Origin of the sequence: Prauserella shujinwangii, from assembly GCF_003001955.1 — a bacterium.
Taxonomy (GTDB): Bacteria; Actinomycetota; Actinomycetes; order Mycobacteriales; family Pseudonocardiaceae; genus Qaidamihabitans; species Qaidamihabitans shujinwangii.
Window position 1 is genome coordinate 1 of sequence record NZ_PVNH01000005.1, and the last position, 54,768, is coordinate 54,768.

General features: G+C 72.4%; 64 protein-coding genes (1 of these 64 only partly in view). 29 read left to right on the forward strand and 35 right to left on the reverse strand.

The features are described from left to right. Positions 1 to 210 precede the first annotated feature (210 nt). The gene (locus B0I33_RS12635; RefSeq protein ID WP_106178945.1) at positions 211 to 963 is read right to left on the reverse strand and encodes a response regulator transcription factor; all 753 of its coding nucleotides are present in this window, start codon (positions 961 to 963) and stop codon (positions 211 to 213) included. Between the two features lie 184 nt (positions 964 to 1,147). Here B0I33_RS12635 and B0I33_RS12640 point away from each other — a divergent pair, with 184 nt between their 5' ends. The 6 genes from B0I33_RS12640 to B0I33_RS12665 all read left to right on the forward strand — a co-directional run bounded on the left by B0I33_RS12640 (position 1,148) and on the right by B0I33_RS12665 (position 5,082). Beyond that, positions 1,148 to 2,014 carry an LmeA family phospholipid-binding protein gene (locus B0I33_RS12640; RefSeq protein ID WP_245900635.1) on the forward strand — a complete coding sequence of 289 codons (867 nt, stop codon included), beginning with the start codon at positions 1,148 to 1,150 and terminating at the stop codon, positions 2,012 to 2,014. Positions 2,015 to 2,024: 10 nt separating this feature from the next. Continuing rightward, positions 2,025 to 2,474: a TlpA family protein disulfide reductase gene (locus B0I33_RS12645; RefSeq protein WP_106178947.1), complete on the forward strand. Its 450-nt coding sequence runs from the start codon at positions 2,025 to 2,027 to the stop codon at positions 2,472 to 2,474. Between the two features lie 163 nt (positions 2,475 to 2,637). Next, positions 2,638 to 3,072, forward strand: coding sequence for a DUF4395 domain-containing protein (locus tag B0I33_RS12650; protein WP_106178948.1), 435 nt, complete (start codon positions 2,638 to 2,640; stop codon positions 3,070 to 3,072). 55 nt (positions 3,073 to 3,127) lie between these two features. Next, complete coding sequence (locus tag B0I33_RS12655; RefSeq protein WP_106178949.1) at positions 3,128 to 3,964, forward strand: sulfurtransferase; 837 nt, start codon at positions 3,128 to 3,130, stop codon at positions 3,962 to 3,964. Further along, complete coding sequence (locus B0I33_RS12660; protein ID WP_106178950.1) at positions 3,964 to 4,269, forward strand: DUF1416 domain-containing protein; 306 nt, start codon at positions 3,964 to 3,966, stop codon at positions 4,267 to 4,269. Before B0I33_RS12655 ends, B0I33_RS12660 begins: the two co-directional genes overlap by 1 nt. 198 nt (positions 4,270 to 4,467) lie before the next feature. After that, entirely contained in the window at positions 4,468 to 5,082 is a 615-nt protein-coding gene (locus B0I33_RS12665) for a heme-binding beta-barrel domain-containing protein (protein WP_106178951.1), read from the forward strand. Between the two features lie 15 nt (positions 5,083 to 5,097). On the opposite strand, the gene B0I33_RS12670 is transcribed toward B0I33_RS12665, so the two are convergent. Beyond that, on the reverse strand, positions 5,098 to 5,949 hold the full coding sequence (locus B0I33_RS12670) for an aminodeoxychorismate lyase (RefSeq protein ID WP_106179406.1): 852 nt from the start codon (positions 5,947 to 5,949) through the stop codon (positions 5,098 to 5,100). A gap of 43 nt (positions 5,950 to 5,992) precedes the next feature. On the opposite strand from B0I33_RS12670, the gene ygfZ reads away from it, so the two are divergent. The 3 genes from ygfZ (at position 5,993) to B0I33_RS12685 (ending at position 8,807) form a co-directional block, all read left to right on the forward strand. Beyond that, positions 5,993 to 7,126, forward strand: a complete 1,134-nt coding sequence (ygfZ, locus tag B0I33_RS12675; RefSeq protein WP_106178952.1) for a CAF17-like 4Fe-4S cluster assembly/insertion protein YgfZ — start codon at positions 5,993 to 5,995, stop codon at positions 7,124 to 7,126. Positions 7,127 to 7,221: 95 nt separating this feature from the next. Further along, positions 7,222 to 7,809, forward strand: a complete 588-nt coding sequence (locus tag B0I33_RS12680) for an RsiG family protein (protein WP_106178953.1) — start codon at positions 7,222 to 7,224, stop codon at positions 7,807 to 7,809. Further along, on the forward strand, positions 7,806 to 8,807 hold the full coding sequence (locus B0I33_RS12685) for an asparaginase (RefSeq protein WP_106178954.1): 1,002 nt from the start codon (positions 7,806 to 7,808) through the stop codon (positions 8,805 to 8,807). Before B0I33_RS12680 ends, B0I33_RS12685 begins: the two co-directional genes overlap by 4 nt. On the opposite strand, the gene B0I33_RS12690 is transcribed toward B0I33_RS12685, so the two are convergent. After that, positions 8,768 to 9,676, reverse strand: a complete 909-nt coding sequence (locus B0I33_RS12690; protein WP_106178955.1) for a DUF8083 family protein — start codon at positions 9,674 to 9,676, stop codon at positions 8,768 to 8,770. The genes B0I33_RS12685 and B0I33_RS12690 overlap by 40 nt on opposite strands. A 208-nt stretch (positions 9,677 to 9,884) precedes the next feature. Here B0I33_RS12690 and B0I33_RS12695 point away from each other — a divergent pair, with 208 nt between their 5' ends. The 5 genes from B0I33_RS12695 (at position 9,885) to B0I33_RS12715 (ending at position 13,448) form a co-directional block, all read left to right on the forward strand. Further along, positions 9,885 to 10,070: a DUF3073 domain-containing protein gene (locus B0I33_RS12695; protein WP_028661962.1), complete on the forward strand. Its 186-nt coding sequence runs from the start codon at positions 9,885 to 9,887 to the stop codon at positions 10,068 to 10,070. Positions 10,071 to 10,172: 102 nt separating this feature from the next. Then, positions 10,173 to 11,036, forward strand: a complete 864-nt coding sequence (locus B0I33_RS12700; RefSeq protein ID WP_181193272.1) for a 3-hydroxybutyryl-CoA dehydrogenase — start codon at positions 10,173 to 10,175, stop codon at positions 11,034 to 11,036. 21 nt (positions 11,037 to 11,057) lie between these two features. Continuing rightward, positions 11,058 to 11,951 (forward strand): Gfo/Idh/MocA family protein, encoded by an 894-nt coding sequence (locus B0I33_RS12705; RefSeq protein WP_106178956.1) that lies wholly within the window; start codon positions 11,058 to 11,060, stop codon positions 11,949 to 11,951. 10 nt (positions 11,952 to 11,961) lie between these two features. Then, positions 11,962 to 12,645, forward strand: coding sequence for a response regulator (locus tag B0I33_RS12710; protein WP_181193273.1), 684 nt, complete (start codon positions 11,962 to 11,964; stop codon positions 12,643 to 12,645). Positions 12,646 to 12,878: 233 nt separating this feature from the next. Then, the gene (locus B0I33_RS12715) at positions 12,879 to 13,448 is read left to right on the forward strand and encodes a VanZ family protein (RefSeq protein WP_245900636.1); all 570 of its coding nucleotides are present in this window, start codon (positions 12,879 to 12,881) and stop codon (positions 13,446 to 13,448) included. Positions 13,449 to 13,455: 7 nt separating this feature from the next. Here B0I33_RS12715 and B0I33_RS12720 read toward each other — a convergent pair whose 3' ends face one another. The 7 genes from B0I33_RS12720 to B0I33_RS12750 form a co-directional block, all read right to left on the reverse strand. Further along, positions 13,456 to 14,769, reverse strand: coding sequence for a M20 family metallopeptidase (locus B0I33_RS12720; RefSeq protein WP_106179409.1), 1,314 nt, complete (start codon positions 14,767 to 14,769; stop codon positions 13,456 to 13,458). Positions 14,770 to 14,808: 39 nt separating this feature from the next. Further along, complete coding sequence (gene arfB / locus B0I33_RS12725) at positions 14,809 to 15,252, reverse strand: alternative ribosome rescue aminoacyl-tRNA hydrolase ArfB (protein WP_106178958.1); 444 nt, start codon at positions 15,250 to 15,252, stop codon at positions 14,809 to 14,811. Then, positions 15,233 to 16,303, reverse strand: a complete 1,071-nt coding sequence (purM, locus tag B0I33_RS12730; RefSeq protein ID WP_106178959.1) for a phosphoribosylformylglycinamidine cyclo-ligase — start codon at positions 16,301 to 16,303, stop codon at positions 15,233 to 15,235. The genes arfB and purM overlap by 20 nt, the downstream gene beginning before the upstream one ends. 29 nt (positions 16,304 to 16,332) lie before the next feature. Next, positions 16,333 to 17,856: an amidophosphoribosyltransferase gene (gene purF, locus B0I33_RS12735; protein ID WP_245900637.1), complete on the reverse strand. Its 1,524-nt coding sequence runs from the start codon at positions 17,854 to 17,856 to the stop codon at positions 16,333 to 16,335. A 105-nt stretch (positions 17,857 to 17,961) separates the two neighbouring features. After that, positions 17,962 to 18,339: a hypothetical protein gene (locus B0I33_RS12740; protein WP_106178960.1), complete on the reverse strand. Its 378-nt coding sequence runs from the start codon at positions 18,337 to 18,339 to the stop codon at positions 17,962 to 17,964. After that, on the reverse strand, positions 18,323 to 18,562 hold the full coding sequence (locus B0I33_RS12745) for a DUF397 domain-containing protein (RefSeq protein ID WP_106178961.1): 240 nt from the start codon (positions 18,560 to 18,562) through the stop codon (positions 18,323 to 18,325). The genes B0I33_RS12740 and B0I33_RS12745 overlap by 17 nt, the downstream gene beginning before the upstream one ends. 237 nt (positions 18,563 to 18,799) lie before the next feature. Continuing rightward, complete coding sequence (locus B0I33_RS12750) at positions 18,800 to 19,678, reverse strand: helix-turn-helix domain-containing protein (protein ID WP_106178962.1); 879 nt, start codon at positions 19,676 to 19,678, stop codon at positions 18,800 to 18,802. A gap of 180 nt (positions 19,679 to 19,858) precedes the next feature. Here B0I33_RS12750 and B0I33_RS12755 point away from each other — a divergent pair, with 180 nt between their 5' ends. After that, positions 19,859 to 20,656, forward strand: a complete 798-nt coding sequence (locus B0I33_RS12755) for an SAM-dependent methyltransferase (RefSeq protein ID WP_181193274.1) — start codon at positions 19,859 to 19,861, stop codon at positions 20,654 to 20,656. 99 nt (positions 20,657 to 20,755) lie between these two features. Here B0I33_RS12755 and B0I33_RS12760 read toward each other — a convergent pair whose 3' ends face one another. Next, the gene (locus tag B0I33_RS12760; RefSeq protein WP_106178964.1) at positions 20,756 to 21,136 is read right to left on the reverse strand and encodes a sterol carrier family protein; all 381 of its coding nucleotides are present in this window, start codon (positions 21,134 to 21,136) and stop codon (positions 20,756 to 20,758) included. Positions 21,137 to 21,193: 57 nt separating this feature from the next. Here B0I33_RS12760 and B0I33_RS12765 point away from each other — a divergent pair, with 57 nt between their 5' ends. The 4 genes from B0I33_RS12765 to B0I33_RS29935 all read left to right on the forward strand — a co-directional run bounded on the left by B0I33_RS12765 (position 21,194) and on the right by B0I33_RS29935 (position 25,005). Beyond that, positions 21,194 to 21,805 carry a type VII secretion system-associated protein gene (locus B0I33_RS12765; RefSeq protein WP_106178965.1) on the forward strand — a complete coding sequence of 204 codons (612 nt, stop codon included), beginning with the start codon at positions 21,194 to 21,196 and terminating at the stop codon, positions 21,803 to 21,805. 128 nt (positions 21,806 to 21,933) lie between these two features. Further along, complete coding sequence (locus B0I33_RS12770; protein ID WP_245900696.1) at positions 21,934 to 22,707, forward strand: lysozyme; 774 nt, start codon at positions 21,934 to 21,936, stop codon at positions 22,705 to 22,707. 171 nt (positions 22,708 to 22,878) lie between these two features. Beyond that, complete coding sequence (locus B0I33_RS12775) at positions 22,879 to 23,745, forward strand: lysozyme (RefSeq protein ID WP_106178967.1); 867 nt, start codon at positions 22,879 to 22,881, stop codon at positions 23,743 to 23,745. A gap of 192 nt (positions 23,746 to 23,937) precedes the next feature. After that, the gene (locus B0I33_RS29935; protein ID WP_181193275.1) at positions 23,938 to 25,005 is read left to right on the forward strand and encodes a hypothetical protein; all 1,068 of its coding nucleotides are present in this window, start codon (positions 23,938 to 23,940) and stop codon (positions 25,003 to 25,005) included. Between the two features lie 24 nt (positions 25,006 to 25,029). Here B0I33_RS29935 and B0I33_RS12785 read toward each other — a convergent pair whose 3' ends face one another. Continuing rightward, positions 25,030 to 25,611: a helix-turn-helix domain-containing protein gene (locus B0I33_RS12785; RefSeq protein ID WP_106178968.1), complete on the reverse strand. Its 582-nt coding sequence runs from the start codon at positions 25,609 to 25,611 to the stop codon at positions 25,030 to 25,032. 13 nt (positions 25,612 to 25,624) lie between these two features. Here B0I33_RS12785 and B0I33_RS12790 point away from each other — a divergent pair, with 13 nt between their 5' ends. Next, a complete protein-coding gene (locus B0I33_RS12790) occupies positions 25,625 to 26,158 on the forward strand; it encodes a GNAT family N-acetyltransferase (protein ID WP_245900638.1) in 534 nt (177 codons plus the stop codon). A 4-nt stretch (positions 26,159 to 26,162) separates the two neighbouring features. After that, positions 26,163 to 27,215 (forward strand): pentapeptide repeat-containing protein, encoded by a 1,053-nt coding sequence (locus B0I33_RS12795; RefSeq protein ID WP_106178970.1) that lies wholly within the window; start codon positions 26,163 to 26,165, stop codon positions 27,213 to 27,215. Between the two features lie 96 nt (positions 27,216 to 27,311). Here the strand turns inward: B0I33_RS12795 and purL are convergent, their stop codons facing one another. Continuing rightward, positions 27,312 to 29,600 carry a phosphoribosylformylglycinamidine synthase subunit PurL gene (gene purL / locus B0I33_RS12800; RefSeq protein WP_106178971.1) on the reverse strand — a complete coding sequence of 763 codons (2,289 nt, stop codon included), beginning with the start codon at positions 29,598 to 29,600 and terminating at the stop codon, positions 27,312 to 27,314. Between the two features lie 89 nt (positions 29,601 to 29,689). Here purL and B0I33_RS12805 point away from each other — a divergent pair, with 89 nt between their 5' ends. From B0I33_RS12805 to B0I33_RS12820, 4 genes are read left to right on the forward strand one after another with little or no spacing between them, the layout of a single operon-like run. Then, a complete protein-coding gene (locus tag B0I33_RS12805) occupies positions 29,690 to 31,321 on the forward strand; it encodes an ABC transporter transmembrane domain-containing protein (protein ID WP_106178972.1) in 1,632 nt (543 codons plus the stop codon). Next, a complete protein-coding gene (locus tag B0I33_RS12810; protein WP_106179411.1) occupies positions 31,312 to 33,051 on the forward strand; it encodes an ABC transporter ATP-binding protein in 1,740 nt (579 codons plus the stop codon). The genes B0I33_RS12805 and B0I33_RS12810 overlap by 10 nt, the downstream gene beginning before the upstream one ends. Positions 33,052 to 33,098: 47 nt before the next feature. After that, entirely contained in the window at positions 33,099 to 33,329 is a 231-nt protein-coding gene (locus B0I33_RS12815) for a type II toxin-antitoxin system CcdA family antitoxin (protein WP_106178973.1), read from the forward strand. Continuing rightward, a complete protein-coding gene (locus B0I33_RS12820; protein ID WP_245900639.1) occupies positions 33,322 to 33,735 on the forward strand; it encodes a type II toxin-antitoxin system VapC family toxin in 414 nt (137 codons plus the stop codon). Before B0I33_RS12815 ends, B0I33_RS12820 begins: the two co-directional genes overlap by 8 nt. Before the next feature lie 40 nt (positions 33,736 to 33,775). Here the strand turns inward: B0I33_RS12820 and purQ are convergent, their stop codons facing one another. The 3 genes from purQ to B0I33_RS12835 form a co-directional block, all read right to left on the reverse strand. Further along, positions 33,776 to 34,462, reverse strand: a complete 687-nt coding sequence (purQ, locus tag B0I33_RS12825) for a phosphoribosylformylglycinamidine synthase subunit PurQ (RefSeq protein ID WP_106178975.1) — start codon at positions 34,460 to 34,462, stop codon at positions 33,776 to 33,778. Next, positions 34,459 to 34,698 (reverse strand): phosphoribosylformylglycinamidine synthase subunit PurS, encoded by a 240-nt coding sequence (purS, locus tag B0I33_RS12830; RefSeq protein ID WP_106178976.1) that lies wholly within the window; start codon positions 34,696 to 34,698, stop codon positions 34,459 to 34,461. The genes purQ and purS overlap by 4 nt, the downstream gene beginning before the upstream one ends. A 271-nt stretch (positions 34,699 to 34,969) precedes the next feature. Next, on the reverse strand, positions 34,970 to 36,478 hold the full coding sequence (locus B0I33_RS12835; protein WP_106178977.1) for an aldehyde dehydrogenase family protein: 1,509 nt from the start codon (positions 36,476 to 36,478) through the stop codon (positions 34,970 to 34,972). Between the two features lie 167 nt (positions 36,479 to 36,645). Between B0I33_RS12835 and B0I33_RS12840 the strand changes: the two genes are divergently transcribed. Next, on the forward strand, positions 36,646 to 37,281 hold the full coding sequence (locus B0I33_RS12840) for an MBL fold metallo-hydrolase (RefSeq protein WP_106178978.1): 636 nt from the start codon (positions 36,646 to 36,648) through the stop codon (positions 37,279 to 37,281). On the opposite strand, the gene B0I33_RS12845 is transcribed toward B0I33_RS12840, so the two are convergent. From B0I33_RS12845 to B0I33_RS12880, 9 genes are all read right to left on the reverse strand, one after another. Then, the gene (locus B0I33_RS12845; RefSeq protein ID WP_245900641.1) at positions 37,244 to 37,930 is read right to left on the reverse strand and encodes a DUF2334 domain-containing protein; all 687 of its coding nucleotides are present in this window, start codon (positions 37,928 to 37,930) and stop codon (positions 37,244 to 37,246) included. The two genes, B0I33_RS12840 and B0I33_RS12845, sit on opposite strands and share 38 nt — an antisense overlap. Before the next feature lie 84 nt (positions 37,931 to 38,014). Beyond that, positions 38,015 to 38,911 (reverse strand): phosphoribosylaminoimidazolesuccinocarboxamide synthase, encoded by an 897-nt coding sequence (locus B0I33_RS12850; protein WP_106178979.1) that lies wholly within the window; start codon positions 38,909 to 38,911, stop codon positions 38,015 to 38,017. A gap of 21 nt (positions 38,912 to 38,932) precedes the next feature. Beyond that, complete coding sequence (locus B0I33_RS12855; protein ID WP_106178980.1) at positions 38,933 to 39,859, reverse strand: sulfite exporter TauE/SafE family protein; 927 nt, start codon at positions 39,857 to 39,859, stop codon at positions 38,933 to 38,935. 65 nt (positions 39,860 to 39,924) lie between these two features. Next, on the reverse strand, positions 39,925 to 40,020 hold the full coding sequence (locus tag B0I33_RS30805) for a putative leader peptide (protein ID WP_342750059.1): 96 nt from the start codon (positions 40,018 to 40,020) through the stop codon (positions 39,925 to 39,927). 69 nt (positions 40,021 to 40,089) lie between these two features. Further along, positions 40,090 to 40,917: an MOSC domain-containing protein gene (locus B0I33_RS12860; RefSeq protein WP_106178981.1), complete on the reverse strand. Its 828-nt coding sequence runs from the start codon at positions 40,915 to 40,917 to the stop codon at positions 40,090 to 40,092. A gap of 3 nt (positions 40,918 to 40,920) precedes the next feature. Further along, positions 40,921 to 42,351 (reverse strand): adenylosuccinate lyase, encoded by a 1,431-nt coding sequence (purB, locus tag B0I33_RS12865; RefSeq protein ID WP_106178982.1) that lies wholly within the window; start codon positions 42,349 to 42,351, stop codon positions 40,921 to 40,923. A 29-nt stretch (positions 42,352 to 42,380) separates the two neighbouring features. Further along, a complete protein-coding gene (locus B0I33_RS12870) occupies positions 42,381 to 42,959 on the reverse strand; it encodes a TetR/AcrR family transcriptional regulator (protein WP_106178983.1) in 579 nt (192 codons plus the stop codon). Between the two features lie 23 nt (positions 42,960 to 42,982). Beyond that, positions 42,983 to 43,693 (reverse strand): hypothetical protein, encoded by a 711-nt coding sequence (locus tag B0I33_RS12875; protein WP_106178984.1) that lies wholly within the window; start codon positions 43,691 to 43,693, stop codon positions 42,983 to 42,985. Continuing rightward, a complete protein-coding gene (locus tag B0I33_RS12880; RefSeq protein WP_106178985.1) occupies positions 43,686 to 44,195 on the reverse strand; it encodes a SigE family RNA polymerase sigma factor in 510 nt (169 codons plus the stop codon). The genes B0I33_RS12875 and B0I33_RS12880 overlap by 8 nt, the downstream gene beginning before the upstream one ends. Positions 44,196 to 44,332: 137 nt before the next feature. Here B0I33_RS12880 and B0I33_RS12885 point away from each other — a divergent pair, with 137 nt between their 5' ends. Both B0I33_RS12885 and B0I33_RS12890 read left to right on the forward strand, forming a co-directional pair. Further along, on the forward strand, positions 44,333 to 45,358 hold the full coding sequence (locus B0I33_RS12885) for a threonine aldolase family protein (protein ID WP_106178986.1): 1,026 nt from the start codon (positions 44,333 to 44,335) through the stop codon (positions 45,356 to 45,358). Next, on the forward strand, positions 45,355 to 45,933 hold the full coding sequence (locus B0I33_RS12890; RefSeq protein WP_106178987.1) for an HAD-IA family hydrolase: 579 nt from the start codon (positions 45,355 to 45,357) through the stop codon (positions 45,931 to 45,933). The genes B0I33_RS12885 and B0I33_RS12890 overlap by 4 nt, the downstream gene beginning before the upstream one ends. A 20-nt stretch (positions 45,934 to 45,953) precedes the next feature. Here the strand turns inward: B0I33_RS12890 and B0I33_RS12895 are convergent, their stop codons facing one another. The 10 genes from B0I33_RS12895 to purD form a co-directional block, all read right to left on the reverse strand. Beyond that, positions 45,954 to 46,304 (reverse strand): DoxX family protein, encoded by a 351-nt coding sequence (locus B0I33_RS12895; protein WP_106178988.1) that lies wholly within the window; start codon positions 46,302 to 46,304, stop codon positions 45,954 to 45,956. A 9-nt stretch (positions 46,305 to 46,313) separates the two neighbouring features. Then, positions 46,314 to 46,499, reverse strand: coding sequence for a hypothetical protein (locus B0I33_RS12900; RefSeq protein ID WP_106178989.1), 186 nt, complete (start codon positions 46,497 to 46,499; stop codon positions 46,314 to 46,316). 124 nt (positions 46,500 to 46,623) lie between these two features. Then, a complete protein-coding gene (locus tag B0I33_RS12905) occupies positions 46,624 to 47,787 on the reverse strand; it encodes a pyridoxal phosphate-dependent aminotransferase (RefSeq protein WP_106178990.1) in 1,164 nt (387 codons plus the stop codon). 71 nt (positions 47,788 to 47,858) lie between these two features. Further along, positions 47,859 to 49,007 carry a transglycosylase SLT domain-containing protein gene (locus B0I33_RS12910; RefSeq protein WP_106178991.1) on the reverse strand — a complete coding sequence of 383 codons (1,149 nt, stop codon included), beginning with the start codon at positions 49,005 to 49,007 and terminating at the stop codon, positions 47,859 to 47,861. Continuing rightward, positions 49,007 to 49,318, reverse strand: coding sequence for a hypothetical protein (locus B0I33_RS12915; protein ID WP_106178992.1), 312 nt, complete (start codon positions 49,316 to 49,318; stop codon positions 49,007 to 49,009). Before B0I33_RS12915 ends, B0I33_RS12910 begins: the two co-directional genes overlap by 1 nt. A gap of 106 nt (positions 49,319 to 49,424) precedes the next feature. Beyond that, on the reverse strand, positions 49,425 to 50,201 hold the full coding sequence (locus tag B0I33_RS12920) for an ESX secretion-associated protein EspG (protein ID WP_281259395.1): 777 nt from the start codon (positions 50,199 to 50,201) through the stop codon (positions 49,425 to 49,427). Further along, positions 50,198 to 51,892 (reverse strand): PPE domain-containing protein, encoded by a 1,695-nt coding sequence (locus B0I33_RS12925; RefSeq protein ID WP_106178993.1) that lies wholly within the window; start codon positions 51,890 to 51,892, stop codon positions 50,198 to 50,200. The genes B0I33_RS12920 and B0I33_RS12925 overlap by 4 nt, the downstream gene beginning before the upstream one ends. Before the next feature lie 9 nt (positions 51,893 to 51,901). After that, positions 51,902 to 52,486 (reverse strand): DUF3558 domain-containing protein, encoded by a 585-nt coding sequence (locus B0I33_RS12930; RefSeq protein ID WP_245900643.1) that lies wholly within the window; start codon positions 52,484 to 52,486, stop codon positions 51,902 to 51,904. Continuing rightward, a complete protein-coding gene (locus B0I33_RS12935; RefSeq protein WP_106178994.1) occupies positions 52,470 to 52,847 on the reverse strand; it encodes a hypothetical protein in 378 nt (125 codons plus the stop codon). Before B0I33_RS12935 ends, B0I33_RS12930 begins: the two co-directional genes overlap by 17 nt. 126 nt (positions 52,848 to 52,973) lie before the next feature. Beyond that, entirely contained in the window at positions 52,974 to 54,239 is a 1,266-nt protein-coding gene (purD, locus tag B0I33_RS12940; protein WP_106178995.1) for a phosphoribosylamine--glycine ligase, read from the reverse strand. A gap of 152 nt (positions 54,240 to 54,391) precedes the next feature. Between purD and B0I33_RS12945 the strand changes: the two genes are divergently transcribed. Next, a protein-coding gene (locus B0I33_RS12945; RefSeq protein WP_245900644.1) for a glycerophosphodiester phosphodiesterase crosses the window boundary here: on the forward strand, positions 54,392 to 54,768 show its 5' end (the start). It continues 772 nt past the right edge of the window; only the first 377 of its 1,149 coding nucleotides appear in the window; its start codon is at positions 54,392 to 54,394; its stop codon lies off the right edge, out of view.

Sequence of the window (54,768 nt, forward strand, 5' to 3'; positions counted from 1 at the left end):
CGCCAACCCACGGGCGGCAACGACACTACGAGCCAGATCACCAACGGCCAGGATCCCAACCACCGCAACAGCGGCAACATCACCCTGACACTGAGTCCGACACTATCCCCTGGTGTGCCACGGCGGCCGACCGGCGAACTCGGGGGGCGCGAGCGCGGACTTCACCGCGCCGAGCGCGGCACTCGCGTGCGGGAACGGGGGACTCGCGGGTCAGCGGCGGGAGAACTCGGTGGCCTCGAAGGAGTCCGGAACCGGGGGCCTGCCGCCCTTCACCGGGCCGATCCCCTTCGCGGGGCGCTCGAACTTGTAGCCGACGTTGCGCACGGTGCCGATCATCTGCTCGTGCTCGGGACCGAGCTTGGCGCGCAGTCGCCGGACGTGCACGTCGACCGTGCGGGTGCCGCCGAAGAAGTCGTAGCCCCACACCTCCTGCAGCAGCTGGGCGCGGGTGAACACCCGGCCCGCGTGCTGCGCGAGGTACTTGAGCAGCTCGAACTCCTTGTAGGTCAGTTCGAGTGTGCGCTTGCGCAGGCGGGCGGTGTAGGTGGCCTCGTCGATCACCAGGTCGCCGACGCGCAGTTCCGCGTCCACCTGTGTGGTGGCGCCGTCCCGGGTGGTGGCCAGCCGCAGCCTCGCGTCCACCTCGGCGGGCCCGGCCGTCGGCAGGATGATGTCGTCGGCCCGCCACTCGGAGCTGACGGCGACGAGACCGCCCTCGCCGACCACCGCGATCACGGGGGTGGTGGCGTCCTCGTCGCTCGCCCCCTTGAGCAGGCGGGAGAGGCTCTTGGCCGAGGCCAGGTCGGTGCGCGCGTCGAGCAGGATCACGTCCCGGTGGCCCGCGTCGAGCAGCGCCGTCACCTCGGGCGCCCGCACGCGTACGGTGTGGGGAAGCAGTTCCAGAGCGGGCAACACCGCGGTCGCTTCGGACTCGGCTGTGAGTACCAGTAGGTCCAGGCTCATGGCCACCGCCCTATATCTTGGGATCGCCTCGCTGAGAAGCTCCGGCCGGTCCTGGATGAGAATAGCCGGTGAACGGACCGGATGTCTCCACCGTGAAACGGGCATCACACCAGGTCGTACGGGTCGGCGAGGCACCGCGAACTGCCGGACGATGAGATCGGACGCGATTGTGAGCAGCGCTGTCGTGAGTCAGCAGGCCCGCCAGGGCAACCGCAGGGGAAAGCGGACGAGACGGGTCGTCATCGTGCTGGTCGTGCTGGCCGGCCTGCTCGTCGGAGCGGATTTCGCCCTCGCCGCCTACGCCGAGCACGCGGTGTCCCAGAAGGCCAGGGAGCAGCTGGAGCTGTCGAACGACCCGGCCGTGACGATCAACGGGTTCCCGTTCGCCACCCAGGCGATCTCCGGCGAGTACCAGCACATCACCGTGTCCGCGCAGGGCATCCCCGTCGGTCCGCTGCGCGACGTCGCCATCCGTGCCGACCTGCGGGACGTCACCGCGCCGCTGTCGGACCTGACGGCGGGCAAGGTCAACGCGATCGAGATCGGGGACCTCGAGGGCCAGGTGACGCTCAAGGAGAGCGACATCTCCCGCGTCGAGCCGCTGACGAACATCGAGGACCTGCGGATCGAACCGTCCTCCGAGGACTACGTCCGCAACGGCGACGGCTCGGGGGACGAGAACGAGCCCGAGCCGGACGAGTCCACGGAGCGGACCGACGACTCGACGGCGGGCGTGCGTCTGTCCGGCTACTCCCGGATCGCGGGCGAGCGGATCGAGCTCTTCGCCTTCGCGATGATCGAGCTGGACGGCAGCACGATCCGGATCACACCGCACCGGCTGCAGTTCGGGAATGACAAGGAGACCACCGTCGTTCCCCGGGAAGTGCAGGAGGCCTTGCTGCCGAACTTCGAGGCGGACATCAACACCGGCGGGTTGCCGTTCACGGTCACCCCGACGGCGGTACAGGTGGAGTCCGGCTCGATCACCATCAAGGGCGAGGCCGAGAACGTGACCTTCGCCGGGGCCTCGGCGAACCGGACACAAGGATGAGGTAACCGCGGTGACGGGAGTGTGGGTGCTGGTCGGCACGCTGGTGGCCGGCCTGCTCGCCGGCGCGCTGCTGGCCAGGCGCAACGGCCGGATCCGCGCGGCCGGGCCCGCGCGCGCGGAGCACGCGCTGCCCGCCCCGGTCGCCGCCGTGCTCGACACGTCGGCGACCGGGCCCGCCGTCACCCTCGTCCAGCTGTCCACCACCTTCTGCGCCCCGTGCCGGCACGCGCGGGCGGTGCTCGGACAGCTGGCCGAACGCACCGACGGACTGCGGCACGTCGAGCTGGACGTGACCCATCAGCCACAGGTCGCGCAGCAGCTGGGGGTGCTCCGCACGCCGACCACGCTCGCGCTCGGCCCGGAGGGCGACGAGCTGTTGCGGGTGAGCGGCGTGCCGAAGGCGCCCGAGCTGCTGGCCGCCCTCGAGGCCCACCTCACCCGGGCGCGTCCCACAGACTGAACGCGGTTCCCACTACCAGGGAGTCTCGGTACCCTGGGCGCCGTGGACAGGCTGCCCCTCCATCTCCTCACGCAGCGTCGCGCGGTCGACCTCTGCCGCGTGCGCAGCAGCCTGTGTTCGCCGGGCCGTTCGTACTGGCCCGGCGTTCGATACAGGAGGTGACATGTCCGCTTCGTCCGCGGTCGACCCCCGTGGTCCGCGTTTCGCGGCGGTGGTGACGACGGTCGTTCTCGCCGTCGTGCTGCTCACGGGATGGTGGCCGCTGCTCGCCGCGCAGACGGTGGTGTTCGCGATCGGCGCCTTCGTCGGGCTCCGGCCGGCCCCGTACTCGGTGCTCTACCGCGTCCTGGTCGCGCCGAGGCTGCGGCCGACCAGCGAGCGCGAGGACGCCGCGCCGCTGCGGTTCGCGCAGGCCGTCGGTTTCGTGTTCGCCCTGGTCGGCACGGTCGGCTACGCCGCGGGGCTGCCGGTCCTCGGCATCGTCGCCACGGCGTTCGCCCTGTTCGCCGCGTTCCTCAACGCGGCGTTCGGCTTCTGTCTCGGCTGCGAGATGTACCTGCTCATCAGGCGGCTCGCGCCACGCGCCGAACAGGCGTGAGACAGGTTCCAGACGAGTACCCCCTTCCAACGAGAGAGAAAGTGAGTGCCGCTCCATGAGCCGTGAAGACGTCCTGGTCACCACGCAGTGGGCAGAGGACAACCTGAACACCCCCGGGGTGGTGTTCGCGGAGGTCGACGAGGACACCACCGCGTACGACGGTGGGCACATCCCCGGTGCCGTGAAGATCGACTGGAAGAACGAGCTGCAGGACCCGGTGCGCCGGGACTTCGTCGACAAGGCAGGCTTCGAGGCGCTCCTGTCGGAGAAGGGCATCGCCAACGACGACCTCGTGGTCCTCTACGGCGGCAACAACAACTGGTTCGCCGCCTACGCGTACTGGTACTTCAAGCTCTACGGCCACGACAAGGTCAAGCTGCTCGACGGCGGCCGCAAGAAGTGGGAGCTGGACGGCCGGGAGCTGACCACCGACGAGGTCAAGCGGGAACGCACCAACTACACCGCGCGGGAGCAGAACCTCTCGCTGCGGGCCTTCCGTGACGAGGTCGTCGACGCGATCAACACCAAGAACCTGGTCGACGTGCGTTCGCCCGACGAGTTCTCGGGCAAGCTGCTCGCCCCGGCGCACCTGCCGCAGGAGTCGGCGCAGCGCGCGGGCCACATCCCGAGCGCGGTGAACGTGCCGTGGTCCAAGGCGGCCAACGAGGACGGCACCTTCAAGTCCGCCGAGGAGCTGAAGGAGCTCTACGAGGAGGCGGGCCTGGACACCGCCAAGCCCACCATCGCCTACTGCCGGATCGGCGAGCGTTCCAGCCACACCTGGTTCGCGCTGCACGAGCTGATCGGCCTCGAGGACGTGAAGAACTACGACGGTTCGTGGACCGAGTACGGCTCGCTGGTCGGCGTGCCGATCGAGACGGGAGCGAAGTGATGAGCGACGGTTGCGGCGCGCCGGCCCAGACGGCGGTCTCGGCGCAGGAGGACACGAACGGCCAGGTGGTCGTGGCGGGCAAGGTGACCGGAGGGGACGGCCCCGTCGGCGGCGCCTACGTGCGCCTGCTCAACGCCGACGGTGAGTTCACGGGCGAGGTGCAGGCCTCGGCCGAGGGCGACTTCCGGTTCTACGCGGCCCCGGGCACCTGGACGGTGCGGGCGCTGCACCGCACCGGCAACGGCGAGGCCACGGTCGACGCCGAGGGCCCCGGCCTCCACCAGGTCTCCATCCCGGTCGCCTGACCCCCGGTCGGCCACTGTCCCCCAAGGCCACCTTGGTTGCGTTGAACGCAACCAAGGTGGCCTTGGGGGACGTTGTTATCCTGCGGGCGTGGAGATCCTGTTTACGACCCTGCTGGTGCTGGCCATCGTCGCCACGACCTGGTTCGGCGGTTACGTGGTGTACCGGCTCTACTCCGACCAGCGCTGACGGAAGGCCCGATGTCCAGCGGCGACGAAGCCATCCAGGCCGCTGCGGAGCGCGCCGAGCACACCGGCAAGCGCAACATCCCGCAGCTCGAAGGCCTGCCGATCCCCGGCGACACCGCCAACCTGCGGGAGGGGCCGAACCTCAACGACGCCTGCCTGGCGCTGCTGCCGCTGGTCGGCGTGTGGCGCGGCGAGGGTGAGATCAACTACCCCACGATCGACGGCCCGTTCCGGTTCGCGCAACAGCTCACCATCTCCCACGACGGCCGCCCGTTCCTGTTCCACGAGGCGCGCTCGTGGCTGCTCGACGCGGACGGCAACGTCATCAGGCAGGCGGCCAGGGAGACCGGCTGGTGGCGACCGCAGCCGGACGACACGATCGAGCTGCTGCTCGCCCACTCCAGCGGCATCATCGAGCTGTTCTACGGCAAGCCGGCCAAACAGGCCGCGTGGGAGCTCGGCACCGACGCCGTCGTGCGCACCGCGAGCGCCAAGGAGGTCGTCGCCGCGAAGCGCCTGTACGGCATCGTCGGCAACGGCGACCTCGGCTACGTCGAGGAGCGCGCGATGGTCGGCGAACCCATGACGCCGCACGCCTCGGCACTGCTGCAGCGCGTCGTCGGCTGAACGGGCGGGAGAACCCTAGCCCGCGTACTCGGCCTCGTACGCCTCGGCCAGCTCCGCGTGGATGGCGGAGGAGTCCGGAAGCGGCTGCCCGTCCAGCGTGTGCACGCGCGTCAGCTTGCGCACCGAGGAGGCCAGGAACAGGCCGTCCGCCGAGCGCAGGTCCGCCACCTCCAGCGGCTCCACCTTCGTGGCCCAGCCCGCCCGCTCGGCGCCGCGGAACACGCTGCCCTGGGTGGTGCCCTTGAGGATCCCCAGCGACGGCGGCGGCGTGTACAGCGTCCGCCCCCTCGCCACGATGACGTTCGACGTCGGGCCCTCCAGCACCGTGCCGCCGGGCGCGGTGAAGACGACGTCGTCCGCGCCGCGCCGCGCCGCCTCCCGCACGGCGGCCATGTTCACCGCGTACGACAGCGACTTGGCGCCGAGCAGCAGCCACGGCGCGCGCTCGGTGTAGTCGGGGTCGATGCCACGGTCCAGCGTCACCACCGCGACGCCCTCGGCGCGGGCCCGCCGCACCTTCTCGTCGATCTCCATGCCGAGCGCGAACGCCGTGGGCGCCGAGGCCGGGTCGCCCTCGACACCCCGCGTGTAGACGAGCTTGAGCGCGAACTCCGCGGATCCGGACCAGCTGTCCAGCACCAGCCGCACCACCCGCTCCCACGCCGCCCGGTCGGGCTCGGGCAGGTCGAGCATCGCCGCCGACCGGGCCAGCCGGTCGAGGTGCGGCCCGAGCTCACGGGGCACGCCGTCGGCCACGAGCACCGTCTCGAAGATGCCGTCGCCGCGGAGCAGGCCCAGGTCGTCGACCCGGATGTGGGCCGCGTCCGGATCGGCCAGCGTTCCGTCCAGGAAGGCGAGTACGCGCATGACGCCACAGTACTCATCCGGAAACTCGCCTACGATCGGTTCCATGGCCTACCAGTCACCCCTGCTCGAACTCCGCGGCGCGGTCGCCCCTCCGGAAGGTCACCCGGAGGGCGGAGTGCCCTGGCACTGGGGGGACCCGTTCGCCGAGCAACGCACGGCCGTCCGCGGGGTCGCCGTCGTGGACCGTTCCCACCGCGAGGTGTTCTCGGTCCGCGGCGAGGACCGGCTCTCCTGGCTGCACCTGGTGCTGTCCCAGCACGTCAGCGAGCTTTCCGAGGGCGCGGGCGGCGAGGCGCTCGTGCTCGACAGCCAGGGCCGCATCGACACCCACCTCGTGTTCGCGCACCTCGACGGCACGGTGTGGCTGGACACCGATCCCGGCCCGATGGCGACCAGCGCGCTGCCGAAGGGCGGCAGGCAGCCGCTGCTCGACTACCTCGAGGCGATGAAGTTCTGGTCGAAGGTGGACATCGCCGACGCCACCGCGGGCTTCGCGGTGCTGACCCTGCTCGGCCCGGACATCGCCACGGTGCTGGAGCCGGACGTGCTCGCCGGCCTCGCCGACGAGCCGTACGCCGTCACCGCGTTGCCGGGCGGCGGGTTCGCCCGCCGGATGCCGTGGCCCGGCCGGTACAGCGTGGACCTGCTCGTGCCGAGGGACGAACTGAGCGGCTGGTGGCAGCGGCTCACCGACGCGGGCGCGCGCCCCGCGGGGTCGTGGGCCTTCGACGCGCTGCGGGTCGAGTCGCAGCGGCCCCGGCTCGGCGTCGACACCGACGAGCGCACGATCCCGCACGAGGTCGGCTGGATCGGCTCGGCCGCGCACGTCGCCAAGGGCTGCTACCGGGGCCAGGAGACGGTGGCCAAGGTGCACAACGTCGGCAAGCCCCCGCGCAACCTGCTGCTCCTGCACCTCGACGGCTCGCCGGAGATCTACCCGGAGACGGGTGATCCCGTGCTGCACGGCGAGCGCACGGTGGGCCGCGTCGGCAGCGTGGCCCAGCACCACGAGCTCGGCCCGGTGGCGCTCGCCCTGGTCAAGCGCTCGGTGCCGACCGAGGCCGAGCTGCACGTCGGGAAGGACGACCAGGTCGTGCAGGCGTCCATCGACCCGGACTCGGTGCCCGGGGAGCGGGTGGCACCCGGCCGGGCGGCGGTGGAGCGCCTGAGGGGCTGACACCGGCCGGGCGCGGCAGCGAATGTGAGCGATCTTGCGGTACCGTCGCGGACCCCACCCTGGTGTGTGAGACCGATTTGGAGCAGGATGGCCCCGTGATCGAAGTCCGGCCCGGCGGGCGCCGGCGCATCGACCGCGTCCTCGCCGCCGACTACGCGCGTGACCTGGAGCAGTTGCCGCTGACGACGCTGCGGGAACGCCGGGACGAGGCAGCGCAGGAGGAGACCGACCTGTCCTACCTGCGCAGGTTGCTGCACGCCCGGATCGACATCGTGCGCGCGGAGCAGCAGCGCCGCAGGTCCGGCGGTGGCGTGAGCATCGTCGACCAGCTCGCCACGATCCTGGCCGACAACGCCCTCGGCCCGGCGACGGGTTCGGGCAGGCACCAGCCGCTGGGACCGTCGCGGGCGGGCGAGTACCGGCGGCGCGCGGAGGCGCTCGTCGGCGACCCGGAACTGTCGGACGTCTCGGCGCTGACGGACGACAAGCTCGCCGGGACGCTGAGCGACTACCGGGAGCAGGAGGCGTCGGTGTCGCGGCGCAGGCGCGAGGTCCAGGCCGTGGTCGACGCCTTCAACGCCGAGATCGCGCGCCGGTACGCGCACGGCTCCGCCTCGGTGGACGAGCTGCTCGCCAGCCAGCGGCGCGGCGACGACGCGGACGGCACCGAGGAGAGCGAGTGAGCGACCCGGCACTCGTCGAGGTCGTCCGTTCCGGTTTCGTCGAGAGCGTGCACCACGGCGCGCTCGTGGTCACCCGCCCTGACGGGTCCGTGCGGGTCGCGGTGGGCGACGCCGCGCGCCCGGTGTTCCCGCGCTCGTCGACCAAGCCGCTACAGGCGCTCGGCATGCTCCGCGCGGGGCTGGACCTCGGCGATCGCGACCTCGCTCTGGTCTGCGCGTCGCACAGCGGCGAGCCCGCGCACGTCGGGCGGGCGCTGGCGATCCTGGACCGGGCCGGCCTCACCGCCGACCACCTCGGCTGTCCCGCGGACTACCCGATGCACGAGGCGAGCAGGCTGGCGGCGATCCGGTCGTGGCACGGCCCGCGCCGGGCCGCGATGAACTGCTCCGGCAAGCACGCCGGGATGCTCGCGACCTGCGTCCGCAACGGCTGGCCGACCGCCGGCTACCTCGACCCCGCGCACAAGCTGCAGCTCGCGCTTGCCGACACGGTCGCCGAGCTGACCGGGGAACGCCTCGCGGCGACCGGGGTGGACGGCTGTGGGGCGCCGCTGTTCGCCTACTCGCTGACCGGGCTCGCCCGCGCGTTCGGCAGGCTGGTCACCGCCGCCGAGGGCAGCGCGGAACGCCGGGTGGCCGACGCCATGCGGGCGAACCCCTGGCTGGTGGCGGGCAGCGGCCGCGAGGACACGCTGCTGATGGTCGCCGTCCCCGGGCTGCTCGCCAAGATCGGCGCGGAGGGCGTGCACGCCGTCGCCCTCCCGGACGGCACCGCGGTCGCCTGCAAGATCGCCGACGGGGCGGCCCGCGCCAGGGGGCCGGTGCTCGCCGAGGCGCTGCGAGCGCTGGGTGTGGCACCGGAGAACCCGGCCGCGGCCTCAGTGCTCGCCGGGCTGGGCAGCGGCCGGGGCCAGGTGCTCGGCGGCGGCGTCCCCGTCGGCGAGCTCCGCGCGACCGATCAGTTGAAGCGTTCCCTCGCCGCGATGTCGCCCCAGTAGTCACGCAGCTCCTGAAAGGACTCGGCGAGCTCCTCGATGTCGTCGTTACGCAGCGCTTCGACGACCCCGTGCACCTCGTCGGCCGACGTGTCGGTCTCCAGCATCGGGTCGGTCATCAGCTGCACGAGCCCGCCGTAGTCGAGTTCGACCGCGGACGCGTCGTGGAAGTTGTCGAGCCAGCGGGCCGTCTCGGCGAGCACCCGGGTCGGCCCCGACTCGCCGAACGCGTTCTCCACCAGCTGGTGCGCCTCCTCCAGCCGCCTGCGGGCGTCGGGCATGGCCACGCGCCAGGAGAGTTCGCGTTCCGGGTCGTGCGGGCCGGAGCCGAGCACGAGCCTGCGGGTGTCGGGTTCGACCAGGGAGAACCAGGGCAGCGGCACGGTCCACGAGGTGGACAGCACGTGCATCGCGGGCCTGCGCAGTGCGGACACGGCCGTGGCGGCGCGGGACCGCACGGTCTCCGCCGACAGTCCGCTCGCGTCGAGCACGGCGGCCCGCAACGCGGGCGGTGCCTCGCCGAGGAAGCCGACGAGCGCGGCGGCCGAGCGGGCGCGCAGCTCCAATGGGCACACGAGCGGGCCTGGCCCGACCTCGGTGGCCGCGTCCTCGACGGGCACGTCGCCCGGGTCGAGCACGAGCACGTCGGCCGTCCCCTCCGAGTGCGGGGAGCCGTCCGGACGGTCGCCCGGCAACAGCCGGACCGGACTGCCCAGCTGTGACTTGAGCCACAGCAGGTGTTCTCGCTCGCCCGCGCGGGCTCGGGTCAGTTCGGCTCCCTCGACGGCGCGGACGAGCTGCTCGTCCGGGGGTTCACCGAACGCGGACAGCGGCTCGTACACCCTGAGGTAGGCGACGAAGGGACGCAGCACCCGAGAATCGTGGCACGTGACCGGTGCATCGTGAGCGCGGGCTGGTTCGAGCGCCGCCCCCGCGGGGATACTGTCACCGTTCGCACACCGTGCCGCGTCGCATCCGAGGCCTTCGACACGGTACGGTGTTCAGAGGAAATAGTTGTCGAGACGACGCGGGGCCGCCGATTCCCCCGGCCGCCCCGCCCCTGTGCGAGGGGGTCGAGCCATGGGGCGCGGCCGAGCTAAGGCCAAGCAGACGAAAGTGGCCCGGGAGCTCAAGTACAGCGTTCCCACCACGGACTTCGATGCGCTGCAGCGTGAGCTGTCGAGCAACTCCTCGAACGACAGCCACGAGGACGAGGACCGGTACGAGGACCCGTACGACGACGGGTACGACGACTACCGCCGTTGACAGGTGACGCGGAACGCGAGGGTGGGAGCCCGGTCAGGCCGGGATTCGCCCTCGCGTTCCCGCTTTGTGCCCGGAAACCGGGCCGGTGAGTGAGGAGAGGTCGTGGCGGAGCGGATCCAGCGGGTCGGTGTGGTCGGTGCGGGGCTGATGGGCTCCGGTATCGCCGAGGTGCACGCGCGCGCGGGCCTGGACGTCGTGGTCAGCGAGGTCAACCGGCCCGCGCTGGACGCGGGCCGGGCCCGGATCGAGAAGTCCCTGCAGCGCGGGGTGCGCAGCGGCAAGCTCAGCCAGGACGACGCCGACGCGGCGCTCGCCCGGCTGACCTTCACCACCGAGCAGGAGGCGTTCGCCGACCGCGACCTGGTCGTGGAGGCCGTCCTCGAGCAGGAGCAGGCCAAGGTGGACGTCTTCCGCTCGCTGGACAAGATCGTCGATCGGCCCGACGCGATCCTCGCGTCGAACACCTCCTCCATCCCGATCATGAAGCTCGGGATGGCGACCGAGCGGCCGCAGCAGGTCGTGGGCGTCCACTTCTTCAACCCGGTTCCCGTGCTCCCGCTCGTGGAACTGGTGCCCTCGCTGCTCACGGACGAGGAGACGGTCCGGCGCACCGACGAGCACGTGACCGGCGCGCTGGGCAAGACCGTCATCCGCTCGCAGGACCGGGCCGGGTTCATCGTCAACGCGCTGCTGGTGCCGTACCTGCTGTCCGCGATCCGGATGTTCGAGTCGGGCTTCGCGTCCGCCGAGGACATCGACCGCGGCATGGAGCTGGGCACGGCCCACCCGATGGGCCCGCTGCGGCTGGCCGATCTCATCGGCCTGGACACCATCAAGGCGATCGCCGACTCCATGTACGCCGAGTTCAAGGAGCAGCTGTACTCCTCGCCACCGCTGCTGCTGCGGATGGTGGACGCGGGGCTGCTCGGCAAGAAGACCGGGCGGGGTTTCTACAGCTACGGCTGAGCTCCGCCTACGCTGCTCGGCGTGGACGACGCGCTTCGGGTGGGACTGGTCGGTGCGGGTTCGTGGGCCAGGACGGTGCACGCGCCCGGCCTCACCGAGCATCCGGGTACCTCGCTGACCTCGGTGTGGACCCGCCGGCCGGAGGTCGCGGCGGCACTCGCCGACGAGCACGGGGCGCGCGCGTGCGCGACGTTCGACGAGCTGGTCGACGAGGTGGACGCCGTGGCGCTCGCGGTGCCGCCCGGCGTGCAGGCCGACCTGGCCGTCCGCGCCGCGCGGGCGGGCAGGCACCTGATCCTGGAGAAGCCACTGGCCTCCGACGTGGCGGGGGCCGAGCGCGTCGCCGAGGCCGTCCGGGACGCCGATGTCGTCGCACTCATGCTGCTGACGATGCGCTACGCGCTGCCGACCCGCGAGTGGCTGGCCGACGTGACCGCCGCCGGCGGGTGGCGCGGCGGGAGCGCCCGCTGGCTGTCCGGGGCGCTGCTCGGCGAGAGGTACGGCGGATCGTCGTGGCGGCACACCGAGGGCGCGCTCGCGGACATCGGGCCGCACGCGTTCGACCTGCTCGACGCCGCGCTCGGCGAGATCACGGGCGTGCTCGCGGCGCACCGCGGCGACGGCGACGTGTGGCACGTGCTGCTCGCGCACGCGGGCGGGGCGACGAGCACGGCCGCGCTGTCGCTGCGGCTGCCGGTGCGGCCGACCGTCGTGGAGTTCGCCGTCTACGGCGAGGGCGGCTACCGGACCCTCGGCCGCAGGCCGGGTGCGGCCGCCGAGTCGTACACCGCGCTGCTCGACGACTTCGCCGCGATGGTCGCCAGTGGCACCCGCACGCACCCCTGCGATGTGTGGCGCGGGGTGCACCTGCAGCGGGTGATCGCCGAGTGCGTCCGCCTCGCCGACGGGCAGTGAGGCGGTCGCCGTGCTGCGGGTGCTCGTCGTGGACGACGACTTCATGGTGGCCCGGGTGCACAGCGGCTACGTCGAGCGCACGCCGGGCTGTGCTGTCGTCGGTACCGCCCACACGGGCGCGGAGGCGCTGCGGGCCGTCCGGGACCTGCGGCCCGACCTGGTTCTGCTCGACGTCTACCTGCCCGACCTCGACGGCCTGACCGTGCTCAGGAAGCTGCGGGCCGACGTGTCCACGGTGGACACCGACGTCATCGTGATCACGGCGGCCCGGGACGTGGAGACCATTCGCGGCGCGATGCGCGGCGGTGCGCTGCACTACCTCATCAAGCCGTTCTCGTACCCCGCGCTGCGCGAGCAGCTGGAACACGTCACCGCGCTGCGCGCCAAGCTGGCCCGGCTGTCCGAGCGGCCGTCGGCGGAACAGGGCGACGTCGACGACGTGTTCGGAGCGCGGTCGCGGGCGAAGGACGCGCTGCCGAAGGGCCTCACCGAGCCGACGGCGGCCCTCGTGCGGCAGGCACTGCTGGAACATCCGGACGGGCTTTCCGCCAGCGAGTGCGCCCGCGTCACCGAGCTGTCGCGGCCCAGCGCGCGCCGCTATCTGGAGCACTTCGTCGAGGCGGGCCAGGCCGAGGTCAAGCTGCGGTACGGCAGCGCGGGGCGGCCCGAGCGGCAGTACCACTGGCGCGGCTGACCGGCCCGGCGCGCCACGCCGGGGCCGAGCGGAGATCACCGGAAAGTGCGCCCCGTTTCCTGGTGCGGCGTTCCGGTTCCGATGCGAAGGTGATCTTGGGAGTCGTCAGAGGTCGCGCGGAAGGGGCGCCGCGCGGCGGGAATTTCGTCCTGCCCGCGTGACCTCGCCGCCGGGGAGGATTTCGCGTGGATTCCATGCTGCGCGCTTTCGGAGTGCTGATTCCGATCGCGGTCATGTCCGTGCCGTTCGCCGTGGTCGCCTGGCGGCTGCTCCGGCGCCGACGGAGCCGGACCAGACCGCTGAGCGAGGCGTCGGCCACCGCCGCGCTGGACGTGGCCATCGTGACGATCGCCGGGCTGGTCGTGGCCCTGGTCGCGCTACCGGTGCCCGGACCGGGCGGCGTGCACCCGGTGCCGGGCACGGACCTGGCGACCGCGCTCGCGAACGGCGGGTCGTTCCTGCAGGTCACCGGCAACGTCCTGCTCCTGCTTCCGCTCGGTGCGCTGCTGCCCGCGCGGTGGCCGTGGTGGCGGCCGCTGCGCCGCACGACCGGTGCGGCGCTGTCGGCTTCGATCGCCATCGAACTGGCGCAGTACCTGTTCGCGGCGGGCCGGGTGGCGTCGACCGACGACGTGCTGCTCAACACGGTCGGCGCGGCGGCGGGGGTCACCCTCGTCCGGTCGGGCGCGGGCCTGCGCTGGTACCCGCGGCCGCTGCGCCTGGCCCGCAGCCTGCCGGTACTGGACACCCGCTACTCCACCCGGATACCCGTTCCGGACCCCGTCGGCAGGACGGCGAAGTAGGCCGGGGTCAGCTGAAGTAGTTCGGCACGTCCAGCGCGCCGCCCGCCCGTTCGAACTCCTCGTGCACGGCGAGGCGCAGGTCCGCGTCGGCGAGGTAGTCGGCCGCCGTGAGGGCGAGCCCCAGCGCCCCGTCGGCCACGGCCCGGTCGCCTGCCTCCGAACCGGCCGCGGTGGCGAAGTCGATGGTGTGCAGGGCCACCGTCGGCCCGGACACCGCGATCATCGGGTGGATGGCAGGCATGCGGTAGCTGAGGTTGCCGAGGTCGGTCGACCCGGTGAGGAACTCGGGCACCACACCGGGCGGCAGCGGGGTGCGCCCGCACCGCCGCTGGTTGACCGACCAGCGCTCGACGAGGGCCTGGTTGTGCCGGATCGGCAGGTACGGCGGCTGCTCGTCCCACTCGAGTTCCACGCCGCAGCCGGTCTGCTCGGCCGCGCCGCGGGCGATGGCGGCCATCCTCCCCGCCAGGTCGCGCAGGGTCTCCGGTCGCATCGAGCGCAGGTAGAACAGCACGGCGGCGCGGTCGGGCACCACGTTGGGCCGCGACCCGCCGTCGGTGAACACGCCGTGCACGCGGTCCCCCGGCGGCAGATGCTGGCGCAGCGCGGCGACGCCCTGGTAGGCGCTGACCGCGGCGTCGAGGGCGTTGCGGCCCATGAACGGCTGCGCGGAGGCGTGCGCGCTGACTCCGTGGAAGATCATCTCCAGCTGCCTGCGGCCGAGGAACGGGTGCATGGCGACGTCATGGCTGAACGGATGCAGCATCACCACCGCGTCGACGTCGGCGAAGACGCCCGCCCGGGCCAGCGTCTCCTTGCCGCCACCGCCCTCCTCGGCCGGGGTGCCGACGAGCGAGACACGCCCGCCCGTCTCGCCCACCACGGCCGCGGCGCCGAGGAACCCGCCGACGGCCGCCGCGCAGATGATGTTGTGCCCGCACGCGTGCCCGATCCCCGGCAGGGCGTCGTACTCGGCGAGCACCGCGACGTGCGGCGCACCGCTGCCCGCCGTCGCGAGCAGGGCCGTGTCCAGTCCGCCGACCCCCACCGTCGCCGCATGCCCGCCTGCCTCCAGCGACGCGGCGACCGCACGGACCGAGCGGTGCTCGGTGAACCCCGTCTCGGGATGCGCGTGCAGGTCGCGGCTGAGCGCGACCAGGTCGGAGCGGTGCCCGGCCACCGCCGCCTCGACCCGGTCGCGCACCGGTGCGGGCGCACCGGCGAACGGGGAGGTCAGCGGCTCGGCGCGGTCGACGGCGGCCGCGGTGGCGGCGGTGAGGTCGCGCAGGTAGGAGTCGTCGGGGGGCAGCGGTTCGGTCACGCCCGGCACCCTACCCAGTTCCGGTGCGGCGGAAGCGGCTCAACCGGACCTGTCGTCGAAGCCGCGCCTGCCGCGTTTGACCTCGCCCCGGCGCTTCTTCTCGGCGATCCTGCGCTCCTTCGCGCCCCGGCTCGGCTTCGTCGGACGGCGGCGCGGTGGCGGCGGGGCCGCGGCGGCGCGCAGCACGGCGGCGAGCCGCTCGCGGGCGGCCTCCCGGTTGGCGAGCTGCGCCCGGTGCTCGCTGGCCGTGATCGTGAGCACGCCCCTGGTGAGCCTGCCAGAGAGCCGGTCGAGCAGCCGTTCCCGCAGATCCTCGGGCACCGAGGGGGAGCGGGCCACGTCGAACGAGAGCTCCACCCGTGACGACGTGGTGTTCACGCCCTGCCCGCCGGGCCCCGACGACCGGGAGAACCGCTCGACGAGTTCGGCGTCCGGGATCACCAGACGCGAGGTGACCCTGAGGTCAGAACCTGGGGTGGTCACCGGAGAGGATGGCGCGGGGGCCGTCGGGGTCCTCCGCGGGCCGGACGTCACCGAGGACCCACGCGGGCACGTGCCGTGCGGTGAGCACGGCGAGGGTCCGGTCGACGTCCTCGGGAGACACCACGGCGACCATGCCGACGCCCATGTTGAAGGTGCGTTCCATCTCGGCCCGCTCAATCCGCCCGCGCTGCGCGAGCAGCGCGAACAGCGGCGCGGGCGTCCAGGTGCCGCGTTCCAGGTGCGCGGTCAGGCCACGCGGCATGACGCGGGCCAGGTTGGCCTCGAGACCGCCACCGGTGATGTGCGCGAACGTGCGCACGTCCGCCTCGGCGACCAGCGCGAGGCAGTCCTTCGCGTACACGCGGGTGGGTTCGAGCAGTTCCTCGCCGAGCGTGCGGCCGAACTCCTCGACGTGCCCGCCCAGCGGCATCCGGGCGATGTCCAGCAGCACGTGCCTGGCCAGCGAGTAGCCGTTGGAATGCAGCCCGGTGGAGCCCAGCGCGATCACCACGTCGCCGGGCCGGACGCGGTCGGGGCCGAGCACGTCGGCGGCCTCGACCACACCCACCCCGGTGGCCGAGATGTCGTAGTCGTGCTCGCCCATCAGCCCGGGATGCTCGGCGGTCTCCCCGCCGAGCAGCGCGCAGCCGGCCTGGACACAGCCCTCGGCGATGCCCTCCACGATCGCCGCGATCCGCTCGGGCACCACCTTGCCGACGGCGATGTAGTCCTGGAGGAACAGCGGCTCGGCTCCGGTGACCACCAGGTCGTCCACCACCATCGCGACCAGGTCGATGCCCACCGTGTCGTGCTTGTCGAGCGCCTTGGCGATCGCGATCTTGGTGCCGACGCCGTCCGTGGACGAGGCCAGCACCGGCTCCTTCCAGCGGTCGAGCTTCAGCGAGAACAGCCCGGCGAAACCACCGACACCACCGAGCACCTCCGGGCGGGAAGCACGTTCGGCGTGGGGCTTGAGCAGCTCGACGGCGTGGTCCCCGGCATCGATGTCGACTCCGGCAGCGGCGTACGTAGCGCTCGTGGACTCACTCACGAAGCGGACTCCATCCTCGGCTGGAACGGCTAGGGACGCCGGACGGCGTCCTCGGCACCGTACCCCGCAGGGGTGACGGTCATGCGCGCCGAGGCGGCGTCGGCATCGCCGATGCTCTCCAGGAGATGCTTGCCGATCAGGGCGTCGTCGGGCAGCGGGATCGGGTAGTTCCCGTCGAAGCAGGCCGCGCACAGCCGGGACTTCGGCTGCTCCGACGCGGCGACCAGCCCGTCGAGCGAGACGTACCCGAGCGAGTCCGCTCCGATCGACCGGCGGATGCCGTCGAGGTCCGCGCCGTTGGCCACGAGCTCGGCACGTGAGGCGAAGTCGATGCCGTAGAAGCACGGCCAGCGCACGGGCGGCGACGCGATCCGCACGTGCACCTCGAGCGCGCCGGACTCGCGCAGCATCCGCACGAGCGCGCGCTGGGTGTTGCCCCGCACGATCGAGTCGTCCACCACGACGAGCCGCTTGCCGCGGATCACCTCGCGCAGCGGGTTCAGCTTGAGCCGGATGCCGAGCTGGCGGATGGTCTGCGACGGCTGGATGAACGTGCGGCCGACGTAGGCGTTCTTGACCAGCCCCGAACCGTAGGGAATGCCGGACTCCTGCGCGTAGCCGATCGCGGCCGGCGTGCCCGACTCCGGAACGGGGATCACGAGGTCGGCGTCGGCGGGGTGCTCCTGGGCGAGCCTGCGCCCGATCTCGACGCGGGTGGCGTGCACGCTGCGGCCCGCGATCGTGGTGTCCGGGCGGGCCAGGTAGACGTACTCGAAGACGCAGCCCTTCGGCTCCGGATTGGCGAACCGGGAGGAGCGCAGCCCCTCGGCGTCGATGGCGATCAGCTCGCCCGGCTCCACCTCCCGCACGAAGGAGGCGCCGACGATGTCCAGCGCCGCCGTCTCGCTCGCGACGACCCAGCCGCGTTCGAGCCTGCCCAGCACGAGCGGCCGGACACCGTGCGGGTCGCGGGCCGCGTAGAGGGTGTTCTCGTCGGCGAAGGTGAGGCAGAACGCGCCGCGGATCGTCGGCAGCAGTTCCAGCGCGGCACTCTCGATGCCCCGGTCGGCCGCGGCCACGGCGAGCAGCCCGCAGATCAGGTCGGAGTCGGTGGTGGCGCCGTTCTTGCCCAGCACGCCCAGCTGCCGGGCGCGCTCGTGCAGCTCGTGGGTGTTGACCAGGTTCCCGTTGTGCCCGAGGGCGAGTCCCGTGCCCGCCGCGGTGGTCCGGAAGGTCGGCTGCGCGTTCTCCCACGTGCCGCCGCCGGTGGTGGAGTACCGGCAGTGCCCGATGGCGACGTGGCCCTGCAGCGACGACAGGATCTGCTCGTCGAACACCTGGCTGACCAGGCCGAGATCCTTGAAGACCACGATCTGCTTGCCGTCGGAGACCGAGATGCCCGCGGCCTCCTGTCCCCGGTGCTGGAGCGCGTACAGCCCGTAGTAGGTCAGCTTCGCGACCTCTTCACCCGGAGCCCACACCCCGAACACACCGCATTCCTCACGCGGTTCGGGCTCGGGGGCGATGTCGGACGGCGACTGATCGGTGTGCACCGAGGAGCTCCCTGGAGACGAGAACGGACCACCTCCAGTGTAGTCGCCGGAGGTGGTCCGACCCGGTGATGTAGCGCTCAGCGGCGCGGCCGGGCGCACCGCCGCTCAGGCGGTGGCGAGCACGAACTTCGCCCTGCGCTGACCGTCGCTCACCCAGCAGCCGTGCACGGCCCTGCGGTCCACGGCGAAGGCGTCGTCGGCGAGCGTCAGCACGGCGTCGACCACGTCGGGCATCGAGCCGGAGGTGCGCCACAGCGCCCTGGCCGGCTTGAGGATGTCCGGCTCGTCCCCGGGCAACCGCATGGCGGTGACGTCGTCCTCCGCGTCGAGGCGGATCACGTCGACGACGGTGCCGTGTGCCCTGACCCCGACGACCGCGATCACCTCGCCGCGCTCGTCGCGGGGATGCACGAAGCGGTAACCCCGCTCGATGAGCCTGCCCAGAAGTTCCTCGACCGCGGGCTGCTCAGCCGACGACGTCATCGAACTCACCGTCCTTGGCGCCCGCCAGGAAGGCGGCGATCTCCTCCCGGGTGTAGACCAGGGCGGGGCCCTGCGGGTCGCGGGAGTTGCGCACCGCGATCTCACCGCCGACCAGCGTGGCCACCTCGACACAGTTGCCGACGGCCCCGCTGTAGGAGCTCTTGCGCCAGCGCGCGTCCGGGAGTAGCTCCGCGGAGACCCCGTTCCGGACCTGTTCCGCCATGATCCTCACCTTCCCGACTGAAAACCCTTCGGAGGATGCAGGGGGTGCATCTGCACGTGCATTCGATTGTGCACCGACCGTAGCACGTGCCGGTGCAGGTGTGAATGCACGTGCATCCACATGTTCCCTGAAGTTCACTCCGACGAGTGAGTGGAATCAGGACGTGACCCGTAACGAACTCGGCGTGACCGACGATTCCGCGCGCCACGCGGCGCCGAGCGTGCGGCGGAGCGCGGGCTACAGCTCGGCGAGCTTCTTCTGGAGTAGCTGCCGGGTCCGGTCGGGCGTCTCCGCCTCGACCGCCAGCCGGTCGAGCGCGCGGCTGTAGACCTCGATGTCCTCGAGGCGGTCCATGTAGACCGCGCCGGCGAGGTGCTCGACGTAGGCGATGTTCGGCAGCTCCGGCTCGCGGAACCGCAGCAGCGTGAACGCGCCCTCCGCGGCGTAGCCGCTGCGGTCGATCGGCACCACCTGCAGCGAGACGTGCGGCAGCGACGTGAGCTCGAGCAGGTGCTCCAGTTGCTTCGCGAACACGTCCCGGCCACCGATGTGCCGCATCAGCACCGACTCGTCGATCACCGCCCACAGCCGGGGACCGCCGGGCCGGAACAGCGACTTCTGCCGCCGCATGCGGAACGCGACCTTCCGCTCGACCTCCTCGCTCATGCTGTGCGGCAGGCCGTGGCTGATGATCGCCCTCGCGTAGTCCTCGACCTGCATCAGACCGGGCACGAACTGCAGCTCGTAGGTCTGGATCCGCGCCGCGGCCTCCTCCAGCCCGACGAAGTCGTCGAACCAGCGGGGCATGAGGTCGTTGTAGCGGTGCCACCAGCCGGGCTGGTTCGACTGCTTCACCATCTCGAGGAAGCTGGCCCGCTCCTCCGGGTCACCGACGCCGTACATGGTGAGCAGGTCGGCGACGTCGCGTTCCTTGAAGCCGACCCGGCCGAGCTCCATGCGGCTGATCTTCGATTCCGATGCGCGGATGTGGTACCCGGCTTCCGCGCGGCTGAGCCCGACCTTCTCCCGCAGCCTGCGGAGCTGGCCACCGAGGACCATCCGCCGCGCGGTAGGGCCGGTGCCCTGATCCACGCCGGAAGCGTCGAACGACGTCATGCCCGGGGCCCTTCCTCGATACGCACTACCTGCACCGCCTCCGAACACGGGATCCTACCCCGGAGGTGCCGTTTACCCCGCGAGAGCGAACCCCTACCCTACGTGTGATCCGCGACATCCGAAACGTCTTGTGCGAGGTCTGCGATGGCTGGTCCCGTCCCTCAGTCCGAACGAGTGCCGGTGGGTGTCGACCCCACCCGAGCGAGCATCGCCAGGGTCTATGACGCCTTCCTCAACGGCAAGGACAACTACGAGATCGACCGGGAGGTGCTGCGCGGCGTCCAGCAGAAGGCGCCCGAGGCGCAGGACCTGGCGTTCGAGAACCGGAACTTCCTGATCCGGGCGTGCCGCTTCCTCGCGAGCCAGACCGGGATCACCCAGTACCTCGACTGCGGCTCCGGCCTGCCGACCGCCGAGAACATCCACCAGGTCGTGCAGCGGATCAACCCGGACTCCCGCGTGGTCTACATCGACAACGACCCGGTGGTCCTGGCCCACGGGCGCGCGCTGCTCGAGGAGAACGAGAACACGCACTTCGTGGCCGCCGACATCTTCAAGCCGAGGGAGATCCTCGAGAACGAGGAGGTGCGCAAGCACATCGACTTCACGGAGCCGCTCGCCTTCCTCCAGCTTGGCACCCTGCACCACTACGAGGGCCCCAGCGAGGACCCGGGCAAGATCATGCAGGAGTACATCGACGCCCTACCTTCCGGCTCGTACGTCGCGATCAGCCACTTCCTCGATCCGGAGAACGAGCACAGCGCCGTCGCCAGGAAGATGGAGGAGGTGTTCCGGCACAGCCCGATGGGCTCCGGGACCTTCCGCACCAAGGCCGAGATCGAGGCGCTCTTCGACGGGCTGGAGATGATCGAGCCGGGCGTGACCCTGTGCGCCGAGTGGTGGCAGGACGGGCCCCGGCTCAAGCCGCTCAGCCAGGTCCAGCACTGCATCGCGGGCGGCATCGGCCGCAAGCCCTGAGCACGGGGCACGGCACCGGAACCCACCCGGCCGCACCCAATGTGGCATCGGGTGCGGTGAACGCAACCAATGCCACATTGGGGAGCTTCGCGGCCCCCGCTACAACCTGAGGACAGGCAGCCACGGGGAGAGGTCGGCGCGCGTTCCCGATGCGCCGACCCTCCCCCGCTCGACCGCTTCCGTCCACTGCAGACGGCCGGTGGCGAGCTCCAGCCAGGTGCGCGGATCGGTTTCGACGACGTTGGGCGGGGTGCCGCGGGTGTGCCGCGGCCCCGCCACGCACTGGACGGCCGCGAACGGCGGCACCCGGACCTCGACGCTGCGACCCGGTGCGTCGGCGGCGAGCGTGCGCAGGCTCAACCGCACGGCACTCGCCAGGTCGGCGCGCCCTGGTTCCGGGGCGCTGCCGTCCAGCCAGCCTGCGACCGCGGCCACGGCGGCACGTAACTCAGCGGGGTCGACCGATCGCGAAGCGGGCATGCCACCACAGTAGAGTGATCGCAAGCAGCAACGCACGGCAGAACGTGGGGTAACACCATGGCGCAGCGGGACGACGCGAACCGGCTGATCCCCGGCGAGCCCGCGACCAACAAGAAGCCCAAGATCACCCGCGAGATGCGGGCCAACGCCAAGGCCAACCCGAACAGCTGGCTGTACGTGATCGACGAGGCGTTCGATCCCAACGGCCGGGTGCCGTCGTGGGCGGTCGTGGGCGCCTACCCGGTGAACGCCGACGGCGAGATCGTCGAGGACTTCCACCCCAACGACCGCTACCGCCCGTCGCCGAAGGCGCTCGGCTTCCCGGAGCCGGACAACCACCTCGAGCGGTTGCTGCAGCTGGTGCGGACCCGGCACCGGCCCGCCGAGGACCTGCCCCCGGTGATCCTCGACTCGACGCTGTTCGTCTACGCCATGTCGCCCGTGCAGCGCACCGTGATCGGGTTCCACAACACCGACGGCCGCGTCATGGTGCCCGCCTACACGTCGAAGTCGCTGGTGCCCGAGGAATGGCCGCACGCGAGGGCGGTGCTCGGCAGGGACATCGTCGAGCTGCTCGCGGGCCATCCGCTGGTGATCAACCCGCACGACATCGTGACGGCGGTGGTGCCCGCGGAGCACCTCCAGCAGGCGCTCGACCAGGAACACTGACACCCGGTGGGGTGACACCCACTCGCGGAACCGGCTCTTTCGGCGCATGGTGATCTCTGGATGGGGACACTGACGCACCGGGAGTCACAGTGGAACGTCGCAAACCGTTGGTCTGCCTGGGTACCGCTCTGCTCGTCGCGAGCTCGATCGTCCACAGTGGTGGTCACGCGGCCGCGGCGGACTATTCCGGTGCCGAGCACCGGCACGCCGGTTCCCAGATCGCACTCCACGAGGGAGTGCACGGCGCTCCACCCACCGGCCGGTTCGCGGCGGCGGGAAAGACACTCGGGCACGACGTCAGCGGCTGGCAGGGCGATGTGGACTGGCCAGCGGCCGCCCGCGACGGAGCACGGTTCGTCTACGTCAAGGCCACCGAGGGCACCGGCTTCACCAGCACGTCGTTCGCCCAGCAGTACAACGGCTCCTACCGGGCGGGCCTGATCCGCGGCGCCTACCACTTCGCCCGGCCGGACGTGTCGGGCGGAGCGGAGCAGGCGCGTTACTTCGTCGAGCACGGCGGCGGCTGGTCGCCGGACGGCAAGACCCTGCCCGGTGCGCTCGACGTGGAGTACAACCCGTACGGCGACACCTGCTACGGCAGGAAACCGGCCGGAATGGTGGCGTGGATCAAGGACTTCTCAGCCACCTACACCCGGCTGACCGGGCGGGCACCGGTGATCTACACCAGCACCAGCTGGTGGCGGAAGTGCACCGGCGACAGTGCCGCGTTCGGCGACACCAACCCGCTGTGGCTCGCGCGTTACGCCCCGCGGATCGGCGAGCTGCCCGCGGGCTGGCCGACCCACACGATCTGGCAGTTCGCCGACTCCGGCCCCCTTCCCGGCGACCAGAACTACTTCAACGGGGCACCCGACCGCGTCGCCAAGCTGGCCGCGGGGTGATCTTCGTGAAATACCCACTCAAGTCGCCTATTTCAGGTCAACTAGTGACAAACACCACTCGATGCGGTAACAATCAACGCCCGAACGGCTACCTGCAGTGAGCCGTTCGGCAGCGAGGGCAACAGAAAGTCCGGGGACCCGGCGGTCCCCGGTCCGTGAAGGGACACCCCTATGTTCACTGCACGAAGAGTCTGGCGGCGCCTGCTGACCGCCACGATCGCCGGAACGGCCGGTGCGCTCCTGCTCGGCGCGCCATCCCCTGCCACGGCCGGGCCGGCGGACATCGACGCCTACGTCCGCGCGCACGACCATCCGATGGGCTCGCAGATCGCCAGGGTGGAGGGAGACCGGTCCACCGCCTCGACGAAGCGGCAGGCACTCCGGCCGCAGGGGCTCAACTCGGACGGCGTCCAGGCCACCGCCACCGTGCCCGGCATCGACGTCAGCGGCTGGCAGCAGAACGTCGACTGGAACCACTGGTGGAACCAGGGCAAGCGGTTCGCCTACGTGAAGGCGACCGAGGGCACCGGCTACAAGAACCCCTACTTCGCCCAGCAGTACAACGGCTCGTACAACGTCGGCATGATCCGCGGCGCGTACCACTTCGCGCTGCCCGACCGCTCGTCCGGCGCCACACAGGCCAACTACTTCGTGAACAACGGCGGCGGCTGGTCGCGGGACGGCAAGACCCTGCCGGGCGCGCTGGACATGGAGTACAACCCGTACGGCGCCACCTGCTACGGCAAGAGCAAGGCGGCCATGGCGGCGTGGATCCGCGACTTCCACGACACCTACCACAGCCGCACGGGCCGCTGGCCGGTCATCTACACGTCCACCAGCTGGTGGAACCAGTGCGTCGGGACCGCGCAGAGCTTCGGCAGCACCGTTCCACTGTGGGTGGCCCGCTACTCGTCCTCGGTGGGCACCCTGCCCCACGGCTGGAGCTTCCACACGTTCTGGCAGTACACGTCGAGCCCGATCGACCAGAACTCGTTCAACGGGGCCTACGACCGGCTGAAGGTGCTCGCCACCGGCTGACGCGGCCCGTTCGCACCCGACCCGAGGGCTCCCGTCCGGTGTACCGGGCGGGAGCCCTCTCGCGGGCAGGACGATCACCAGGCAGAATGCGGTTCACCGATGCGGGAGGGGGAGGAACCGCAGCCGCCGCCGCTGCGTCGGACCACGCGGAGCGCACCACTGGGGGCGCTGTGATCTACGGAGGCTTCGGCGATGACGTACCCACCCCAGCCCGGGCAGCCCTACGGTCAGCAGCCCGACCCGTACGGCCAGGGCGGCTACCCACAGTCCGGCCAGTTCCCCCAGCAGGGCGGCCAGTACCCCCAGGGCGGGCAGTATCCGCCGCCGGGTGGTCAGTTCCCGCCGGGCGGGCAGTACCCGCCACCGGGTGCGCAGTACGGTCAACCGGGCGCGTACGGGCAGCAGCCCGGCGCGTACCCGCAGGCGGGCGGGTTCGGCGGGCCGCCGCCACCGCCGAAGAAGAGCAGGGCGGGACTGTGGATCGGGCTGTCGGCGGGTGCGGTCGTGCTCATCGCCTTCCTCGTCACGGCGTTTCTGGCGCCTGGCTTCCTGCTGGGCGACGAGAAAGGCGGCGAGAACGGACCGCAGGCGGTCGCACAGCAGATCGTCGACGGCATCAACAACGACGACACCCAGTTGCTGAACTCGCTGAAGTGCGGCAACGCGGGAGAGGACGTCGACGAGACGATCGACTCGGCCAAGGACCTCTCGCAGGCGAAACTGACCGGTGAGGTCACCCAGGACACCGAGACCAATGCCACCGCGCCGGTCAGCGTGGTCTACGAGAGCAAGACGTTCCAGGTGCGGGGCCTGCTGGAGAAGAGCGCGGAGAAGTGGTGCTGGCAGGACATCAAGATCGACTCCAACTCCGGAACGGCCTCCGGTGGAGAGGCCTCGATGCCCGCGGAGCCGACGGTGACCGACAGCGACCCGACCGAGGCGACCGGCGCGGGAGACGGCGGCACCGGGGTCACCGACGGGAACGAGATCATCGGCACGCTCGTCGACGCGCTGAACAACGGCGACAAGGCCGCGGCGATGGCCACGATGTGCGGCGACTCGGCCAGCCTCAACGAGTCCGACGTTGACCGCGCCGTGCAGGAGGGCGCGCAGCTGGAGGCGGGCAAGGCCGAGGGCTCGCAGTTCCGGGTCGAGGCGACGATCACCGGCACGGTCGGCGGTGAGCCGGTGTCCGAGGCGTCGGTGTCGGCGACCAACTTCGACGACAAGGGGTTCTGCGTCTCGATCCTCTGGCTCTGAACGGCGATGGGGGCGTGGGGTGGGTCAGCCGCCCCGCGCCCTCGCCGTTCGCGGGCGCATGATGATCGCGGCCACGTGGTAGGTGCACGGCCGCGTCCCGTGGTTGGCGTAGTGCAGGGTGGCGTCACCCGCGAGGTACACGGAGTCCCCGGCCGCCAGCTCGACCGTGCGGTGCCCGTCGACGGTGAGCGTAAGCGTGCCGGAGTCGACGGCGATGAACTCGTGCGAGCCGGGCGCGTAGGCCGGGTAGGTTCCCGGAACACAACCCGGCGGCAGGGTCGAGCGGATCCACTCGAAGTTCACGCCGGGCACGACGGGGGTGAGGATCGTGCGCCGCCAGCCACCCGGCTCGTCCACCACGTCCTGCTCCGCGGCCCTGCGGACGATGATCCGCTCGCTCTCCGGTTCGGTGACGAGCGACGCGAGCGGTACGCCGAGCCCGGCCGCGATCCGGTCCAGGACCAGCACGGTGGGCGCCTTGTCACCGCGTTCCACCGCCGACAGCATGCTCACGCTCACCTCGGAGAGCTCGGCGAGCTCCTGCAGCGTCAGCCGCCGCTCACGGCGCAGCTCCTGCACGCGGCTGCCCAGCGTCACCAGATCCATCTACACTATCGTAGTGACAAATTCTCCTATAGAGAAACCACCGGTGCTGCGCGCCGCCGTCCGGGAGGATCTGCACGCGGTGGCCGCGATCTACGCGCACCACGTGGAGCACAGCGTCGCGACGTTCGACCTGGAGGCTCCCGACGTGGCGGAGTGGGATCGCCGGTTCGCCGCGATCCACGCCGCGGGACTGCCGTTCCTGGTGGCCGAACAGGACGGAGCGGTCGCCGGGTACGCGTACTGCGTGCCGTGGAAGTCCAGGCCCGCCTACCGGTGGACCGTGGAGAACTCGATCTACCTTGCCCCGTGGGCGGTGGGCCACGGCATCGGCGACGTACTGCTGGACGGCCTGATCGCCGGGGTGGCCGAGGTGGGCGTGCGGGAGGTGATCGCCGTGGTCGCGGACTCCGGCGACCCCGCGTCGCGCGCCCTGCACGAGCGGCGCGGCTTCACCGAGGCGGGCCGCCTGCGCCGGGTCGGGTACAAGCACGGGCGGTGGCTGGACACCGTCCTGCTGCAGCGGTCGCTCCGCGGGGAGGGTGACTGACCCCGTGACACGCGAGCGGCCCGCCTGGAGATCCCCGCTGACCGGCACCATCCTGTGCTCGGTGCTGCTCCTGCTCGCGATCAGCGTCTGGCTGCTGGCCGACGAACGGACCAGCCGCAGCGACGCCCTGCGCACGGGCGGCCTCGCCGGCGGAGCGGTCATCGCGCTGTACGCGCTGTGGCTGAACGACCGTCGCCGCCGGATCGAGGAGGCCAGGCACGAACTGGAGAGCAGCCGGGTCTCCGACGAGCGGTTCGCACGGTCGATCGAGCTGCTCGGGCACGACACCGACCAGGTGCGCGTGGGGGCGATGCACGCGCTCGCCGGGCTGGCGAGGAGCAGGCCGGAGTACACGCAGACCGTGCTCGACGTGCTGTGCTCGTACCTGCGCAGGCCGTTCCACCATCCCCGGTTCCAGGGCGAGCCCGACGCCACCGACCGCGAGAGCGAGCGGGAGCTGCAGGTGCGGCTCACCGCGCAGCGGCTCGTCGTCGACCTGTTGCCCCAGGCGGGCACGCCCGGAGCGCCGTCCTACGACCTGGACCTCACCGGGGCCGCGCTGGAGTACCTCGACCTCTCCGGGCGCAGGCTGGGCACCGTCGTGCTGCGCTACACCTACCTGCACAGCAGCACGAACGTGAGCGAGTGCGAGTTCACCGGGCCGGTGTGGTTCACCTCGGCGCGCACCGGCCACGGCAGGCTGGCCGGGCGGTTCCTGTGCCGGAACGCGGTGTTCCACGAGCGGGCGTGGTTCGCCAAGGCACGGTTCACCTCGATCGCCGACTTCACCGGCACCACGTTCGCGGGCGAGACGAGCTTCCGCGGCGCCGTGTTCGCCGGCGACGCGCTGCTCGGCGAGACCTCGTTCCCGGGAACCGCCGACCTGCGCGACGCCCGCTTCCACGGCTACCTCGACCTGCGCTGGACGCGGGGGCCCCAGGCGGTGCCGCTGGACGACACACTCGTCGAGCCGGATCGCGGCGCCGACCTCCCGGACGGCTGGACAACCGAGGAGCTGCCCGACGGCCGCACCAGGCTCACCGCCCCGGCCACGTGACACGCTCCCCAATGCCACATTCGTGGCGTTGAACGCCACCAGTGCGGCATTCGGTGCGCTCAGTGTCACCAATGCCACATTGGGGAGCCCGGAGGGTTACGCCTCGAACAGCGCGGGAAGGGCGCCCTCCCAGGCCTGCCGGAGCTCACCGAGGTCGAAGTCGGCGACGCCCTGGATCTCCAGCGACCCGGACTCCGGGTCCACGACCCCGGCCTTGCGCCACGGAAGCCCACGGGCCGTGCACATCTCCGTGAACCGCAACTCCTCCGAGCGTGGCACGGCCACCACCACGCGGCCCGCGGACTCGGAGAACAGCTGCACGAACGGGTCCGCGTCGGGATCGAGCAGGATCCGCGCGCCGCACTGCCCGATGAGGGCCATCTCGACGAGCGTCTGGGCCAGCCCGCCCTCGGACACGTCGTGCGCGGCCGAGATCATGCCGTCCCGCGAACCCGCGACGAGGATCTCGGCCAGCAGCCGCTCCCGCTCCAGGTCCACCTCGGGTGGCAGCCCGCCGAGGTGGGAGTGCACCACCTGGGCCCAGGCCGAACCGCCGAACTCGGCGCGGGTCTCGCCGAGCAGCAGCAGCGTCTCGCCCGCCTCGGCACCGATGCCGGTGGGGATGCTGCGGCGCACGTCGTCGATCACGCCGAGCACGCCGACGACGGGTGTCGGGAGGATCGCGGTGTCCCCGGTCTGGTTGTAGAAGCTGACGTTGCCACCGGTGACCGGGATGCCCAGCTGGGCGCAGCCGTCGGCCAGCCCGTGCACCGCCCGCTCGAACTGCCACATCACCCCGGGATCCTTGGGGGAGCCGAAGTTCAGGCAGTTGGTCACCGCGAGCGGCATGGCCCCGCTCGTGGCGACGTTGCGGTACGCCTCGGCCAGCGCGAGCTGCGTGCCCCGGTACGGGTCGAGGAACACGTACCGGCTGTTGCAGTCGGTCGACACGGCGACCCCGCGACCGGTCGACTCGTCGATCCGGATCACGCCGGAGTCGGACGGTTGCGCGAGCACCGTGTTGCCCCGCACGTACCGGTCGTACTGCTGAGTCACCCACTCCTTCGAGGCCAGGTTCGGCGACGAGACCAGCCGCAGCAGCGTGTCCCTCAGTTCGTCCGGAGTGGACGGACGAGGCAGCGAGTCAGGCGTGTCCGCCTGCACCGCGTCCTGGGTGACCGGCCGGGCGTACGGCCGGTCGTACACCGGTCCCTGGTGCGCCACGGTGCGGGGCGGCACGTCCACGACGGTCTCGCCGTGCCAGGTGATGACGAGGTGGTCGCCGTCGGTCACCTCGCCGATCTCGGTCGCGATGACGTCCCACTTCGCACAGACCTTCATGAAGTCGTCCACATCGGACGGTCGGACGACCGCGCACATCCGCTCCTGCGATTCGCTGGAGAGGATCTCGGCTGGGGTCATGCCCTTGGCGCGTAACGGAACCCGGTCGAGCTCGACCCGCATGCCACCGTCGCCCGCGGCGGCGAGCTCGGACGTGGCACAGGAAAGACCCGCTCCCCCGAGGTCCTGAATGCCCACCACGAGCCGCTTGCCGAACAGTTCGAGGCAGCACTCGATGAGCACCTTCTCGGTGAACGGGTCGCCGACCTGCACGCTGGGCAGCTTCTTGCGGCCGCCGGTGGTCTCGTCGCCGGAGAAGGTGTCGCTGGCGAGCACGGACACGCCACCGATGCCGTCGAGGCCCGTCCGCGCGCCGAACAGGATGATCTTGTTCCCGGTGCCCGAGGCGTGCGCGAGGTGCAGGTCCTCCTTGCGCATGGCGCCGACGCACAGGGCGTTCACCAGCGGATTGCCCGCGTAGCTCTCGTCGAACACCACCTCACCACCGACGTTGGGCAGGCCGAGGCAGTTGCCGTACCCAGCGATGCCGGCCACCACGCCGGGGAGCACGCGGCGGGTGTCGGGCGCGTCGGCGGGGCCGAACCGCAGCGGGTCGGCGACGGCGAGCGGGCGGGCGCCCATCGCCAGGATGTCACGCACGATGCCGCCGACACCGGTCGCCGCACCCTGGTAAGGCTCCACATAGGACGGATGGTTGTGGCTCTCCACCTTGAACGTGACCGCCCAGCCGTCGCCGACGTCGACGACACCGGCGTTCTCCCCGATACCGGCCAGCATCTTGGCCCGCATCTCGTCGGTGGTGGTCTTGCCGAAGTAGGCCAGATGCCGCTTCGACGACTTGTACGAGCAGTGCTCGCTCCACATCACCGAGTACATCGCCAGCTCGGCGTCGGTGGGCCTGCGACCGAGGATCTCGCGGATGCGCGCGTACTCGTCCTCGGCCAGCCCCAGCTCCAGGTACGGCTGGGACGCCTCGGGGGTCTCTCGTGCGTGTGCGGTGGTGTCTACGGCGGGGGTGTCCACGTGAGGTGCTGCCACCCTTCCAGGATAGAGGGCGCTGACCGGGGAAAATCGGTCGCCATCGCCGACCCTCGCTCGTAACGTCGTCGGACGTGTCCGCACGGCCGTATCCGGCTCCCGACGTGCGGGTGCCCGACCGGCCGACCCCGGTGGGCTACCTGCTCGCGCTGCTGCGCACCCGCCCCTGGCTCGCCGCGGGGGCGGCGCTGGCCGGTGCCCTCTGGCTCACGCCGGGCGCCCTGCTCCCGCTCGTGGTCGGCGAGGCGGTGGACGCCGGGATCGCCCGCGGCGACACCGGCGCGCTGCTCGGCCTTGCCGGCGCGATCCTGGCGATCGGCCTGGTCCAGGCGGTGTTCGGCGCCACGCTGGGGTTCCTCGCGCACGGCCTGTGGATGCACGGTGCCTCCGCCACCCAGCGGCTGGTGACCCGGCACGTCGCCCGGCTCGGGGCGGCGGCGCGCGAGCGCGTGACCACGGGCGAGGTGATGGCCGTCTCGTCGGCGGACATCAACAAGGTGGGCAACGTGCTGGAGGTGATCGGCAGGCTCACCGGCGCGATCGTGGCGTTCCTCACGGTCGGCATCGTGCTGGTCGGCTACTCGCCGTTGCTGGGCGCGGTGTCGCTCGTCGGCGTTCCGCTCGCGGTGCTGGGCATCGGCCCGCTCATCGCCCCGCTGCAGCGGCGGCAGGCCGCCCAGCGCGAGGACCTGGCGGCCCTGAACGCGCTGGGTTCCGACATCGTGTCCGGGCTGCGTGTCCTGCGCGGGGTCGGCGGCGAGCGGCAGTTCCTCGACCGCTATCGGGCGGCCAACGAGCGCGTCCGCCGCGCCGGGATCGGGGTCGCCAGAAGCGAGTCGTGGCTGGTCGCCGCGGAGGTGCTGCTACCGGGCCTGGTCACGGTGGTGATCACGTGGCTCGGCGCGCGGCTCGCGCTGGCCGGGACCATCAGCGTCGGCGAGCTGGTGGCGTTCTACGGCGCCTCGGCCTTCCTGGTGATCCCGGTGAGCACCGCGACGGAGAGCGCGGGGGTGTGGACCTCGGCGCTGGTCGCCGCCCGCAGGGCGAGCCGGATCCTCACCCTGCGGCCGGTGCTGGCCGAGCCGGAGGTCCCGCTGTCCTTGCCCGAGGGACCGCTGGAGCTGCACGACAGCGAGACCGGGTTCACCGCGGTCGCGGGCAAGCTCGTGGTGGTCGACGCCGGAGCCGCGGCCGAACCGCTCGCGATGCGGCTGGCCCGGTTCACCGACACCGCGCCGGGGCAGCGGGTGCTGGTCTCCGGCGTCCCCGCCGACCGGGTGGCGCTGGCGGAGCTGCGCGCGCGGATCGTGTACGCCCACAACCAGGACCTGTGGTTCTCCGGGGTCCTCGGCGACGAGGTCGCCCCGGCACCGGTGCGCGGCGTGCCGGTCGCGGACGCGTTGTGGGCCGCCGACGCCGCGGACATCGTCGACGCGCTGCCCGCCGGGCTCGACGAGCTCATCGGGGAACGCGGTCGCGAGGTCTCCGGCGGGCAGCGGCAACGGCTCAACCTGGCCCGCGCGCTGGCCGTGGACGCCGACGTGCTCCTGCTCGACGAGCCCACCTCCGCGGTCGACGCGCACACCGAGGCACGGATCACCGAGCGCGTGGCCGCGCTGCGGAGGGGAAGGACGACCGTGGTGTTCAGCCAGAGCCCGCTGTGGGCGGCGGTGGCCGACGAGGTGGTGCGCGCGCCGTGCAACTGAGACTTCCGCTCGCGACGCGGTGGGACGTCCGCGCGTGGGCCCGCACCACCTGGCACGCGAACCGGCGGGACTTCCTGCTGGTGACGGGCCTGTTCGGCCTCGCGGCCGGCGCGGGCCTCGCCGGGCCGCAGCTGCTCGGGCACCTGGTCGACGAGGTGGCAACGGGCTCGGGCACGGTCGGTGTCGACGTGCTCGCGCTGTCGTTCGGCGCCATCCTGCTGGTCCAGGCGTCGCTCAAGCGGGCGGCGCGGGTGCGGGCGGGTCTGCTCGGCGAGCGGGTGCTCGCCCGCGCCAGGGAGGACTTCGTCACGGCCGCACTGCGGCTGCCGCTCGGCACGGTGGAGGCCGCGGGCACGGGTGACCTGCTGACCAGAGCGACGTCCGATGTGCAGCGGGTGGACCTCGCCGTGCGGCGCGCGGCACCGGAGATGCTGATCGCCGCGACCACGGTCGTGCTGACCGTGGTCGCGATGGTGCTCACCTCGCCGGTGCTCGCGCTGGCGCTGCTGGCGGCGCTGCCGGTGCTGGTGCCGACCCGCTGGTACTGGCGCCGCTCGCCCGCGACCATCGAGCGGATGCTGGAGCGGTGGTCCGGGGTGCAGTCGGCGACGCACGAGACGGCCGAGGGCGCCCGGACCGCCGAGGCACTGGGGCTGACCGGCCGCCGGATCGCCAGGGGCGAGCAGGAGCTGCAGTCCGCCCTGGGCGGGGAGCGGGAGCTGCGCGGACTCCAGGCGCGCTGGGTCCCGTGGCTGGAGCTGTCGCACGCGCTGCCGGTCGCGGTGCTGGTGCTGCTCGGCGGGTTCTGCTACACGCGGGGCTGGGTCGAGCTGGGCACGATCACCACGATGGTGCTGTACGTGCAGGCGCTGGCGGCGCCGCTGGACGAGCTGCTGTGGTGGGTGGAGGACCTGGCCGTGGCGGGCACGGCGCTGCGGCGGGTGCTGGGCGTGCGCACCCCCGCGGTGCCGCGCCCGCCCGTGCCCGCGCCGCGTGACCAGGACATCGAGGTGCGCGATGTCCGCTACGGGTACACGGCGGGCCGGGAGGTGCTGCACGGCATCGACCTGCGCATCCCCCGCGGGGAGCGGCTGGCCGTCGTGGGCCCTTCCGGTGCGGGCAAGTCGACCCTGGGCAGGCTGCTGGCCGGGATCGCGGCACCGGACGCCGGGTCGGTGACCATCGGCGGGGCGGAGGTCTCGGCGCTGCCGGACGACGTGCTCCGGGGCGAGGTGCTGCTGCTCACGCAGGAACAGCACGTGTTCGCCGGGACGTTGCGGGAGAACCTGACCCTGCCCGCGCGGCCGGGCGGCGGCGACTACTCCGACCGGGAGCTGCTGGACGCGCTCGCCGCGGTGGGCGCGCGGGACTGGGCCGCGGCGCTGCCGGAAGGCCTGGACACCCGGCTGGCCGCGGGTGAGCACGCCGTGCCCGCGGCGGTGGCGCAGCAGCTCGCACTGGCCAGGGTGGTGCTCGCCGACCCGCACACGCTGGTGCTCGACGAGGCGACGTCGCTGCTGGACGTGACGTCGGCGCGGGACCTGGAGCGGACGCTGGCCAGGGTGCTCGCCGGGCGGACGGTGGTCGCGATCGCGCACCGGCTGCACACGGCGGCGAGCGCCGACCGGGTGGCGGTCCTGGAGGACGGGCGGATCACCGAGCTCGGCAGCCACGCGGAGCTGCTGGCCAGGGACGGTCCCTACGCGGCACTCGTACGGGCCAGTTCGTGAGCGGACGACCGAGTCCACCGGAGCAGCGATGTGTGTATACTGTGTGTATGGCCAGGTTGAACGTGTACCTCCCGGATGAGCTCGCCGAACGGGCGAAGTCGGCTGAGCTGAACGTCTCCGCGCTGGCGCAGGCTGCCATCGCGGACGCCTTGCAGCGGAGGGCGACGGATGCCTGGCTCGCCGCACTCCCGGAACCGCGCGGCACTGTCTCGCACCGGGCAGCACTGGACGCGCTCGACGAGGCCAGGGACGAGTGCGCCGGGGAGTCGGGTGCCTGACCGTACCGGCGAACTCGTGGTGGTCGACGCCTCGACGATGGTGGACATGCTCGCGGGCACCCACCACGCCGCGCCGGCCAGGACCCGGTTGGCCGGAACCGTGATGCACGCACCGGCGCACCTGGACGCGGAAGTGCTGTCCGCACTGGGACGGCTGCACCGCGCGGGTGAACTGAGCACTGCTGACGTCGAAGGCGGGCTGGGCGCACTGACGGCCGCACCCCTCACCCGGCACGCGGTCATCGAACTCGCGCCGGGAGCCTGGGCACGCCGGGCGGACCTGCGGCTGGCCGATGCGCTCTACGTCGAACTCGCGGCCCGGCTGCACGCGCCGCTGCTGACCACCGACCACCGTCTGGCCCGCGCCTGCGCGCACGCCGAGAGCATCACACTCCCGGAGCAGTGACCTCGTGAGTGGGGAACGTGGTTCTCACCACGTTCCCCACTCACGAGGCGATGGCGGCCGTGAGCGCGTCGAGGGCGGAGTAGAACATGCCGAGGCCGTCGTCGGAAGGGCCGGTGAGGGCGTCGATCGCGTGCTCCGGATGCGGCATCAGCCCGACGACCCGGCCGTTCGGGCTGCAGATGCCCGCGATGTCGTTGCGCGAGCCGTTGGGGTTGCCGCCCACGTAGCGGACGACGACGCGCCCCTCGCCCTCCAGCGTGTCCAGCGTGGGCTGGTCGGCCATGTAGCCGCCCTCGCCGGACTTGAGCGGGATCAGGATCTCCGCGCCCGCGTCGTAGCGGGTGGTCCACGCGGTGGTGTTGTTCTCCACGCGCAGCCACTGGTCGCGGCACACGAAGTGCAGCTTGTCGTTGCGCACGAGCGCACCCGGCAGCAGCCCGGCCTCGCAGAGGATCTGGAAGCCGTTGCAGATGCCGAGCACCGGCATGCCCTTGCCCGCGGCCTCCAGCACGGGGGTCATCACGGGGGCGAACCGGGCGATCGCGCCGCAGCGCAGGTAGTCGCCGTAGGAGAAGCCACCGGGCACGATCACGGCGTCGACGCCCTTGAGGTCGGCGTCGGCGTGCCAGAGGTCCACCGGCTCGGCCCCCGAGTAACGCACCGCGCGGGCGGCGTCGACGTCGTCGAGCGTGCCGGGGAAGGTGATGACCCCGATCCGGGCGGTCACTGCTCGATCCTCCGCACGGTCCAGTCCTCGATGACCGGGTTGGCCAGCAGGCCCTCCGCGATCTTGGCGAGCGTCTCGTCGTCGACGGAGTCGTCGACCTCCAGCTCGAAGTGCTTGCCCTGACGCACCTCGCGGATGCCCTGGAAACCGAGGCGCGGGAGCGCGCCGGCGACGGCTTGGCCTTGGGGGTCGAGGATCTCGGGCTTGGGCATGACGTCGACGACTACTCGGGCCACGACTGGCTGCTCCCTCATTTGTGCAGGTCGATGCCCTCTCAGGATACTCGTAGGGGCCGAGGAGCCCCCGACACCCCTCGGCCCCTACGTCGACTTCACAGGGTTCGTACAGCCGGAGGACGTCCTGCTGTTCCCGCACGTTGCGCGCCGACGGAACGATTCGCCGGATCGGCCCAGTGTGGATCAATGGTGATCACCCTCAGCAATGTCATGAGTGGCTCGTTACCGACGAATGTCGTCAGGAACGAGCCACTCATGACCACCGCGAGGGTCAGGAACGGCCGTGCAGCCTCCTGATGAGCTTGGTGACCATCTCCTCGGTCTTCTTGGTCCTGGCGAACGTGGTGAGCGCGAGCGGCGCGGTGAAGCGCTGCCGCGCGATCGCCTTCGCCCTGGCGAACTCCCGCAGCCCCTCGGGGCCGTGGATGCGGCCGAACCCGGAGTCTCCGACGCCACCGAAGGGCAGCGACGCGATCCCGGCGAACGACAGCGGGGCGTTGATGGCCGTCTGCCCGGTCCGCAGCCTGCGGGCCAGCTCCATCCCGCGCCGCTTGGCGAACACGGTGGAGCCGAGGCCGTAGCAGGAGTCGTTGGCCTTCGCCACGGCCTCGTCCATGTCCCGCACCTTGGCGATCGTGACGGTGGGACCGAAGGTCTCCTCCCGCACGGCCAGCGAGTCCTCGGGCACGTCGACGAGCACGGTCGGCTCGACGTAGCGGTCGCCGACGGCGTCCGCCCCGCCGACCAGCGCCCGGCCGCCGCGGGCGAGCGCGTCGGCGATGTGCCTGCGCACGACGTCCAGCTGCGCGGGCATGGTCATCGGGCCGTAGTGGGCTCCCTCGCCGGTCCCCGCACGGACGGTCCCGGCCCGCTCGACGACCTTGGCCACGAACTCGTCGTACACCCGCTCGTGCACGTAGACCCGCTCGACACCCACGCAGGTCTGGCCGGAGTTGGAGAAGGCGCCCCACACCGTCGCCTCGGCGGCGGCGTCCAGGTCGGCGTCGGCGTCGACGAGCACGGGGTCCTTGCCGCCCGCCTCGATGACCACCGGCGTCAGCGTCTCGGCCGCCGCGGCCATGATCTTCTTGCCGGTGGCGGTCGACCCGGTGAAGGCGATCTTGTCGACGCCGGACTTCGTGAGCGCGGCACCGGTCGCGCCGTACCCGGTGACGAGCTGGAGCACCGGCTGCTCGGGCACCGCCTCGGCGAAGGCGTCGACGAGCCATTTGCCGACGCCGGGCGTGTACTCGCTGGGCTTGAACACCACGGCGTTGCCCGCCGCGAGCGCGTAGCTGATCGAACCGAGCGGCGTGAAGACCGGGTAGTTCCACGGGCCGATCACGCCGACCACGCCGAGCGGCTGGTACTCGACGGTCGCCGCCTGGTTGGACAACAGGAGGCCCGGCGAGCGCCGCTGCCTGCCGAGCACCTTGCGCGCGTGCTTGGCGGCCCAGGCGATGTGCTCGATGGCGAGCACGGCCTCGAGCTGGGCGTCGCCGGTCGGCTTGCCGGTCTCCTTGCTCACGACGTCGCACAGCTCGGACAGCCGCCGCGCCACGATGCCCTTCCACCTGCGCAGACGCTCGGCGCGACCCTCGAAGCCGAGGGAGTCCCACCAGCGGGCGGCCTCGCGGGCCCTGGCCACGGCCGCCTCGACGTCCTCGGCCGTGTGCACGGGGTAGGTCCCGACCACCTCGTCGGTCGCCGGGTCGAGCGAGTCGAACGTCTCGACGCCGGACTTCGCGGCGCCGGATCGCGGAGCTTGCACGGTCGTCATGGCACGCCTCCATTGGCCTCGGCTTGCCCCCAGCGTACGACGCTTACTGGCAGGCTGCCAACTACCTGGTTCCTGAGGTCAGGATCGCACAGTCCGGCGCCGCGCACCCTTGGTGACGGACTGCTGCACGCGTAGTGTGCGGGAGTCAGGACCAACGGGAGAGAGCGATGCGCGTAGTCCACTTCGGACATTCCTGTGTACTGCTGGAGACCCGGGACACCCGGATACTCGTCGATCCCGGCGCCTTCTCCTCGGGATTCGAGTCGGAACGTGGGCTCGACGCCGTGCTGATCACGCACCAGCACTTCGACCACATCGACTCCGAGAAGCTGCCCGGCCTGCTCCGGGCCAACCCGGACGCGCAGCTCGTCACCGACCCCGGCTCGGCCGAGACCGTCGAGAAGCTGGGCCTCGGCTCCCGCACCGCGCAACCCGGCGACGCCCTGCGGTTCGGCGACACCGTCGTGCACGTCGTCGGCGGCCAGCACGCCACGATCCACGCCGCCGTGCCGATCGTGCCCAACGTCGGCTTCGTGTTCGACCACGGGGCCTTCTACCACCCCGGCGACTCGTTCTTCGTCCCCGACCAGCGGATCGACGTCCTGGGCCTGCCGACCGGCGCCCCCTGGCTCAAGGCCGGTGAGGCCGTGGACTTCCTCCGCGCCGTCTCACCCCGGATCGCGGTGCCCATCCACGAGGCCGTGCTCGCCTACCCGGAGATGCACTACGGCCTGTTCAGCAACCTCGCCCCGGACGGGACCGAGGTCAGGGTGCTGCCGCGAGGCGAGCCCGCCGACCTGTGAGCGCGGAGTAGGTGGCCCCCGAGGCGCCGTGTTCCAGCGCCACGTCGACCGCGTCGAGGAAGGCCTGCCGCCGTCCGGGGCGGGCGAGGTCGGCCGCGTCCACCCCGAGCCGCACCAGGCCGCCGCGGCGCGCCGCCCGCGCGGCGGCCAGGACGAGCGCGAAGCAGCGGGGCGTCTCGGGCAGCCTGCCCTGGCTGCCGAAGCCCTGCACCCGCGCCCTGGCCACGTCTCCGGTGCGCAGGTCGCGCACGGTGGACAGGTCCGCGCAGACCGCGAACCCGTGCTGCCGCAGCGCCTCCAGCGTGCCCCGGGAAACCCGCCAGCGCGGCGGCGCGAAGGCGTCGGTGCGCAGCCCGGCCCGTTCGACCGCGGCGGTGGCCGCGATCAGCCGCAGCCGCGCCTCGTGCGCGGGCAGCGACGCGAACTCCGCGCGCACCCGCTGGTCGTAACCGTGCAACAGCACCGCGCCGCCCCGCCGGACCCGCTCCCGCAGCCACTCGGCCACGTGCGGGAATCCGTCCCCGGCGCTCGGTGTGAACAGCAGCGACAGCGGCACCCCGCGCCGGTCCAGCTCACCCGCCAGGTCCGCGCAGCGGTGCAGGGTCCGGGGGCCGATCCCGGACAGCGACACCAGCAGTCGTGCGTCCACGCCTCTCAGTAGGCACGAGCCGGATGACGTCGCGTTGACGTGCGCGTGCCTCGTGAGTGAAGAACGTGGTGAGAACGACGTTCTTCACTCACGAGCGGGGGCGGGCCAGTCGGCGAGCGAACGGCCGGTGATGCGCTCGTAGGCCTCCACGTACCGGTCCCTGGTCGCCGCCACCACGTGCTCGGGCAGCGGGGGCGGCGGCGTGTCGGACGCCCGGTCCCAGCCCGACTCGGAGCTGGTCAGCCAGTCCCGGACGTACTGCTTGTCGAACGAGGGCTGCGGCCTGCCCGGCTGGTAGCCCTCGGCGGGCCAGTACCGGGATGAGTCGGGCGTCAGCACCTCGTCCGCGAGCACCAGGTCGCCCGCCTTGTCGACGCCGAACTCGAACTTCGTGTCGGCCAGCAGGATGCCCCGCTCGCGGGCGTGCCCGGCACCCCGCCGGTACAGCCGCAGCGTCGCGTCCCGCAGCTCGGCCGCCCGCTCCGCGCCGACCGTCGCGACCACGTCGGCGAAGCTCACGTTCTCGTCGTGCGCGCCCAGGTCCGCCTTCGTCGCCGGGGTGAAGATCGGCTCCGGCAACGGCGCGGACTCGGAAAGTCCCTCGGGCAGCCGCTCCCCGCACACGGACCCCGTGCGCACGTAGTCGGCGTAGCCCGAGCCGGCCAGGTATCCCCGCGCGACGCACTCGACCGGCAGCATGCCCAGCCTGCGCACCAGCAGCGCCCGGCCGCGCACCTCGGCGGGGATGCGCTCGTCGTCGAAGGCCACCAGGTGGTGGGGCAGGACGTCGCCGAGCAACTCGAACCAGAACACGCTCATCGCCGTCAGCACGCGTCCCTTGTCGGGGATCGGCGTGTCGAGCACGAAGTCGAAGGCGGAGATCCGGTCCGAGGTCACCAGCAGCAGGTGCTCGGCGTCCACCTCGTAGAGCTCCCGCACCTTGCCGGACGCGATCTTGGGGTAGTCGGCGAGCGTCGTCACGGCACAACCCTAGTCGGCCGGTCAGCCGCGTGTGGCCTGGCGAGCCTTCTCCCGCGGCGAGTCCTCGCCCACGAGCGCGTTCATCCGCTTCTCGGCCAGCACCGAGCGCACCGACGCGACCAGCCCGGCGATCCACAGCAGCACGAGCCCGGCGTAGACCGTGGCGAACACCGCGGACCCGGCCCCCGCGACGCGCATCAGCAGCCAGGCGTTGGTGAGCACGATCATGCCCCCCGCCGCGGCGCCGAGCACGCGGGGCGGCAGCAGCCGCACCAGCCACGCCGCGAACGGAGCCGCGACCACACCACCGATCAGCAGCCCGGCCACGACGAGGAAGTTCATCCCGTCCTCCCGCGCCAGCGCGAAGAAGAACGCGATGCTCGCGGCCACCGACACCACGAACTCCGCCGCGCTGACCGAGCCGACGACCTTGCGCGGCTCCAGCCGGCCGCTGGACAGCAGCGTGGTGGTGGCCACGGGCCCCCAACCGCCACCACCCGTGGCGTCGACGAAACCGGCGACCAGCCCGAGCGGCCCGAGGAACCGCCCACCGGGCCGCTTGTCGGTGATCAGCTTGCCGAGCTTGAGGAACGCGAACCGGATCAGCACGTACAGTCCGAGCAGGAACAGGATGCTGCTGATCAGCACGGACGCGAACCCGGTGGACAGCGACACGAGCAGCGTCGCGCCCACGATGGCGCCCAGCGCGCCCGGCACCGCCAGGATCCCGACCGTGCGCCAGTCGACGTTGCGGAACTTCCAGTGCGAAACGCCGGAAGCCAGCGAGGCCCCCACCTTCGCGAGGTGCACCGAGGCCGACGCGATCGCCGGTGCGGTGCCGAAGGCCACGAGCGCCGTGGTGGAGGTGGCGCCGTAGCCCATGCCCAGGCTGCCGTCCACCAGCTGGGCGAGCAGGCCGGCGAGGCCGAACAGCAGGAGGGTTTCCATCTACAACCTCGGGCGTCGGGCGGCCGTCGAGCGACAGCGGCGGCGAGTGGATCCGGGCGGCCAGGTCAGCGGGGACGGCACAGCGCCGAGTTCACGCGCAGCAGATCGACGTGCCTGCGCTGCACGAGCGCGGCCCCAGCGATCGATTCCCGCGGCTCCACGATCACGATCGTGGCAGACCGGACCCGGCGGTTCCAGCCGTTCCCAGAGTCTGGACGACGAACGAGGCCTCACGTGAGGGACGCCACCCACGTCTCCACCTCCACCTCGTCCCCGACCCCGACGCGGCCGGGGCGCACCACAGCGGCCTTCATCCCGAAGGTCACCCCGCCCTCCGGGGAGCGCCGGTAACCGGCCAGCGTGCGGATCGGCTCGGGCCCCGCCTTCCGCCCGGTCTCCTGGTCGACCATCGGCACGGTACAGCGAACGCACACCTTGGCGTACCCCAGTTCGGCGTCGCCGACGCGCATCCGCCGAACCCGGTCCTCGGCGTGCGGCTCGCCCCAGCCACCGACCACGACGTTCGGCCGGAACCTGGCCATCGGCACCGGCTCACCACCGGCACCGGCGATCCGCTCGTTGAGCAGGTCCAGTGACTCGTGCGAGGTCACCAGCACCGCGTGCCCATCGGCGAACCCGGTCGTCCCCGGCGTCTCGCCGCTGCTCACGCGCTCGTGTTCGGGAGCGACCCGCACCAGCCGCGACGGCGCCCCGAGCACGTCGGAGAACCACGCCGCGACCTCGTCCCCCTGGTCGACTCCCTTGCCGCGCCAGGTGAAGACGGACACGTCGAGCCTGCGGCCCTCGGCCGCCACCGGCATCTCCAGCTCGCCGTGTCCCGGCGCGGCCAGCACCAGCCGCTCGCCGCCGCCGACGACCGAGGGCCGGACCGCGGCGAGCGCGGGATGGCGCCGCTGGCTGCGGAACACACCGTCCTCGCCGACCACCGTGAACGTGCGGTCGTGTTCCAGCCCGGCCGGAGTCAGCTCCGCCCGCTCCAGCCGCGTCCCGGCACAGCCCTTGACCGGGTACGTCACCAGCTCCGCGACGTGTGCCATGGGTTACAGGATCGGCTGGGGGATGTAGTCGGCGGCGTCGGGGAACCGCTTGAGCACCCCTTCGATACGCGCCACCACAGCCTCCACCTGGTGCGCGGCCGTGCCGGTGAACGACAGCCGGTCGGCGAGCAGGTCGGCCAGCCGCTCCCGGTCGAGCGGCAGCCGCTCGTCCGCGGCGAGCCGGTCGAGCAGGTCGTTCTCCGCCTGCCCCTGCTCGCGCATGGCTAGTGCCACCGCGACGGCGTTCTCCTTGATGGCCTCGTGCGCGGTCTCCCTGCCGACCCCGGCCCGGACGGCGGCCATCAGCACCTTCGTGGTCGCGAGGAACGGCAGGTACCGCGCCAGCTCCCGGTCCACCACGGCCGGGTACGCGCCGAACTCGCCCAGCACGGTCAGGAACGTCTCCAGCAGGCCGTCGAGCGCGAAGAAGGCGTCCGGCAGCGCCACCCTGCGCACCACCGAGTCCGACACGTCGCCCTCGTTCCACTGGTCGCCCGCCAGCTCGCCGATCATGGAGAGGTACCCGCGCAGCACCACCGCGAGCCCGTTGACCCGCTCGCACGAACGCGTGTTCATCTTGTGCGGCATCGCCGACGAGCCCACCTGACCGGGCTGGAAGCCCTCGGTGACCAGCTCGTGGCCCGCCATCAGGCGGATGGTCGTGGCCAGGCTGGACGGTGCCGCCGCGAGCTGCACGACCGTGGACAGCACGTCGAAGTCGAGCGAGCGGGGGTACACCTGCCCGACGCTGGTGAACACCCTGGCGAACCCCAGGTGCTCGGCCACCCTCGATTCGAGGTCCGCCAGCTTCCGCTCGTCGCCGAGCAGGTCCAGCATGTCCTGCGCCGTGCCGACCGGGCCCTTGATCCCGCGCAGCGGGAACCGGTCGATGAGCTGGTCCAGCCGCTCGTAGGCCACCAGCAGCTCGTCGGCGGCGGTGGCGAACCGCTTGCCCAGCGTCGTGGCCTGCGCGGCCACGTTGTGCGACCGCCCGGCCAGCACGAGGTCCGCGTGCTCCGTGGCCAGCGCCCCCAGCCGCGCCAGCACCGCGACGGTCCGGCTGCGGATCAGCTCCAGCGAGCGCCGCACCTGCAGCTGCTCGACGTTCTCGGTGAGGTCGCGCGACGTCATGCCCTTGTGCACGTGCTCGTGCCCGGCCAGCGCGTTGAACTCCTCGATCCGCGCCTTCACGTCGTGCCTGGTGACGCGCTCGCGCCGGGCGATCGAGTCGAGGTCCACCTGGTCGAGCACCCGCTCGTAGTCGGCGATGACGCCGTCCGGCACCTCGACGCCCAGCTCGGCCTGCGCCCGCAGCACGGCCAGCCACAGCTCGCGCTCCAGCCGCACCTTGTTCTCCGGCGACCACAGCGTCACCAGCTCCGTGGACGCGTAGCGGGCCGCGAGTACGTTCGGGATGCCGGGCTTGTCGCTCACCCGGCCAGGCTATCCGGTGGCGTACTCGATCAACTCAGCGCGGCTCGCAGCATCCGCGCGGCGGCGGCCCTGGGATCGGGGTCCACCTCGATGAGCGCGTTCACCACGGCGCCGTCGACCAGCGCGATGAGCTGCTCCAGCCGCCAGGGCCCGATCTCCACTCCGGACCTGGCGAAGATCTCCGTCAGCAGCTCCCGCAGCTCACCGGCGAGCGTGCGCATCAGCGGACGCAGGTGCGGCCGCCGGCCGGTGGCCACCAGCCGCTCGTAGCGCAGGAGCACGGCATCGTAGGCGGGGTCCTCGCCGAGCAGCTGGTCCAGCACCAGCTCCACGAGCGTGTCCACCCCGCGCTGCTCGGTGGACAGCCGCTCCAGCTGCGCACGGCCCCTGGCCAGCTCGGAGCGGCCGTAGTGCTCCATCGCGGCGTAGACGAGGTCGTCGAGCGAGTCGAAGTAGTACGTGGTGGAGGCCAGCGGCAGCCCGGCCCGGTCGGCGACGGCCCGGTGCCGGACCGCGTCGAACCCGCCCTCGACGAGCAGCTCGGCCGCGGCGGTGACGAGCGCGGCCCGCCTGCGCTCGCCCTTCGGCGTGCTGGCTGCGGATGTCATGGCGGCAGAGTCTGCCATCCCGCTCACAGCCGCTCGGCCAGCGCGGCGGCGATGGCGGAGAGCTCACCGGCATGGGGGGCGGCCGCCGGGGGCCCGCCGGGAACGCTGATGACGAGCACGGTCCCGCCACCGGCCGTCGCGGCCTCCGCGACCCGCGCGCCGTCGGGCAGTTCCGGCAGCTGGACCGCCTTCCCCGGCGGCGCGAGCACGGCCGTCACGGTGCCATCGTCGAGCCGGAACCCCGCGGAGCGCGTGCCCGCCGGACAGAGGAAGCCGGGCCCGGCCGCGTCTGCGGTGACCGGGAGCTCGCCAGCGAGGGCGATGGCGAGCTCCCGGTCGACCTTGTCGCACCCGGAGGTGCCTTCGGCCCGAGGGCCGTTCTCCCCGGTCGCGTCGCCCCCCTGCTTGGGCGAGGCGTCCGGGAAGCCTTGTGCGTTGGGAAGACGCCCCGACTCGTTTCCGGGTTGCCCCAGGCCGGCCTGTCCACGCTCGGCTTCACCCAGAGCGGGGGCGCCCGCGGTCGTCTGATCACTCCCCGTGTCGTTCAGCGCGGTGGTCGCCACACCCACTCCCCCCACGATTACCACGAACGCGGCACTCGCCGCCGCGATCGCGGACCGGCGCCGCACGGTCGCGCGGTGGGACGCGCCGGCGATGTCCGCGGCCGTGAACCGCGCGGGCGGCGGATCCCCCGGCGCCTCCCGGAAAAGGGTCTCCAGCTCGCGCTCATCCATGCGTCTCCACCTCCTCACCCAGCACGTCCCGCAGCTTCGCCAGGCCACGCGCCGTCTGGCTCTTCACGTTGCCCTCGCTGCACCCGAGCACCCGTGCCACGCCGGGCACGTCGAGGCCCTCGAAGTACCGCAGGACCAGCACCGCGCGCTGCTTCGGCGGCACCTGTCGCAACCCGGCCAGCAGTTCCTCCCGGGTGGCCACGCGGTCGGCCAGCCCGTCGCCGTCCTGCGGCGGGTCGGGCAGGTCGGCGGACTGCCGTTCCCGCCGCCACGGCCGCCTCGACTCGTCGATGACGGCCCTGACCAGCGTCTTGCGCAGGTACGCGTCGGTCGCGGCGCGGTCACGGATCTTGCGCCAGCGCCGGTGCAGGGCGACGAACGCCGTCTGCGCGAGGTCGTCGGCGCGATGCCAGTCACCGCAGAGCATGTACGCGGTGCGACGCACGGAGTCCCGCTTCGCGGCGAAGTACTCCGTGAACTCCTGCTCCTCGCGGTGGTCCACGCGGTCGGTTCTCCGGTCGTGTGCGGTTGTCGGTGGGGAGACGGAACGGATGCCCTCCACGGTTGCACGCCCCGGGGCCGAGTTCACGCCCGCCGCACCCGTTGTGAGATCAACAATGCGTGTGATGTGATCGGACAGTGACCTTCTCGACTCCCATCGACTTCCGCTCCGACACCGTCACGCGGCCGGACGAAGCGATGCGTTCCGCGATGGCCGGAGCCGAGGTCGGCGACAACGTCATCGACACCGACCCGACGATAAGGAAGCTCGAGGAGAGAGCCGCCGAGACCCTGGGCATGCCGGCCGCCCTCTGGACGCCGAGCGGCACCATGGCCAACGTCGTCGCGCTGAGCCTGCACCTGCGCCGCGGCGACCGGTTCCTGGCCACGCAGGGCGCGCACGTGCTGGTCAACGAGCTCGGTTCGGCCGCGTGGCTCGCGGGCGGCATGCCGGAACCGCTGGCACACGACGCCGGGCCGGGGCGGCCGTCACCGCAGGCGGTTCGCACGGCCGCGGGCACCCGCACCGGGCCGTACTACGTCCTGCGCACCACGCTGCTCTGCCTGGAGAACACCCACAACGCGGCGGGCGGAGCCGTGACGCCGCCGGACGAGCACGCCCGGCTCGTCGCGACGGCGCGGGAGTGCGGCCTCGGCGTCCACCTCGACGGGGCGCGGCTGTGGCACGCCGCCGCCGCGCTCGACCTGCCGCCCGCCGCCCTCACCGTGGGGGCGGACTCCGTGTCCGCGTGCTTCAGCAAGGGCCTCGGCGCGCCGGTCGGCTCGGTCCTCGCGGGCAGCGAGGAGTTCGTCGAGGAGGCCAGGCGGATGCGCCAGATGCTCGGCGGCGGCGTCCGGCAGGGTGGGGTGCTCGCCGCCGCGTGCCTGCTCGCGCTCGACCGCGTCGGTGACCTCGCCGACGACCACGCCAAGGCCCGCACGCTCGCGGCCGGGCTGAGGGACCTCGGCTGGGAGGTCGCCGAACCGGAGACCAACATCGTGCTGGCGACCGTCCCGGACGTCACGCTCACCCTGGACTGGCTGAACGGCCTCGGGGTGCTGGTGCTGCCGATGGCGGGCAGGGTGCGCTTCGTGACGCACCGGGACCTCGCCCACTCCGACATCGAGGACGCGCTCGGGCGCATCAAGGCGGCGAGCCGGTGAGCGGGCACTGGGTGGTGTTCGACTACGGCGAGGTGATCTGCTCGCGCACCACGGCGATCCCCGGCCTCGCCGCCCGTCTCGGCGTGGCGGCCGAGGAGTTCGAGCCCGCGTACTGGCGGCACCGCGATGCCTACGACCGGGGTGCGAGCGACCTGGAGTACTGGCGCGCGATCGGGGACAGCGTCGGTGTCTCCGTCGACGAGAGCACCTCGGCGGACCTGACGGCGATGGACATCGCGGGCTGGTCGCGGGTCGAGCCGGCCACGCTCGCGGTGCTGGAGGGCCTCGCCGAGGCGGGCGCGGCCCTGGCGCTGCTGTCCAACGCGCCCGTGTCGTTCGCCCGGTTCGCGGAACGGCAGCCGTGGTCGCGGCACTTCCGGGAGCTGTTGTTCTCCGGCGACGCGGGGATCGCCAAGCCGGACAGGGAGATCTTCGATCTGCTCGTGGCCCGGCTCGGCGTGGATCCCGGTGACTGCTTCTTCCTCGACGATCGGCAGTCCAATGTGGACGCCGCGAGGGCGGCGGGCCTGCGCGCCGAACGCTGGCTCGGGCCTGGGCACCTTCCCGTACGGTGATCCCCGCCTGCTGGGCGACGTCAGGCGAGGCCGAGCAGGACGGCGTTGGCGACGGCGAGCACGCCCAGCGTGGCTGCCGGCGCCGTGAGCGCGGCGGGATCGCGCGCCCGCAGGTGGTAGGCCACCGCCCCGATCATCAGCAGCACCAACCCGACGGACGCGGCGAGCGCGAGCGGCCGGAACCAGAACCCGGCGATCAACCCGGCCACGGCGGCCAGTTCGAGTGCCCCGATCACGGGGTCGAGCCGTGGCGGCACGCCGAGGCGCGCGTCCGTCGCCCGGATCTGCCTCGCCCCGGCGATCCGCAGCCCGGCCGCACCGAGGAAGGCCACCGTCAACAGGAGCGACAGCACCCCGATGACGATCGACATCCCGCGTCGCTACGGACGGATCTGCTTGGTCTTGTTGCCGCCCTTGATGGCGCCGTAGGCCGCCGTGCCGAGGAACACCGCACCACCGATCACGGCGATCCAGAACACCGCCTTGACCAGGAATCCGACGATCGACCCGATGACCATGAACGCGACCCAGGCCAGCAGCAGGCCGCCGACGATCTTCCAGAACATGGCACTCCTTCGTTGCGCGTGAGCCCGAGTGAATGGCCTCCCGTCCAGGTTGGCACGCCTCCGGCCGCACCGGGGCTCACCCGGGCAACGTTCAGGGAGAATTCGGGGTTCCCCCGAGGGACGCTCAGCCCAGCCACTCGCCGAGCCGCCGCACCCCCTCGGCCACGTCCGCGCGGGCTCCCGCGAAGGAGAACCGGACGAACCGGCCACCATCGGCCGGGTCGAAGTCGATGCCCGGCGTGATCGCCACGCCCGTGTCCGCGAGCAGCCGCTGGCACCAGCTGAGGCTGTCGCCGGTGTGGTCGGAGACGTCGACGTAGGCGTAGAACGCGCCGTCCACCGGGGCCACCCTGGTGAGCCCGAGGTCGCGCAGCCCGGTCAGCAACAGGTCCCGGTTCTCCCGGTAGTGCGCCACGTGTCCGTCCAGCTCGGCGTAGGACTCCGGCGTGAACGCGGCGACGGCGGCCTGCTGGGACAGCGCGGGCGGGCAGATGTTGAAGTTGCCGGTCAGCACGTCGACCGCCCGGTGCAGCCGCTGTGGCACCAGCATCCAGCCGAGCCGCCAGCCGGTCATCGCGAAGTACTTCGAGAACGAGCCGAGCACGAGTGCCTCGGTGGTCGTCTGCCACGCGCAGCCGACGTCGGCCTCGTAGGAGATGCCGTGGTAGATCTCGTCGCTGATCAGCTGCACGCCGTGGGACGAGCACCAGCCCGCGATCGCGGCGAGCTCACCGGGCGGCAGCACGGTGCCGGTCGGGTTGCTGGGGCTGGCCACGATGAGGCCCTTGATGGGGCCCAGCTCGTCGAGCAGGTCGGTGGTCGGCTGGAACCGGGTCCGCTCGTCGGTGGCGAACTCCACCACCTCGCAACCGAGCGCGGCCAGCAGGTTGCGGTAGGCGGGGTAGCCGGGGCGCGCCATCGCCACCCGGTCGCCCGCCTCGAACGCGGAGAGGAAGGACAGCAGGAAACCGCCGGAGGAACCGGTGGTGACGATGACGTCCTGCGGGTCGACCTCCAGCGCGTAGCTGCGCTCGTAGTGCCCGGCGATGGCCTCGCGCAGTTCGGGGATACCAAGTTGCACGGTGTATCCGAGGTCGCCGTGCAGCGCCTTCTCGGCGGCCGCCAGCACCGGCCGTGGGGCGCCCGCCGTGGGCTGGCCCGCGCAGAGCGCGATCACGTCACCGTGACTGCGCCTGCGGGCCTGCGCGGCCGACAGCACCTCCATGACGTGGAACGGCGCCACGTCGGCGCGTGCCGACGGGCCGGGGAACGTGGCGAAGTCGACCATGCGCCTCAGCGTAGGCCCAGCCCCGGTCGTGAGTGAGAAACGTCGTTCTCACCACGTTTCTCACTCACGACTCAGTAGCCCTGGTAACCGCCGCCCGCCGCCATCGAGGCCAGGCCCGGGTGCCCCTCGAAGCCGCCGTAGCGATCGAACGTGTACCGGACCCCGGCGATGATGTTGTCCACCGGGTTGTAGATGTCGTCGTGGCCGGGCAGCTTGTAGGCCTCGAAGGTGGGGTCGATGCACTGCATCAGCCCCTTCGACGGCGTCCCCTTCGCGGCATTGCTGTCCCAGTTGTTGATGGCGTGGGGGTCTCCGCCGGACTCCTTCTCGATGATCGTCCAGATCTCGTCGATGTTCTCCTCGGTGACCGGGATGCCGTTCGCCCGCAGGATCCGGATCGCCTCGCGGATCCACTGGTCGACGTTGCCAGGCGGGGGGCCGCTCGTCGGCGGGCCACCGCTCGGGCCGAGCCCGCCGCCCCCGGACGCCCCGCCACCCGACGAACCACCCGACGCGCCGCCGCCGGACCCACCGCCGCCACCGCCGGAGTCGTGCTGGATGCCCCCGGTCGCGGCGACCCGCGATTCCGCCGAACCCGGTGGCTCCACCTGGGAGAAGCCTCCGCCGACCTCGGTCTTCATCAGCCGCTGCGCCCGCTTGATCGCGTCGTTCGCCTGCTGGAGCAGGTCGTCGACGCGCCGGGCGGCGTCCCGCGCCGTGCGCCGGTTGTCCTCGTCGGCGGCCGCGATGATCTCTCCCGCCGTTGGCGAAGGCGGCGTGTCCGCCGTGCCCTCGCGGAACGCGTTCATCCGGGCCTCGGCCGCGTCGGCCTGGCTCTGCGCCTCGGCGTTGCGGCGGTCGATCGCCGCGCGGGCGTCGTCCTTCGTGCTCTCGATCCGGCGCTTGAGGTTCGCCAGCGTCTGCTGCAGGCCGGTCAGTTCGGTCGCCACCTCGTCCAGTTTGTCCTTGACCTTGTTGCCCGCGGCGGCGACCCGGCCGACGTAGTCGAAGAACGCGTCGGCCGCCGGGCCGTCCCAGACCCCGCCGTCACGCAGCGGCGCGGCGGCGTTGGTGAGCGCGGCCGTGTGGTCGCCCGCGTTGCGGGATGCCTCGTCGAACTGCCGCGCCACATCCTGGATGGCACCGGGGTTCACCCGGTCGACCCGCGCCGCCTTCCGCTCCACCTCGGCCCATTCGGCCGGAACGCCCGCGCCCGTCATCAGACTTCCCGCAGCGTCAGGTTGTCCGCGGCCACGGCGTCGGCCTCACTCATCGCCCGCACCGCGTCCCGCAGCGCCGAGCTCGCCGCCGTCATCAGGTGGGTCGCGGCGTCGAATTCCGCCCGCATGCCCGAGGCGAAGGAGCCGATCGCGTCCGCCGCCTGTTCGGGGTCGTCCCGGTCCTCGACCTCCCCGAACGGGTTCTCCCCCTCGTGCCCGCGCAACCGGTCCCGCGCTGCGCGGAAGTCCTCCGCGATCCGGTCGACACCGGCCGCCGTGATGTTCATCGAGTCCGCGTCGTAGACGGGCACGGCCGCTTCACCCCTTCGCCCCTCGTGCCTGCTGCCGGTTCGACGTCGCTCGCCCCCGCGGCGGTTCCGCGATCACTGTACGGTCCGCGGGCCGCCGCCGCGCGGTTCAGACCTCGTCGAGCAGCTCCCAGACGCGCTGCGCGAGCAGCTGGTTGTCCGCGGGCGCGACGGTCAGCCAGTCGCGCCCGTCCGTACCCGGCCGCACCTCCACGAGGTACCGGCCCGCATCCGTGTCGTGGTAGGCCACCACCCGGCCCGCCCGGTGCAGCTGCCCGTCCCGGGTCGCCCGCTGCGCTCCGAACTGACCCCGCGCGAGCGAGCCCATCAGCATCCCGGCGAGTTCCTGCGCCTGCCACAACTCCACGCCACGGTCCTCGAGCGCGATGACGAGCGCCTTGGCGTCCCCGTGCGCCTCGGCGTCGGCCTCGGTCGCGAGGTCGTGCGGCACGCTCACCGACCGCCCGACCCCCGCCGCGACCTGGCCCGCCACCGACACCGCCGACTCGGCGAGCGCGGTGTCCCGCGCCGGGATCAACCACACCTCCTCGCCGTCGAGCACGCCGAGCAGCGCCTGGCCGCCCGTGCTCGCGGCCAGCCCGGAGATCTGCCGGTCCGTCCACACCCACAGGTCGACGCCGACCCTGGGGTGGGCGAGCAGGTTGAGCATGTCGACGAGCTCGCCGGACGCCTTGCGCCCTCTCGCGAGCCCCCGGTGCGCGAGCGACTCCCATGCCTGCCCCACCAGCTCGGCCCGCTCGCGGTGGGTGACGCCGGGGCTCGGCACGTCGAGCGCGACGTGCCTGCGCGGCAGCCGCTCCGCCTCCCAGAGCATGTCGAACTCGAGCCGGGACAGCACCACGCTGCCCGCCGTGGATCCGGTCACCGGCGCCCTTCCACGCCGTCGTCGCCGATGACGTCCGGCGAGACCAGCCGCTCGTCGGTGAACAGGTCGTTGTCGTCGACCCCGAAGCGGCGGACGTGGTCGCCGTCGCCCTGCCCGGCTGCCTTCTCCAGCAGCCCGCCCTGCTGCGGCCCGCGGCGCGGGCTGAGCCGCTCGGAGTTGCGCTGCGCCCTCGCCTCCTCCTCGGGCAGCTCCCCCATGGGCAGCTGGTGCGGCGAGCGGGCGGCACCCGGCGCGCTGCGGCCCACGCCGCGGCCCCTGCGCTCGCCGTCCCCGCTGAGCGCACCGGCGACCCCGCCGGCGCCCAGTGCGGCCGCACCCGCCCCGATGTCGTTGGCGGTCAGACCGCCCCGGGGCGAGGTGGCGAAGGAGCCACCGCCGGTGCCCGTGCCGGGTGGCACCGGCTGGGGCGCCGCTCCCGAGGACCGGCCCTTGGCCAGGTGCTGCTCGGGAGAGTTGTCGCCGGGCGCACCGGCGCCCGGGACACCGACCTTGCCGACCATGCCCGCGGCGGGCGGCACCGCCGTGCCGCCGGGGGCACCCGAGCCGGGCGCACCGGGCGGGGCGACCTTCCCCGGAACGCCGCCGAGCCGGGGGCCGCCGGTTCCGGATCCAGCTCCGGAACCGGAACCAGGGCCCGGGCCGGTGGGTGAGCCTGGCGTGCCGCCGGACGTGCCGGGTGCCGCGGGAGGTGCGGTCCCGGCCCCGGGCCGGTGGCCCGCGGCCGGGTCGCTCTGCCCGCCGGAGCGTGACGCGCCGGCGAAACCGCCGGAGGGGCCTCCTCCGGTGGCGGTGCCTCCCGGCGCGGATGACGTGCCGGTGACGCCGCTCGGCGCCGTGCGTTCGGGGGCCGGGACGGCGCTGCCCGTGCCCGCGGCGGGTGCGCTCGGCGCGGGTGCCGGTGCGATCGGAGCGGGTGCGGCGCTCGCGACAGGAGCGGGCCCGGCGGCCGCCGGTGGCGCTACGGGGCCCGGGCTCGGAGCGGACGCGGGGGAGGCGGTGGGCGCCTGCGCACTGGTGGTGCCCGCGGCGATCGTGACGTCGCCCGGTCCGCCGCCCGCGTCGACGACCTCGGGCAGCCGGGGCGCCATCGTGGCCCGCAGGGCCTGTGGCGGGCCGAGCTCCTCGGTGCCGGACAGGTTCTCGCCGGAGTCCCTGGCATAGGAGTCGAGGGCCTCGACCGCCTGCTGCTTGGCCTCCATCGCGGCGGCGACCTTCCTGGCGTGGTCGGTCTCGAAGCCGAGCAGGCCGAGCACCGAGTCGGCGGCGTCGTAGCCGCCCGCACCGGCACGCAGGGTCTGCGGGTCCGGCAGCTTGTGCAGGGTGCGGTTGAACGCCTCGCCCTGCGCGAAGATCAACTGTGCGGCGGCCAGCACCTTGTCGTTGGCGTCCCGGGAGAACCGCGCGTGCTCGGTCAGCGCGGCGCCCGCCTGCTCGGCGGCCTCGCTCTGCCACTCGACACCGAGCTTGGCCAGCTCCTCGCGCAGGGTCTCGTCGGTCTCGGAGAGGGAGGTGGCGACGGCCTTGAGCGCGTCGACAGCGTCACCGATGCCGGACGCGCCTGGTCCGGCGCGGAACCGCTCGATCTCGTCGGCGAGCATGTTCTCGGTGTAACCGGTGAAGCGGTGCTCGCGGATCCGCTCGGCGAGAGCGGGGATGTCGAGGTTGTCCATTCCGGGTCCTTACCTCGTCTTCTGCAGGGTCCGCACGGCGAGTGTGGCCGCCTTCGTCGACAGGTCGCACAGCTGCCGCTGGCCGAACGCGTCCGGCGTGACCGGGTAGAGCTGGGTGCGCAGCGTCTGCCCCTCCGCGACGCCGACGAACGTCTCGCAGTCGCTCGGCGGCGCCGAGGGCGCGTAGCGGGTCAGTGCCGGGAAGCCCTCGACCTCGGTCGGCTCGGTGGTGAGGCCGGTGTTCGCGCGGTCGCCGTCGAGCCACGCGCGCACATCGGCCGTGGTGATGACCTCGACGTAGTAGCTGTGATACGGCTCGGTGCGGTCGACCTCGAGAGCGCAGGTCGGTCCGTCCCGCTGTTCGGCCGCGCGCCGCGGCTCGCCGGAGACGCCGAGCTCGTCCAGCTGTGCCGCGGTGAACAGCGAACACGGATCGGTGCCGGCCAGCGACAGCTCGTGGGGCCGCTCGGGCAGCCCGGCGGGGGCGGGCGAGGCGGCGGGGTCGGCACCAGCCCGGCCGTGCTGGACGGCGGTGCACGCCGTCAGCAGGAGCGCGGCGCACGCGAGCACGGCGTGCTCAGCTCTCGCCGACACGCCGGTCCCCGAAGCTCTCCGCCTTCTCCCGGTCGCTGAACTCGTAGCGTTCACTGGCCTCGCGCAGCTGCTCGGCGAGGTCGCGCAACCCGCGCACGTAGGCGCGGACGCGGTGCTCGTAGGAGTTCTCGCCGCCGGAGACGACGTGGTTCCAGCCTTCGATGGCGTGGGTGGAGACGATGTCGGAGGCGGGCGCCTGGATGCGGAGCGCGGCGAGGTGACCCGCGATCTTCTCCTCGAGCAGCCCGGCCTGTTCGTCGATGACGCGGGCGACCTCGAGGATGTTGTCGGGGGAGACCTGGATGTCCCTGGCACTCGGCACTCCGGGGACGCTCCCGGCGAGGTCGGTGTTGCCTGACATGCGCGCACCCCCTGCTACGGTCGGTAGCCAGCCGCTCTCCCTGGGCAGGTTACCAACGTCGGTGTGACGGTGACCTGAAGTTCGACGAACTCGGCGGACGGCCGGTTCCCGCGCGCCCGGCGGACGTCAGGCGTGCGCGGGGATCGCGATCTCGCCGCGGACGGCGCGCAGCGCGATGTCGGTGCGGTGGTGCGCACCGGGCAGGTGCACCCTGGCGACGCGCTCGTAAGCCTGCTCGCGAGCCGCGGCCAGGTCGTCGCCGGTGCCGACCACCGACAGCACCCGGCCGCCGCTGGACACGACCGCGCCGTCCTCGCGCCGCCGGGTGCCCGCGTGCAGGACGCCCTCGGCCTCGCTCCCGGTGATCACATCGCCGGTACGGGGAACGCCGGGGTAGTTGTTGGCGGCGAGCACGACGGTGACGGCGGCGCCTTCCGCCCATTCCAGCGGCGGCTGCCCGGCGAGCGTCCCGGTGGCGGTGGCGTGCAGCAGCCGGGCCAGCGGTGTGCGCAGCAGGGCGAGCACGGCCTGGGTCTCCGGGTCGCCGAAGCGGCAGTTGAACTCGATCACCTGGGGCCCCTCCGCGGTGAGCGCGAGCCCGGCGTAGAGCAGACCGGAGAACGGGGTGTCGCGGGCGGCCAGCTCGTCGACGACGGGCTGGACGATGCGGGTGACGACCTCGTCGACGAGGCTCGCGGGGGCCCACGGCAGCGGCGCGTAGGCGCCCATGCCGCCGGTGTTGGGGCCGGCGTCGCCGTCGCCGACGCGCTTGAAGTCCTGCGCGGGCAGCAGCGGGACGACGGTGCGGCCGTCGACCAGGCAGAACAGCGACGCCTCCGGACCGTCGAGGTAGGACTCGAGCACGACCGGGTGGCCGCCGTCGAGCAGGGTGAGCGCGTGCTTGCGCGCGTGGTCGACGTCGGTGGTGACCACGACTCCCTTGCCTGCCGCGAGGCCGTCGTCCTTGACCACCCAGGTGGGGCCGAAGCGCTGGAGCGCCGCGTCGAGACGCGCGGGGTTGTCCACGACCTCGCTGCGGGCGGTCGGGACGTTCGCGGCGGCCATGACGTCCTTGGCGAACGCCTTGGAACCCTCGATGCGGGCGGCCGCGGCGGACGGCCCGAAGCACGGGATGCCCGCCCCGCGCACGGCGTCGGCGGCACCGGCGACCAGTGGTGCCTCGGGGCCGACGACCACGAGGTCGGCCTTCCACTCCCTGGCGAGCTCGGCCACCCCGGCCGGCTCGGACATGTCGCCGCCGAGCGTCTCGGCTACCGCGGCGGTACCGGCGTTGCCGGGCGCGCAGCCGAGCGCCGTGACCGCCGGGTCGTGGGAGGCGGCGAGAACGAGGGCATGCTCTCGGGCACCGGAACCGATTACCAGGACGCGCACGGCTCCACAGCGTAGCCGCGCCCGATCCGGCCGGGCGCCCTCCCCTGCCGTTCACGTGCCCGTTCCCTGTCCGCCGCACCCCCTTCGCCACGCGGCAGCCACGGCGGGCGAGGGTGTGCCCGGATCCCGACGATTCGCGAGAGAGGGCACGGATGATGCGAGAGCGCTGGAGAACGCGGGCCTGGACGAGGGCGGCGCTGGCCCTGTCCGGACTGGCCGTGGTCGGCGTCACGAGCGTGGTGGTGATGCCCGCGGCGGCCACGACGGAGCCCGCGCGGACCGCGTTCGGCCACCTGCGGGGCCCGGACGGGCCCGTCGTCGTCGGCCACCGGGGCGCCTCCGGGTACCGGCCCGAGCACACGCTCGCCTCGTACGAGCTGGCGGCGCGCATGGGCGCCGACTACATCGAGCCCGACCTGGTGACGACGAAGGACGGTGTGCTGGTGGCCCGGCACGAGCCGGAGATCGGCGGCACGACCGATGTCGCCGACCACCCCGAGTTCGCCGACCGCAAGACCACGAAGACGGT

Excerpts from the sequence above, each read along its gene's own strand:
- B0I33_RS12635 (WP_106178945.1), bottom strand. The coding sequence starts at position 963 with ATGAGCCTGGACCTACTGGTACTCACAGCCGAGTCCGAAGCGACCGCG.
- B0I33_RS12650 (WP_106178948.1), top strand. The coding sequence starts at position 2,638 with ATGTCCGCTTCGTCCGCGGTCGACCCCCGTGGTCCGCGTTTCGCGGCG.
- B0I33_RS12655 (WP_106178949.1), top strand. The coding sequence starts at position 3,128 with ATGAGCCGTGAAGACGTCCTGGTCACCACGCAGTGGGCAGAGGACAAC.
- B0I33_RS12660 (WP_106178950.1), top strand. The coding sequence starts at position 3,964 with ATGAGCGACGGTTGCGGCGCGCCGGCCCAGACGGCGGTCTCGGCGCAG.
- B0I33_RS12665 (WP_106178951.1), top strand. The coding sequence starts at position 4,468 with ATGTCCAGCGGCGACGAAGCCATCCAGGCCGCTGCGGAGCGCGCCGAG.
- B0I33_RS12670 (WP_106179406.1), bottom strand. The coding sequence starts at position 5,949 with ATGCGCGTACTCGCCTTCCTGGACGGAACGCTGGCCGATCCGGACGCG.
- ygfZ (WP_106178952.1), top strand. The coding sequence starts at position 5,993 with ATGGCCTACCAGTCACCCCTGCTCGAACTCCGCGGCGCGGTCGCCCCT.
- B0I33_RS12695 (WP_028661962.1), top strand. The coding sequence starts at position 9,885 with ATGGGGCGCGGCCGAGCTAAGGCCAAGCAGACGAAAGTGGCCCGGGAG.
- B0I33_RS12715 (WP_245900636.1), top strand. The coding sequence starts at position 12,879 with ATGTCCGTGCCGTTCGCCGTGGTCGCCTGGCGGCTGCTCCGGCGCCGA.
- B0I33_RS12740 (WP_106178960.1), bottom strand. The coding sequence starts at position 18,339 with ATGACGTCGTCGGCTGAGCAGCCCGCGGTCGAGGAACTTCTGGGCAGG.
- B0I33_RS12745 (WP_106178961.1), bottom strand. The coding sequence starts at position 18,562 with ATGGCGGAACAGGTCCGGAACGGGGTCTCCGCGGAGCTACTCCCGGAC.
- B0I33_RS12750 (WP_106178962.1), bottom strand. The coding sequence starts at position 19,678 with ATGACGTCGTTCGACGCTTCCGGCGTGGATCAGGGCACCGGCCCTACC.
- B0I33_RS12760 (WP_106178964.1), bottom strand. The coding sequence starts at position 21,136 with ATGCCCGCTTCGCGATCGGTCGACCCCGCTGAGTTACGTGCCGCCGTG.
- B0I33_RS12765 (WP_106178965.1), top strand. The coding sequence starts at position 21,194 with ATGGCGCAGCGGGACGACGCGAACCGGCTGATCCCCGGCGAGCCCGCG.
- B0I33_RS12775 (WP_106178967.1), top strand. The coding sequence starts at position 22,879 with ATGTTCACTGCACGAAGAGTCTGGCGGCGCCTGCTGACCGCCACGATC.
- B0I33_RS29935 (WP_181193275.1), top strand. The coding sequence starts at position 23,938 with ATGACGTACCCACCCCAGCCCGGGCAGCCCTACGGTCAGCAGCCCGAC.
- B0I33_RS12785 (WP_106178968.1), bottom strand. The coding sequence starts at position 25,611 with ATGGATCTGGTGACGCTGGGCAGCCGCGTGCAGGAGCTGCGCCGTGAG.
- B0I33_RS12815 (WP_106178973.1), top strand. The coding sequence starts at position 33,099 with ATGGCCAGGTTGAACGTGTACCTCCCGGATGAGCTCGCCGAACGGGCG.
- B0I33_RS12835 (WP_106178977.1), bottom strand. The coding sequence starts at position 36,478 with ATGACGACCGTGCAAGCTCCGCGATCCGGCGCCGCGAAGTCCGGCGTC.
- B0I33_RS12840 (WP_106178978.1), top strand. The coding sequence starts at position 36,646 with ATGCGCGTAGTCCACTTCGGACATTCCTGTGTACTGCTGGAGACCCGG.
- B0I33_RS12855 (WP_106178980.1), bottom strand. The coding sequence starts at position 39,859 with ATGGAAACCCTCCTGCTGTTCGGCCTCGCCGGCCTGCTCGCCCAGCTG.
- B0I33_RS12860 (WP_106178981.1), bottom strand. The coding sequence starts at position 40,917 with ATGGCACACGTCGCGGAGCTGGTGACGTACCCGGTCAAGGGCTGTGCC.
- B0I33_RS12870 (WP_106178983.1), bottom strand. The coding sequence starts at position 42,959 with ATGACATCCGCAGCCAGCACGCCGAAGGGCGAGCGCAGGCGGGCCGCG.
- B0I33_RS12875 (WP_106178984.1), bottom strand. The coding sequence starts at position 43,693 with ATGGATGAGCGCGAGCTGGAGACCCTTTTCCGGGAGGCGCCGGGGGAT.
- B0I33_RS12895 (WP_106178988.1), bottom strand. The coding sequence starts at position 46,304 with ATGTCGATCGTCATCGGGGTGCTGTCGCTCCTGTTGACGGTGGCCTTC.
- B0I33_RS12900 (WP_106178989.1), bottom strand. The coding sequence starts at position 46,499 with ATGTTCTGGAAGATCGTCGGCGGCCTGCTGCTGGCCTGGGTCGCGTTC.
- B0I33_RS12905 (WP_106178990.1), bottom strand. The coding sequence starts at position 47,787 with ATGGTCGACTTCGCCACGTTCCCCGGCCCGTCGGCACGCGCCGACGTG.
- B0I33_RS12910 (WP_106178991.1), bottom strand. The coding sequence starts at position 49,007 with ATGACGGGCGCGGGCGTTCCGGCCGAATGGGCCGAGGTGGAGCGGAAG.
- B0I33_RS12925 (WP_106178993.1), bottom strand. The coding sequence starts at position 51,892 with ATGGACAACCTCGACATCCCCGCTCTCGCCGAGCGGATCCGCGAGCAC.
- B0I33_RS12935 (WP_106178994.1), bottom strand. The coding sequence starts at position 52,847 with ATGTCAGGCAACACCGACCTCGCCGGGAGCGTCCCCGGAGTGCCGAGT.